The following is a 49,042-nucleotide window of genomic DNA, read 5'->3' on the forward strand; positions in this document are numbered from 1 at the left end:
TGCCGTGTCGCATCCCGGTCGGTGACCGGCGCCGGAGGCAGGTGAGTCCAGTTCCGGATGACCTCGACCTTGGAGCCATCCGTTCCGAGCTTGGTCACGGCGTGGGATTTGAACCGATCGTGGATGACGGCGACGCCGTCGACCGCTCTGAACGCGCCCGCCTCGATTCTGGTGAGCACCTTCTCGGCGACCCCGCCGCCGTCTCCGGTCTCGGCGATCCCGAGCGAGTAGAGGTCCTGCACCCAGATCGCCACGGCCGGCTTCGAACCCGGCAGCGCGATCTTCCGCAAAGCCATCCAGGACGAAACAAGTGCCGGCGACACGAGCAGCACCACATCGGGATCACCCCATCTGGTGAAGAGGAGCCGCATCCCGAAGCTGATCTCCGAGAGCAACCGGCGCATCCCGCTCGGATTCTTGGGCACGTAATGCCGGAGGCGGGTGAGCTGAACGCCGTTCGCGACGTCGTGGCGGGTCCATTGCCCGTACCCGTCGCGGATGGCCCAGTCCGGATAGTGCGGGTGGGCGGTCACCACTCGGACCTGATGCCCGCGAGCCATCAGGCCTTCCGCGAGGGACGACGTGTACGGAGCATTACCCGTTGGCTCAGGTGCGTAATTGAGCCCTAGTATGGCGATACGCAGTGCACGTTCAGTCACGCGACGACCATACCGCTACCGTGTTTCCAACTTGCAACGGAGAATGCAGTGACAAGCGAAACCAATGGTCGAAACCTAGACGCTGAGGTCCCGGTCATCGATCTCATGAAGGCTCCCGGCGAGCGAGCCGCGTGGGACCGCCCGAAAGCCGTCGTCTACCTCTGGTCGGTCGCAGAGCTCCTCTTCGTCACGAACCCGTGGCAGATCAGCTCCGGTCTCCGCACTCGGGTGCTCCGTCTGTTCGGGGCGGAGATCGGCCACGACGTGGTCTTCCGCCCTCGCACCCGGGTCAAGTTCCCGTGGAAGCTCCATATCGGAGACCGCTCGTGGATCGGCGAGGGAGTGTGGTTCCACAACCAGGACCACATCCGCATCGGAAGCGATGTCGTGGTGTCGCAGGAAACCATGCTCACCACAGGCAGCCACGCCCATCGACGCGACATGGCGCTCATCACCAAGCCCATCACGATCGAGGACGGCGCCTGGGTCACGTCCCGATGCATGGTGCTCGGAGGAGTCACCATCGGGCGCTCGGCACTCGTCGGTCCGATGACAGTGGTCAGCCGAGACGTGGCTCCGAACACCATCATCGGCCCGGCGCCCTCCACCGAGTTGGGTTCGCGCTTCCGCGATCGCAAACGAGCTAGCGGGTAGGGCCTCGACCGGTGAAGATCATGCAGGTCGCGACGCTCGTCACACCGGACGGCGCGTATGGGGGGCCGATCCGGGTGGCGCTGAATCAACTCGAGGAGTTGCAGCGGAGAGGTCACACAGTCGAGCTCGTCGCGGGCACGTCGGGCTTCGACGAGGTCCCGACCCAGATGCAGGGGGTTCCGGTCTCCCTCTTTCCCGTGCGGCGAGTCATCCCGAAGAGCGGATTCGCGGGGCTCACGTCGCCGGGACTGCTCGCGCACGTCAAGCGATCACTGAACTCGGTCGACGTCGCACACGTGCACATGGCCCGCGACCTGGTCACGCTACCGGCAGCGGCGGTGATCGCGCGGAGCGAGGTGCCGTTGTTCGTGCAGCCGCACGGGATGATCGACGAATCCGGGAACCCGCTAGCCAAGGTCCTCGACCTGGTCGCCACCCGGCGTGTCCTTCACGGCAGCGAGCGGGTGCTGTCGCTGACGCCTGAAGAGACACAGAGCCTGCGGGCTATCGCGGGACACGACCTGCCCATCACCACGATCGCCAACGGAGTCGAGATCCCGGCCGATCGTGCGGCACCGACGGCCGGCGGCCTCGAGTTCCTCTTCCTCGCCCGCCTGCACCCGAGGAAGCGGGCCCCGATGTTCGTCCGGGCCGCGTCGCGACTCCTCTCCGAGGGCCTGGATGCGGACTTCGTGCTCGTCGGGCCCGATGAGGGCGACGGCGCCGAGGTGCGTGAATTGATCGCCGCTTCAGCGGAGTCGTCTCGCATCCGCTGGGAAGGTTCCCTGCCACCCGATGCGACGCTCGGCAGGATGAGCACGGCATCGGTGTACGTTCTGCCCTCGGTCGGCGAAGTCCTGTCGATGTCGATCTTGGAAGCCATGTCTCTCGGCCTGCCCGTGGTCATCACGGACAGCAACGGTCTCGCGCCGGCGGTCGCAGCAGCGGAAGCCGGTCTCGTCATCGACCCGACGGAGGACGCATTGGTAGAGGCCCTCCTCAGGATCGCGACCGACGTACCCCTGAGGCTGCGGCTCGGGGCGAACGCCGCGCAGCTCGTGGAGAGCGACTACTCGATCAAAGCGGTCGGCCTCCAGCTGGAGTCCCTCTACCGTTCCCACCGCACACGCGAGCCCAGTGATTCGGAGCAGCCATGACACGAACACCCGCCAAACCGGATGTCATCGCGTTCATCCAGCCCTTCGTGCCGTCTTATCGAAAAGGACTGTTCGATGCGATCGAGAAGCGTCTGGCCCGAGAGGGGCTGAAGATGGAGGTCTGGCACGCGGAGCCCAAAGGAATCGTGGCCTCCCGCCGCAACTCGGTGATCGGGCCGTGGAGCGTGCTGACCAAGCAGCACCGGATCAGCGTCCGGCGTCGCAACGTGACCTTCCGAGCGATCCACCGCCGCGCCAAGAACGTGCGCGCGGTCATCACCGGCCTGGCGAGCTCGAACATCGAGACCTACGGGCTCGCACTGGACAACGGCGTCAACCTCATGCTGTGGGGCCACGGCCGCAACTTCACCGCGGGCAACAACCCCTTGGACGGTCGGCTGGAGGCGTGGCTGAGTTCCCGCGCCAGCCACATCTTCACCTACACCCAGCCGGGGGCCGATCACCTCATCGAGGCGGGGCTGCCTGCCGACAAGGTGTCTGTCGTAGTGAACACGACAGACACCGATCGGCTGCGCGATGCGCAGGCTTCCGCAGGTGCGACCGAGACGGATGCCTGGCGGGAGCGCCTGGAGATCGGCCCGTCGGCGCGAGCAGTGCTCTTCGTCGGCGCCTTCGACGTACCCAAGCGGCTGCCGTTCCTCTTCGAAGCCGCTGACATCGTGAAGCGTTCCGTTCCCGAGTTCGTGCTGATCCTGGCCGGAGCCGGCCCACTCGACGACTACGTCGCCGAGGAAGCGCGCAAGCGCGACTTCGTCCGGGTTCCCGGGCGCCTGGAGATCGATGAGCTCGGGCAGGTCTCGAACCTGATCGACCTGATCGCCATCCCGGGGCGCGTCGGACTCGTGGCCGTCGATTCGCTCGCCCTGGGCACACCGATCGTGACGACGCGATATCCCTTCCACGCACCCGAGGCCGATTACCTCACCGAGGACAACTCGGTGTGGTCGGGGGACAGCGTCGACGAGTACGCCGCAGCGATCATCGAGACACTCAACGATCAGACTCGGTTGAACTCGATCTCGGATCGCGCCCGGCAAGACGGCGAGGCGTTCTCCGCCGCGATCAGTGCGGACAACTTCGTTCGGGGCATTCTTCGCGGGCTGGGATCCACTGCGGCCAGCACCGACACCGCCGGCGAACGGTCGAACGAAGCGCGGCTCCTTGAGTAACCCGCGGCCGTTCCTCGGTCAGTTCGCGTGGGTATCGGCAGGGCGCATCGTCGCCGCCTTGCTGCAGGCGTTCTCCCTGATTCTCATCGCCAGAAGTCTTGTCCCCGCCGAGTTCGGTGTGCTGTCGGCCGTGCTCGGCTTGGCCACGGTCCTGCAGACGGCCATCGACATGGGTGTCTCGACCTTCACGACCCGGGAGCGCGCGGCCAACCCCGAGAGCGGCGCCGTGGCGACGGCGCTCCGCTTCAACACGCTCAGTTCGCTCGTTCTCACGGCGATCTCCCTCATCGCCCTCGCCACCGTCGCGATCGTGGCCAATCCTCTGTACTGGCTCATGCTGCCCCTGGCGTTCTGGGTGAGTGGGGAGAGGAACGCCGACGCGCGGCTGACCGTGGCCTTCGCCGACGGTGACGCCAAGATCAACGTCTTCAATCTCCTCGGGCGCCGGCTCTTCGCCATCCTCGCCTTCTTGGGCATGTTGGCGCTCGGGGTCGAGCCGCTCTTCGCCTACTGCCTGTCCACGGCGATCGCGGCCCTCGGGTCGTCCTTCTTCGCGAATCAGTACGTGAAGCGCAAGGTGGTCGTGCCGTCGTCGATCACCTATCGGCAGCTCCTTCAGCAGAGCTGGCCCTACTGGCTGCATTCCGTCGCCACGCAGCTGCGCAACCTGGATGTCGTCGTCACCTCGGCGACGGCCGGAGCGGTGCAAGCCGGCTTCTACTCTGCCGCCAGCCGACTCACGAGCCCCCTCCGAATCCTGCCGACCTCACTGTCGACCGTGCTGCTCCCAGCTGCCTCGCGCGCGAGTGCCCGCTCCCATTCCATCAAGCCCCTCGTTCGCACGGTGCTCGTCGTGGTGGCGATCATGACGGTGCTCTACGCCGTCCTCTTCGTGCTCATCCCGTGGCTCGTGCCGTTCGCCCTCGGCGATGCCTATGCTCCGGCGATTCCGGTGATTCAGATCGTGCTCGTGGGGCTCCCGTTCGCGGCCGCCGTGTCGCTCACGGCATCGCTGCTCCAGGGTCAGGGCTACAAGCACTTCGTCGCGACGACGTCCAGCGTGACCACGGCGGCCTGCCTCATCGGCGTCGCGGTCGGGTCGATCGCGAGTGGTGCGCTCGGCGCCGCGGTGGCTCTGGCCGGCTCGTTCGTGCTCCAATGCGCCATCCTCAGCATCGGCTTCGTGGCCTTCAACAGAAAGAGACGAAGCGCTTGACGACTTCTATTCCGCGGTCCCGCACCGCCTTCTGCAGCATCTCCGCGCAGCCCGACAACCTCGGCGACATCGCCATCCGACAGGCGGTCATCGACCTGATCGATGCGTCCGGTACGCCCCTGTGCATCTACACCGGCGGCATGCCCGCCTCCTACCTCCAGGCCTTCGAGCTTCCCGCTTCCGCCAGGATCATCACGTCGCAGGGGCGCTTCCTGCTCGCCTTCCTGTCCGCCTGCCTGAGGCGGCGAGCTCACCTGGTCTTCGCCCCCGGGCCCTTCGCGGCGCGGGGCGGCACCAACCTTCTCAAGTCGGTCGCGAGCCTCGCGAACGTCATCGCTGCTCGGGCGAGCGGCGGAGTGGTCGTCTCGTTGGGCCGCGCGATCCGAGGGACCAATCGCGCCGACCTCGCCATCCTTCGAGCCACCATCAAGGCGATGAACCTCTTCGTGGCGAGAGATTCCCTGACGCCCTCCGTCGTCGGTCTCGCCGTGGAGACCGCGCCGGATCTCGCGTTGCACGACATCGCGGAGGGCGGAGCACGTGACCGGCGGTACGTGGTTCTGTCTCTGCGAGGAGATCGCCCCACGAATCATGCCCTCGTCGCTCAAGTGGTCGAGGAAGCCCGAGAGGCGGGTCTGCACCCGATCTTCGTCACGCAGGTGCGGCGTGACGAGACAAAGCATCAGGAGCTGGCGTCGCAGTACGGCACCGAGATCTGCTCATGGACAGATGAGTCGCATTCCGAGCAGTTCACCCGGATCGAAGCCGTCTATTCCCAAGCCCACACCGTGTTCAGCGACCGGCTCCATGCCATCATCTTCGGCCTCCGGTACTTCGCGCTGCCCATCGCATTCCGGCATTCCGACGCCGACAAGATCACGCCGACCCTCGGTCATCTGATCCAGCTGCGGGTGCAGCAGAGTGACGCAGCCGCCCTGAACGGGCCGCTCGTCGACGACGCCGACTCCGAACGGGCACGTCTCGAGTCCGACGTGATGTCGGCATCACAGCAACTGAAAGAGCTCTTCGGCCGAGTAGCCTCCCTGCTCGGCGCAGCGGAATTCCACAACGGACGGGGAAGATCATGACGACGATCGATCAGGTGGTAGCAAGCGGTACCTGCGTCGGCTGTGGTGGGTGCGGGGTCGCGACCGGCGGCCGCATCCCGGTGACGCTCACGACCCGCGGCATCTATCAGGCGAACCTCGACGGGGTGAGCGAGGCCGACAGGGCGATCGGTTCACGCGTCTGCCCGTTCGCCGACGAGTCGAAGAACGAGGACGAAGTCGCCGCTGAGGTGCTGGACCCGGCTCTCCCCCACGACGACCGGATCGGCAAGTACCGTGGCATGTACGCGGGGCGGATCAGCGACGACACGAAGATCCCGGGCAGCAGTTCGGGCGGTATCACGAGCTGGATTCTCACGAAGCTGTTGGAGAAGGGCCACGTCGACGGCGTCATCCACGTCGGTTCCACGGAGACCCCCATGTTCGGTTACGTCGTCTCGAGGTCGGTCGACGAGGTCATGGGCCGCCGCAAGTCACAATACCACCCGGCGAGCTTCGCCGAGACGCTCCGATCGGTTCGAGGCGACGGTCTCCGGTACGCGTTCGTCGGGGTACCGTGCGCGATCAAGAGCGCCCGGCACGTCAGCGCAGAAGACGAGGTGCTGGCCGAGCAGCTGAAGTTCTTCGTCGGTATCGTGTGCGGCCATCTCAAGTCCACGGCGTATGCCGAATCGTTCGCCTGGCAGGTCGGTGTGCCTCCCACCGATCTCGAGACGGTGGACTTCCGGATCAAGAATCCCGCTCTCACCTCACGCCAATACAGCTTCGGTGCCAAGTCGAAGTCGACCGGAGAGTGGAAAGAGGCCGAGACCCTCTCCCTGGTCGGCGGCAACTGGGGCCATGCGGTCTTCCAGCTGGACGCGTGCAACTACTGCGATGACATCTTCGCTGAGACGGCCGACGTCGTCATCGGCGACGCCTGGCTGTCGAAGTACGAGATCGACTGGCGGGGTACGAACGTCGTGATCACGCGGAACGCCGTCATCGACGGCATTCTGGCGGAGGGTGTCAGCGACGGGAACGTCGGCCTCGACAACCTCGACACCGACTCCGTCGCCAAGACCCAGGCCGGCAACTTCCGGCACCGACGAGAAGGACTCGCCGTGCGGCTGGCCGACGACGACAAGGCCGGGCACTGGCATCCGACCAAACGTGTCGCGCCGGGCTACTCCCACGTCACCCAGGAGCGCGTGCAGCTGATCCGTAACCGTCGCGAGCTCTCGGCCGAAAGCCACGAGATCTATGCCCGCGCCAAAGAGGCGAACGATCTCGGCGTGTACCTGAACGCCATCCGCCCGCTGATCCAGTCGTATCAGCAGGAGACGAAGATGTCGTTCCGGATCCGGTTGCGGAACAAGGCGCAGCGCGAGTTCTGGAAGCTCGTTCGAAAAGTCCAGCGCTAGCTCATCTCGGTCATCCCCGCACGTCACAGCAAACGGAGAATGCATGTCTCAGAACCGTCAGATCTTCATCGTCCTCACCGGGGTCAGCGGAAACCTCGGTGACGCGGTCATCCGTCGCCGCATTCTGGAGTGGGTGCGAGGCACCGGAACCATCCACGCCTACCTCGGCCGCACGACCCCCGGCTGGGCCGGTCAGATCGCTCTCAGGGCGGACGAGGAATCCTACGGTGCAGACCGTCGCCGTGACTGGCTGAAGAAACTGGTCTTCGGGAAGGGGCCGCGCGCGTGGGTCTTCGATCCGGGCGAGGTGCCCCTGGGTACGGCGCACCTCAAGTCGGAGGTGCTGTTCCTGCTCATCGCGATCGTCGTCCGGCTTCGCGGAGGGAAGATCATCCGGCCGCCGCGCGCCGTCGGTGAGTACTCACCGATCGTCGGCTGGTTCTACCGGCAGTCCGCACGGCTCTCGGATGAGGTTCTGTGGCGCGACGAAGCGAGCCTGGCGCTCATGAAGGTGGGAAAGCTGGTACCCGACACCGCTTTCAGCGAGCCGCGTGTGCCCGGCGCCGACCCGGAGGACCGGAACTTCATGATCGTGAGCCTGCGCGGTAAACGCCCCCTGCCATCCGACGCCTGGTTCGAAGGCATCCGGCAGTTCTCCATCGCGAACGGCCTCCCCGTCAAGCTGGTCAGCCAGGTCGACGAGGACGAAGACCGGTCGAAAGAGGTCGCGGCGATCCTCGGCTCAGACGTTGCGGAGTATCTGCCGTGGGGAACCCGCTCGGACGTCGAGCAGGAGGCCTACGTGCGTGAGCTCTACCGGTCGGCTTCGATCGTCGTGAGCGATCGACTGCACGTTCTGATCCTGTCGTCGGTTGCCGGCGCCATCCCGGCCGAAGCCGTGCCGGACCCCAAGCCGAAGGTCGAGGGACACTTCGCGGTCGCCGGCTACCCGGGGGTCTCGTTCAACAGCGCGAAGGCGTCGTCCGAGGAGATCGCAGCCTTCCTGGGCCGCCAGCTCACCCGCCGGGACGAGTTGGACGGAGCCTTGACGAATGCTTTCGGGCGCCTGGAGTCAGAAGTGACCCGCATCCGCTCACTTCTGAGCTGATTGCGCCTGCTGCTGGTCTACGGCAGCCCAGGTGCGTGCGCGATGACGTCGATAGAGTGCGCGATACGCAGGGAAGGCCCACTTGATGACGCCTCCTCGCACTGCGGCGTCAGCCTGCCCGTGAGAGGCCAACCAGACGAGGTCACGAGACTTGACCCGTTTCCGGCCTCTCGCACGAAAGGTCCGGATGTCGTCCGGACTCGCTGATACCTCGCGCCGGATCGTCTCGTTGATCGACGGCACGATCACGTTGCGATAGGTGAACACGATGAGCGCCTGCCGCACCGAGTCGCTGCCGTCACCCTCCGCGTCGACCGCTGCTTCAGCGAGCTCGAGGCAGTCCCAGAGGTCGAGCCAACGGTAGGCGCGCTGGTTCAGGATCGAGCCGTCGTGCACGTAGTACGTGTAGTGCGCTTCCGGGAGCAGCGCGACCGTCTTCGCCGCAGCAAGCAGGGCGAACATGCCGCCCAGGTCGGAATGCGCCCTCGTGGCGGGGAATGGTGCCGACTCGAACAGGTGCCGAGCGAACAGCTTGTTCCAGAGGTGGCCCTGGATCGAACCGACGAGGAGTCGCTGCAGCGCCTCACTCCCCGTGATCTGCTCCTGGACGGACGCGTCTTGGATGATCTCGGACCGGTCACCGGGAATCATCACCTTCACCGCATTCGACACCACGATGTCGGCGCCGGCTCGGTCGGCCTCGCGAAGCATCGAGCTCACGACTTCAGCGTCCCAGTCGTCATCGCAGTCGGCGAACCACAGGAAGTCACCCGTGGCGGCCGCAACCGCCTGGTTACGGGTCGCGGCCACACCCCGCGTCGTGCTGGACAGGACGAGCAGGTTCGCGAGGTCGTCCCAGTCCTTCACCATTTCGCCCGAACCGTCATCCGAGTGATCGTCGATGACGATGAACTCGACGTCGCCCTGAGCAATCCGGCGCAGGTTCTCGTTGGTGCGCGCCAGATACTCGCGAGCGTTATGAATTGGGACAATCACGCTCACACGCATAGGTCACACCCCGTTTCGTCGTCGTGACCAGTCGCGGAGACGGATCAACACCAGGACGGCGATCTGCACGCCGATCATGAGATAGAGGTACCGCAAGTCCGAACGCAGGTTGTACTGCGCCGATTGGATGACGAAGACGAAGGTCAGTCCGAGAGCCGCGATTCCGACGAGCTTCCAGACGGGTTCTCGGAACAAGGTGTCGTTGAATCGCTGAGCGAGCCCGAGGAGGATCCCGATTCCCGCCATTCCGGCCGTCAGGACGACGAACCCGTAGTTGCCCAACTCCCCCACCGCGGAGTACGGCGTGTAGCGGTTCAATCGCAGAGCCCGCGCGATGTCGTACCAGCCCGCTGCGTCTCCCGTGATCGGATTGATGGACACCCAGAGTGCCTCGAGCTGGATCGGCGGTTGAGCGAACGCCGTGAGCCCAGAGATCTTGAACCCCGCGAGCACGTTGTTCGCGCTTGCGGCCAGGATCTCGGGGTTGAGCGCGAACACGTACAAGCCCTGAAGGTGCGGAATGAGTCCGTGTGTGGGCAGCCCGCGGAAGTAGAGCGGCAGAGACAACAGGATGAGGGCGAAGAACGCAGTCACGACCGCACCCACCAGGGGGATCCGACCTCGCCTCGCCAGAACGTATCCGATGAGGATGAGGAGAGGAACGAGCGCAAGGCGCCTCGTTCCGAGGGAGATGAAGTACGCGATGTAGGCGATCAGGAGCACCCAGGCGACGATCCTGCCGAGCCCCTTCTTCGAGAACACGACGATGCCCAGCGCGACCACGGCACCCAGGGCGACCATCTGGAAGACCGCTTCGAAACTCGAATCCCGCCCCACCAGACGGTCGGGGCGGGAGAAGAACTCCGAGACACCGAGGAATGCGATGAGGAGGGCGAACTCCACCAGGGCGAGCATGATGATGACTCCGCTGAAGCGCGAGAGATCACCCATGTCGAAGACGTTCTGGGCCGATGCTCCGGATGTCGAGCCCTGTCTGACAGAACGCCCTCGGGCGATCGCACCGAAGATCAGGATGACGATGGCCGAATAGAGGAAGAGGTTCGCGGCAGCCACTCTGATCTCATCGGAGACGAGGACGTCAACCCCGCCGGTTCCGCCGGAGCCCTGGAGAGCGTTCGTGAAGGTGAAGCCGGCCAGGCCGATCAAGGTGAGATAGGCGGCGAAGTAGATCACCGGTGACACACCGAGCGGCTGCAATCGGCGAGTGGTGATCAAGAACATGGCCAGATTGGCCGCCGCAACCGGCAAGACCCCGACGAACACGGGATCGAAGATCGTGATCACGGCTAGGAGGAACACCCCCACCGCGCCGACGATGATTCGAGGGCTGATGCGGGGGCGTGCCGGGGACGAGGCTTCGATCTCCGGGGGCGGTGTGCGCGTCATCGGAGCCCTCCTATGATCGCGATCATGCCGCGACCCACGTCGTGCCGCCATCTGTCGATGACCAGAATCCTTGCCCATTCCAGACGTACAGAGTCGAGCCGTCCGAATCCACGGCCGCCACCGGTCCGACCGGCAATGCCGTCTGGCAGCCGATCTCGCTCGCAGATGCCGTCTCCGCATCGATGTTCAGAAGGAACAGGCCCGTGCAGCCCTCTCTTTCAGAGACCACGACGACGTCGTCCGACGTCGTTCCGCTGAGCGCGCCGGCCGCAAAGCCGCCTTGCAAGAGTTCTGTCCAGGAGACCCCGTCGTCCGCCTGGACGAGAACACTCCCGGAACAGACGAGCAGACGGGTACCGGCGGCGTCCAGGCCCCTGATGGGGGCTTCGCACGGCGCGGCGACGGAGTCGGTGCCGAAGTGGAGCACGGGTGGCTGCCCGTCGGAGATCCACGTGGCCTCGCTGACCCGATCGGGGTACGACTGCCAATACTCACCCGCGGTGTAGCTGCTCACCATCGTCACCGAGCAGTCGCTACCCACGGCGGCCACCACATCGAACTGGTTGTCGCTGACGACACGCACCGAGAGGATCTCGGCCACGGAGAGGCCGGCGAAGGAGACGGCCGTCCAGGTCGCACCCGTGTCTCGCGAGAGCTCCACGAGCGGGGCCGGTCCGCCGCACGAACCTCGTGTCGCCCGGAGACCTACCGCGCCCTCGATGTCGAGCATCCCGGGAGCAACCGACGAGGTGGTCGTGGGGGTGGGAGTGGGATTCACGGTCGGAGTCGTCAGCCGGGAGTCCCAGGTCGGTGCCGGCCCGGGTATCTGCCCGCCGTCTGGTACGACCGGAGAGCGAAGGGCATAGACGGCCAACAGAATCGCGCTGACCGCCAGAAATCCGATCAGCAGAGCGGGCATCAGTTTCGCGTCCCTCACCTCAGCTCACCCTCCGGCGCGGAATCACTTGGCTTTCTTTTTCCCGGGCGTCTCGTCCTCTGCGTCGCTGTATCCGTAGCCGTACCCATAGCCGTAGCCGTAGCGCCCGTAGCCATACGAGTCGGGACCCTTCGTGGGAACCATGGTCATGACGACACCGGCGACCTTCGCACCGACGTTCGCCAGAGCGGTGATCGCGCCCCGCACCTGCGCTTTGTGAGCCCGGCCTGCTGCAACCATGAGCAGCGCGCCGGTGGTGTTGTTGGCGAGGATCGCCGCATCCGTCACCGGCAGCAGTGGCGGCGCGTCGAACAGGATGGTGTCGAAGGACTTCTCGAAACTCTGGATGAGGGAGACCATCGCCTTGGAGCCGAGGAGTTCACTCGGGTTCGGCGGAATCCGGCCGGCCGGCAGAACGTAGAGGTTGGTTTCTCCCCACCGCTGGATCACGTCGGTGGGCTGGGCACGCCCGACCAGGACATCGGTCAGACCGGCGCCCCCTTCGAGACCCAGGTAGGCCGCGACCTTCGGTTTTCTCAGGTCGGCATCCACCAGCAGCACGCGCTGACCGGACAACGCGATCACGATCGCCAGGTTGGCGGCAGACGTGCTCTTGCCCTCACCCGGGATGGACGACGTGATGACGAAGCTCCGTTCGCTCCCTACGTTCAGGAATTGGAGGTTGGTGCGGAGCGTTCTGAACGATTCGGCACGCGGGCTGCGCGGGTCGTCCTTGACCACGAGCGGATTCTGAGTCGTCCTGCTGTCGAACGCGACCCCGCCGATGATCGGTGCGTCGGTGATCTGCTCGACATCCCGCTCGTTGCGGACTCGGGTGTCGAGTGTTTCGCGGAGTACCGCTGCACCGATGCCGAGGGCGAGACCGATGAGACCTCCGAACGCGATGTTCAACGGCACGTTCGGGGTGAAGGGACTCCGCGGGACAGTGGCCTGCTGAAGCACCGTGATCTTGACCGGCTCGATTCCCTCGGCGTTCACGGGCACGAGATTGGAGACCGTGTTCTGGAAACTCGACGCGACGGCGTTCGCGATCTCAGCGGCTTGCCGAGGATCGGAGTCGACCGCTGTGATCTCTACGATCACGGTGTCGATGGGAGATGTCGCGGTGACTCGACGCGCCAACTGGTTCACGTCCGTCTGGAGTCCCAGTGACGCGATGACCGGCTGGAGCACCACCGGCGTGGTCACGATGTCGGCGAAAGACTTCACCTGGCTTTGCGCGAAAGTGCCACCCTGGGTCAATTCACTGACAGATCCAGAAGACTGCACCGAGACGAAGACCTTCGAGGTCGCTTGGTAGTCCGGTGTCTTCGTCAGGGAGTAGGCCGCACCGATGGCCACGCCGAGAAGCGACAGCGCCACGATGAAGATCCATCCTTTTCGCAGCACCCTGATGTAATCGCGCAACTCCACGCAGACGTCCCTCTCCCCACACGACCCAGGCCAGGTCTAGTAATACGAGCTAAGCCTCTCACACACCGTCGGTCGACCTTCAGCAGAGCTGTGCCGCCCCTGTGCCTTGCCCACGGTACGGCAGAGGCGCGGCTGGGTGCGCATCGTCGGTGACCTTGTTTACGATGCCGAGACCAACTCTTAACGAACACGACACGTCCGCTGACCACCTGAACCGGCTGCTTCCTTACTCTGGATCTATGAAGCCCCGCTTCCGGCGCACCTCTGCCCCCACGATGAGAACGCTGCTGACGGCAGGGGCGGTGACGATATTCGTGGGGCTGGTGGTCGCGATCGTCGTGGCCGCGTTGATCCCACGCCAGAGCGTCAGTGCCGACAGCGCCGACCTTCAGTCTCCTCCCATCACCTCGACTCCCTCACAGGAGAGCGACGATTCGCCCATGGTCACGTTCTTGGGAGACTCGTATACGAGCGGCTCGAAGATGGACTCCGGGGCGGACCACCGCTATCCGGCCCTCGTCGGCGAGGCCCTCGGGGTTCGGGTCCGTGCCGCAGGGTTCGGAGCGGCGGGTTACGTGACTCCCGGAACAGCTCGGAAGACCTTCTCAGGACTGCTCCCGAGGATCCACGTGGATTCGGACGTCGTCGTCATTTTCGGCAGCCGGAGCGACAAAGACGGCTACCAACCCACCTACGACGCCGCCTTGCAGATGTACCAGAGCATCCGGGCCCGCTTTCCGGAGATCGTCATCGTCGCGGTGAGCCCGGCACCCGTGGAGGCCGACATACCGCAGACCATCACGGATGACATCTCCGCCATTCACGACGCGGCAACGGCGGCCGGCGCCACCTTCGTCGACGCATCGACCTGGTTGAACTCCGGGACTCCCGGCATCATCGGCAAGGATCACTTCCACCCGACCGATGCCGGTCACCGTCACCTCGCTGAGCTGTTCACGCCGGTCGTCCAGGCCGCCCTGGAATCACGCGCGCCCTGACGGATTCATCTGCTCGCAATCCGCAGGCAACATTCGTTTACCCGCGAGAAACAGCGGCCTCGGTATCGTCTAGCCATGGGGACAATCGAGTACGAAGACGAGAAGCGAGCTCTGGTTCACACGGGGGATGCCGCAAGGCCGGTGGCCCGTCTGTACCACCTGAAGGACGGCTGGCACATGAAGCTGGCGCACCTTCACACCGGCAAGGCCTGGTTCGGGCCGTTCGAATCCGCTGAACAGGCACTCGCGGCGATCGCCTGAGTCCTGCTGCTAGAGCGGCGCCTGAACGATGTCGAATCGTCCAGGCGCCGCTCTGGCCTGCTCAGACGAGGCGGGCCTCGAACCGTCGTCGCAGTCGTCCACTCGGGGTCTCCACGAGCGTGTACACGATCTGCGCGACCACGAGGGTGGCCAGCAACGACACCAGATCTCCGATCAGCGGATTCACGAGGACGTTCTCGACCAGGTTGAGGACGATCCGGTGGAACAGGTAGATCGAGAATGACAGCACGCCGATGCGGACGACGACTCTGCTGTTGAGAACTCTGCCCACGACACCACCCGGTCGGGTGATGACGAACCAGAAGATCGGCACGAGACACAGGCATTGCACGGTGTCGGCAATACTCAGCCGGAACATCTGCGAGGGCACCAGTGCCGACAGCACGAAGATCACGACCGCGACTGAGGCGATCGGTGCGATCCGCTTCTCGATCCAACCGGACAGCCGACCAGACCCCAGCAGCCGGTCGCCCAGCGAAGGGTTCCAGAGCAGGGCCATGGCCGTCCCGAAGATGAGACTGTCTATCCGGGTGTCGGTGGACACATAAAGGCGGTCGAAACTCGCACCGTTGAGGCCCAGGAAGATCCTCCACAGCGGAACGACGAAAGCCAGCCCGAGAAGGGTCCAACCGATTGATCGCATCGATGCCCGGAGCTTGAACAGGACGAGAAGCACGACCGGCACCACGAGGTAGTAATGCTCCTCGACCGCGAGAGACCAGAACTGGGTCGTGTCCGGAGGAAGACCGTCTCGACCGACGATCACCATGTAGTAGTTGGTGTAGTTGAAGATCTCGGCTAAGACTCCCCAGCCGTTCGTGCTCGCCTCCACGAGGCCCGCGGCGCCGACGAGGACCGCGACCAGGATGGCCAGGTAGGCCGGCGGCAGGATTCGCAGTGCGCGCCTGAGGTAGAACCTCGAGAGCGAGATGCGCCCGGATCGACCGTACTCACGACGCAGCAGAGTCGTGATGAGAAATCCGCTCAGAAAGAAGAAGATGGTGACGCCGACGTGGCCCGGCCAGAATCCCGTGCCGATGCCCGTGGCGCTGTGCCCCACGAAGACCGTGAGAACGGCGATGGCGCGAAGCCCGTCGAGCGATGGAATGGTGAACGAGCCGTGCGTGTGATTCGTGGGCAATGCTGGCAAGGTACCCCCTAGGACGCGTATGGGTTCAGACTAAAGCTTCGTGATGCCCGCGCACTGCCGTCGCGGGCATCTGGCCGGTTACTATGACTCGAAACCTTGGGGGGTACTTGGCCGAGATAACGAGACAGCCGTTCCGATCCGACATCCAGGGCCTGCGAGCCGTTGCTGTGGGCCTCGTCGTTCTCTATCACGCGTCATTGCCCGGCTTGACGGGCGGTTATGTCGGCGTCGACGTCTTCTTCGTCATCTCCGGATTCCTCATCACGAACCATCTGCTCTCCAGCTTGCTCGGCCACGGGCGGATCCAATTCCCGAGCTTCTACGCGAAGCGAGCACGACGCATCCTGCCTGCTTCCCTGGTCGTCGCTGTACTCACTGTCGTCGCGGCGGTGATCTGGATTGCGCCCCTGCAGCTCAAGAGCACGTTCCAGGATGCGATCGCGACAGTGCTCTACGTGCCGAACATGCTCTTCGCCTTCCAGAACACCGACTATCTGGCCGATCACACTCCCTCTCTCTTTCAGCACTACTGGTCGCTGGGCGTCGAGGAGCAGTTCTACCTGGTCTGGCCGGCTCTCCTGGCGGCGGGCTTCCTCCTCGTCCGTCGATCGGAACGACGCCTCTTCTGGGGCCTGGTGGTCGTGGTGGCGGTGTCGTTCGCGATCGGGCTCTACCTGACGTCGGCGGCGCAACCGTGGGCGTTCTTCTCGCTGCCCACTCGCGCATGGGAGTTGGGGGTCGGCGGACTCCTCGCATTCGCGACGTCGTCGCGGCGCTGGAGCCCGTCGCCGGCAGTCGCTCGAATCGGGGGCTGGGCAGGTGTGGCAGGTCTGCTGGCCGTTGCTGTGTTCTATACGGATGCCACCGTGTTCCCCGGCTTCGCAGCGGTGGCACCTGTGGCTTCGGCTGCGGCGATCATCTACTTCGGCGGGCGAGGCGTGCGCGGCGACCCGGGGGTTCTTCTGCAGCTCAGGGGGATGGTGTTCATCGGGACCATCTCGTACTCGCTGTACCTGGTGCACTGGCCTGCCCTGGTCATTCCGGCTCAAGCGGGTGGCATTGAGCGAACGCTGCCCCTGTGGCTGAGCCTCGGGATCGCGATCGCGTGCGTACCACTCGCGTGGGCTCTCTACCGGTTCGTCGAAGTACCGGGCCAGAAGTGGAACGTCCTCAAGGCCGCTCGACCGAGACGGACTCTTGTGGCTGTCGCCACCGTGTCCGTTCTGATCGTCGGGACGTGCGGCGCCGGGATCGTACTCGTGGCGCGGACTCCACTGCAATCCGACGAATCCGCGGCGGCTCCGACGTTCGACGCCCCACCGGACTTCACGTCGTACGTTCCGGACAATGTCGTGCCGAAGCTCACTGCGGCTGCAGCGAGCAACCCGACGATCTACGCGTCCGGCTGTCACGTCGATGAAGCAACGACGACCCCCAAGGGTTGTGAGTTCGGCTCGGATGATTCCGCCCCGCTCGTCGAGCTGTTCGGCGATTCGCATGCCGCACAGTGGTTTCCCGCGCTCGACAGGCTCGCCGACGACGGCGTGATCAGACTGCGAGTCGACACGAAGAGCTCGTGTCCGTCATTCGAGATCGCCAAGCTCGAAGACGGAGTGCCGTACGTCGCGTGCGACGAGTGGCGGGCCGCAGTCCTGTCAGAGCTGAAGACCGTGAAGCCGGATGTGGTGATTCTCGCGAACTACGCGCGCAGCGCCGGGTTCGCCCAGACCACTGACTTCGTGAGCGACTGGCGGTCTGGTATCCAATCGACGGTGGAACAGCTTCCTGAGACATCACAAGTCTTCGTGATGTCGGACACTCCCACGATGCCGTTCAACCCCGCGGTCTGCCTCTCCGCCCATCTCCACGATGCCGACGCCTGTGGCGTGGACCGAGCAGACGCCGTCGACGACGCTCTTCACACCGCGGAGAAGTCGGCGACGGACGGGGCCGGGGCCCGATACGTCGATCTCACAGACCACATCTGCTCGCCCTCACGATGCGAGCCCATCAGCGGAGACGTTCTCATCTACCGCGACGACAACCACCTCACGCCTCAATTCAGCGAAGGTCTCTCGGCAGCGCTGGCCGAGAACCTCGATCTGGGTCGACAGTAAGGCTCCTCAGACGCCGAGATATTTACGGAGGATGATTTCCATCGTGCGCAATCGCCACCGCACCCGGATCATCGTGACACCGTCGGCACGCAGCCGCTCTGCGGAGTCCTTGGTGAGCCTCTCGGGGCCTGCCGGCCGCTGCCAGCCGCCGACACCGCGGTAGACACCCACGATCTTCGGGCGTGCGCTGTCAGAGCCGAACTTGTGATGCGCGTACTGAGTGACAGTGGTGTCGGACATGGCTGGTCTCCTCCTCGGTCCGCTGGACCGGAGGGCGAAGACGAACATCGGCTTCGGCCCAGCATCCGTGCCGGAGAACGTAGGGATTCCCCAGCGACACCCGCAGACTATGACCGCCACCCACGGAAGACCAGAGGCGGCGGGGGGCAGCTGTGTAAATTCCACATTAAAAGGGAGTGGGACGACCTCCCGTCGAACCACCGGACCTTCGTCGACGAGCTCCGGTCAGGATCCGTGTGCGGGATTGCGACACCCGCAGGGCAGGGAACCGATTCCCGAATAGTCCTCCACCCTCACCTGACATTCGGCAGGACGAGGAACCAGGTTGAACGCCCTGCGCAGTGGGCTCTGGTTTCGAGGCGTGATGATTGCGGGGTGTTCACACTCGTTGCAGAAGTTGTTCATGCCGTCGATGGCGGGGTCGACCACCGGCTTTCCGGGTATGTGACCGGTTGTGGACGAGGCCAACCAACGCTCCTTCACTCCTGCGCACGACGTTGTTCACGCGAAGCCCCACGCTACTGAGAATCAACACCTGTTGGTATCCCCCGTTGTCGGGGTGTCTCGATGGCGCAGGCCGATAGCAGCGCGTCAGGCCGATGGTCACGAAGATTCCCGCCTACAACGAGATCTCGCCGCCGGAATGATTCCAATTGCTTGGCAGGTACCCCCCGATCGCGGTTCACTCGACTATGGACCCCATCTTCTGGATACCGATCGGGCTGATCTTCGCCATCGCCATCGGCATGACGTTCTACGCGTACTGGCGCGGGGAGAAGTCCAAGCTCGACGTCGAGAAGCGAGCCGAGCTCGAGGCCGAAGCCGGCACCGAACCCGAACCCGAACCCGGGCAGCAGGGAAGAACGGCCCGGTAATGCCGACCACGACCGATCAGCTCCTGGGGGTGCTCGGGGTCGACCGGATCACGCCCGTCTTCCAGCCGATCGTCGACATCGACAGTGGTGCCCTCGTGGCGAGCGAGGCACTGACCCGGAGCCGCCGGGGCGACGTGCCGGTCTCCCCCATCGACCTCTTCGCCGAGGCGAGGCGGCTCGGGCTCACCAGCGAGCTCGACACGCTGTGCTTCTTCAGCGCCGTCGATGCCGCGCAGGCACAGGGGATGACCGAGGCGAACTCCCTCTTCGTGAACATCGAACCGGAGAGTCTGGCGGCGGCTTCGCATATAGAGGACGCCGATCATCCGCGGGTGATGGTGGAGGTGACCGAGCGCTCGTTGACGAGCAGCCCGGGCGATCTCCTCCGCACCACCGGAGCGCTCCGGCAGCTCGGCCACGGCATCGCGATCGACGACCTCGGCGCCGAGCCGGCCTCGCTGGCGCTGCTGCCGCTCATCCGGCCCGACGTGATCAAGCTCGACATGGCCCTCATCCGCCGCAACGACCCTCGCCACGCGGCACGCATCATGACCGTGGTGGCCGGTTACGCCGAGCGGCAGGATGCCGTGATCCTCGCCGAGGGCATCGAGACCGACAAGCATCTGGCCACCGCGCGGGCGATGGGGGCGACGCTCGGCCAGGGCTGGCTCTTCGGGCGGCCCGACGAGCACTTCGACTCGAGAGCGGCAGGCGTGCTGGTGGGTTCCGCCGACTCCCGCGCAGTTCGCCCACCGGATGCCGGGGGCGGGCTCACCCCGTTCGACATCGTCAGCGAGGCGGTCGTTCCGCGCCGAGGCGACCGGGAGCTGTTGGTGAACGTGAGCAAGCACCTGGAGGAGCGAGCCGCCGAGGGCCGGGACACGGCGGTGCTGCTGACGACGTTCCAGGCTGAGGACAACGTCACCGCCCAGACCCGGGAACGGTACGAGCGGCTCATCGCCAGCGGATGCCTTCTGACCGTGTTCACCGCGCGCCGCACGGCCGCGTTCTCGGCGCCGTCGCGCAACGTGGTGATCGCAGACGGCGACCGGCTCACGACGGAGTGGGACGTCATCCTGCTCACCGCCGACTACGCAGCCGCGCTCACCGCGCGGGAGATCGACGTCTCCCGGCATCGGCAGGGCGACTACGAGTTCTGCCTCACGACCGACCGCGATCTCGTGTCGAAGGCCGCGGTGTCGCTGCTCACCGGGAGGCCGTAGGGGCTGGCCGTCTGCCGGAGGGCCGACCCGGCGACGATGGTCAGAGGCGGGCGCGGTCGGGCACCTCGCGGGCGAGCAGCAGGGCCACCGCACCGAGGAGGGTGCCTGTGACGCGGCGCTGCCAGAGTGCCCAGGCCGGGCGGCGGGCGAGGAAGGTGGCCACGGCGCCCGCGGCCACGACGATCGCCGCGTTCACCGTGAGGCTCACCACGATCTGCAGCGACCCGAGCACGAGGCCCTGCACGGTGGTCGACCCGCGGGCCGGGTCGATGAACTGCGGGATGAGCGTGAGATACAGGATGGCGGCTTTCGGGTTCAGCAGGTTCGTGACGAGGCCCATCCGGAACAGGCGCCCCGGGCTGTCGCGCGGCAGCTCGCGCAGGTCGAGAACGCCGCGGCCACCCGGGCGCAGGGCCTGCCATGCGAGGTACGCCAGGTAGAGAACGCCCAGCGCCTTGACGCCGATGAACAGCCACGGCACCGCCACGAACACCACCGCGAGGCCGAGGTTCGCGAGGAGCATGTAGACCACGAAGCCGACGCCGGTGCCGGCCAGCGAGATCAGGCCGGCGGTGCGGCCCTGGGCGATGGTGCGGGAGACGAGGTAGATCATGTTCGGCCCGGGGGTGAGCACCAAGACCAGGGCGGTGAGCGCCAGGGCGGCGACGGAGGCGGGTGAGAGCGGGAGCGACATCCGTTCACTCTGATGTAATGGCCTTGTGCATCTCAACCCTTACGGCGAGTACGCCGTTCAGCTGGCGCGCTCGCTGGCCGATGAGTGGCCCGACGACCGCGCCGGCATCGTGGCGCGCACGCGGGAGTTCGGCATGACGATGCCCTTTCCCGAGCACGACGACGACCACGGGCGGTGCCGGGGCGTGCTCGACGAGTGGCTGCGGGTGGTCGATGCCGTCGACCCGGATGCGCGCGCCGCTCTGCTGAACGAGCAGATGGCGGCGACTGCCGCGTATCCGCGTCTCACTGACCACGACGGCGAGGGCTGGCACCTGCACTACCGCGACGTGGACGACGACCTGCCCCACGTGCTGCAGGCGGTGTTCAGCGTGGGAACCGCACTGCATCTCACCACCCGCGGCATGGGGCGCCTCGGGCGGTGCGCATCGAGCCCGTGCACCCGGGTGATCGTCGACACGTCGCGGAACGGCACGCAGCGCTACTGCTCGCCGCGGTGCGCGAGCCGGGATGCCGTGCGGCGGCATCGGGCTCGGCTGCCGGGGCGGGCGTAGGGCGGGGGCGGGCGTTCGGGCGTAGGGCGGGGCGCGGGCGTTCAGCGCGGGGTGGTGGAGCGGGGGCGCGCATGGTCGTCGGCGGGGCGGGCGCGGGAGAATGGGGCATGGACTTCTCCCGGGGTGCGGTGCTGCTCGACGGCGGGCTCGGAACACTGCTGGAAGCGCGCGGGCACGACCTGTCCGACTCGCTGTGGAGCGCCCGGCTGCTGGCGAGCGACCCCGACGCCATCCGCGCCGCCCACGCCGAGTACTTCGCCGCCGGCGCGCAGGTGGCCATCACCGCCTCGTACCAGGTGGGGTTCGACGCCTTCGCCCGGCTGGGGTTCTCGGCGGGTGACACGGAGGACCTGCTGCGGGAGAGCGTGGCGCTGGCCGCATCCGCTCGCTCGGCGGCACAGGCGGCGGCGACGGCACCGGCGACGACGACGGATGGGCGGCCTCGGTGGGTGGCCGCGTCGGTGGGGCCGTACGGGGCCACGCTCGGAGACGGGTCGGAGTACCGGGGGCACTCGGGGTTGAGCCGGGCCGAGCTGCGCAGGTGGCACGAGCGGCGGTTCGGGGTGCTGGCCTCGTCGGGGGCGGACGTGCTGGCGTGCGAGACCATTCCGTCGCTGGACGAGGGGGCGGCGCTGGTGGATCTGGCGCGCGGATCGGGGGCCTCCGCGTGGTTGTCGTTCACCGTGGCGGGCGGGCGCTTGCGGTCGGGCGAGCCGATGGCGGAGGGATTCGCCCTGGCGGAATCGGCGGCGGAGGTGGTGGCGGTGGGCATCAACTGCTCGCATCCGGCCGAGGTGCCGGGGGCACTGGCTGCAGCCGCGAAGGTGACCGATCGGCCGGTGCTGGTGTATCCGAACTCGGGCGAGGTGTGGGATGCCGCGCGGCGGGTGTGGCGAGGGGCGTCGGGGTTCTCCGGCGGTTCGGTCGCGTCGTGGGTGGCCGCCGGGGCCGCGGGGGTGGGCGGGTGCTGCCGGGTGGGGCCGGCGGAGATCACGGCGATGCGCCACGTGGTGCACGCCGAGAGCTCGGCCGATGACCCGCGAACCCGTTAGTGCAGATGTCGAGACCTTTCGCTAAAGTCTCTAGATAGTCGAGTTACTTGTTTGGTGTAACCATGCACCGACCGTCTGGATCGTCGATGGGAGCGCCATGCCTGCACGCGTCGATGCCGTGCTCGCAGCCGTGCTGGAGCGGGATCCATCGACCCAGGTTCTCTACAACGCCGCGGTGACGCCCGACTCGCACTTTCTGGTGCAGGCGCCGGCGGGCAGCAAGATCTTCGTGCATCCGATGCATCGGCCGTTCGTGGAGTCGGTTCGCGCCGGGAGCCCTGTCGGTTCGGCAGGAAGCCCTGCCGGTTCGGCCGGGAGCCCTGCCGGTTCGGCGGAGTCGGCTCCCGCTACGCTGAAGGCGGTTCAGTAGGGTCGGAGCGGTGTCGGTGTCGACCGCACCCGTCGCATCCGTCAACAACGTGGTGCTGTACCCGATGCTCGCGTGCTACCTCGGGTGGTTCTACCGCCGGTGGGTGGCGCGGGTGGTGACCGGGGGCGGCTTCGCGCTCTCGTTCGTGGCCATCCTGCTGAACCCCTTGGATGCGGTGCTGCTCACGTGGTTCAACATCGCGCTCGCCTCGGTGTTCTGCCTGGAGGCGGCCGGGTACCTGCGCAACCGGCTCGACCGGGAGATCACCACCGACCCGCTGACCGGGCTGCTCAACCGCTCGGGCCTGGATGCGCGCATCGACCAGGAGCTGAGCCGGGCGCTGCGGGAGAACGCGGCCGTACGACTCGGTGGTGCGGATCGGGGGTGACGAGTTCCTGCTCGTGCTGCCGGCGACGTCACGGGATGAGGCGCTCGAACTGGTGATGGCTAGCCGCCGAGGTAGCGGAGGAGGCTGACCTCGTGGGTGCGGAAACGGTGGCGCACGCGGATGAGGGTGTAGCCCTCGGATCGCAGGCGCTCGGCGACCGGGCGCGCGAGGCGTTCGGCGGGGTTCGGAGGCGGGGTCCAGCCGCCGATTCCCTTGTAGACACCCACGATCTTCGGGCGGGCCTCGGGCGAGCCGAACTTGACGGCGCTGTAGCGGGTGGGGGCGTCGGTGGGATGCGGCATCCCGCTCCTTGTCTGGGGCTGTCATGGGAGCTGTGCGATCGGGCGGCGCGCCGGTAGAAGAGCGTCCGGGCGGCGGCGCAGCGGGTCGGGTGATGGTCGCCCCGGTGGGGTTCGGGGCGACCAATTCGCACAGTAGCGGGCGGCGGGCGAGACGGATGCCGCGGAATTCCCCCAGGATCGGTGGTTGTCGGGGGCCCGGCACCGAGTGCTCTACAGGAGGAGGATAGACGGATGACTGAGCCTGCGTTGGTGCCCGAGCTGCTGGTGCGCGATCTCGACGCGAGTCTGTGGTTCTGGCGGGATCTGTGCGGGTTCGGCGTGCGGTACGAGCGGCCGGACGAACGGTTCGCGTACCTCGAGCTCGAGGGCGCGCACGTGATGCTCGAGCAGGCCGGCGTGGGGCGCAACTGGGTGGCCGGAGTGCTCGAGGTGCCGTTCGGGCGAGGGGTGAACCTGCAGATCTCGGTGGGCGACGCCGCGGGGCTGGCCGGCCGGCTGGAAGCCGCCGGCATCCGTTTGTTCATGGCGGTGGAGACGAAGTGGTACCCCGTGGGCGACGCCGAGGCCGGGGTGCAGCAGTTCGTGGTGGCCGACCCCGACGGCTACCTGCTGCGCTTCCAGACCGCACTCGGGCGCCGCACCCCTGACCCACAGCGGGTTGGGTCGCAGAATGTCGTGCTCAAGGGCGGGTGAAGGTGAGTTTGCGCGACGCAACGCGAGCGCGGGTCAGGTGCAGGTGTAGAGGGTGAAGGTGGCTGCGGCTTGTTCTGCGGACCGGCTGGGCTGGGGGGACGCGTCGCCGTGGGAGGCGGTGGACCAGGTGCCGAGGGGGGTGCAGGGGTTGTCGTGCACGGCCTGGAGGAGCGGGTCGGAGGCGGACGCCGTCTGCTTGACCGCGAGCAGGCGGGTGCGGCCCGAGTCGATCATGGCGGTGAGGTCGGCCTCGGAGAAGACGGGGGCGGTTCCGGAGTAGCCGCCGTCGGTGAGCACCTCCTCGCCGGTGGTGTCGATGATCTCGGCCGAGAGCGCCCAGGAGTCGGTGACGAAGAGGGGCGCCCCGTCGTGACCGCCGCCGGCCGCGGTCGCCGCGTCGGCGAGCGCCTTCACTCCGGGAGGTTCGGTGGAGTTTCCGCCCCAGAGGGCGGGCGGAGAGATCTGGAACGGCTTCGACGGGGACTGGTTCTGGGCGGGTTTGATGCCCACGTAGGCGTCGCCGCCCGATCCGTCGCGGGTGGCGTCGAGAACCTGGGCGCTGTAGAGCGCCGGCCCGGCGAGGAGGGCGACGGCCACGGCGGCCGCGGCCACGGGCACGAGGCCACGAGGCCGTGGGCGGGGCTGCCGGTCTGGCGGGCGGCGCAGCGACAGGATGGCGGTGACGAGCGTGGCCGCCGCGGTGAGGGCCACGAGCGGGTAGGCGAGCACGGGCGGGGTGCCGCCCTCGAGGGTGAGCAGGGTCGTCCAGGCGAACTGGACGGTGACGACCACGAGGGGGATGACGCGGACGCGACGGCGGGGCGAGCGCAGCAGGCGGGCCGACTCGCGCCATCCGATGGCGGCGAGGAGGGCGAGCTGGGTGCCGATGGCCGCCACGTAGGCCGTGTGGGGCACGTGCGCCACGCTCAGGATGCCGGCCCCGGTGAGCAGCCACACCGCCACGACCAGGAGCATGGCCAGTGACGCCCGGCGCCCGGGGACGGCGGCAGAGGTGGGCGAGGCGGCCCGGCGGCGCCACCAGCGCAGGAGGAAGGCCCCGCGCCCGCGCGGCCACCAGTGCAGGAGGCCGAGCACCAGGCCCGCGAGCGCCGCCGGGTAGAGCCAGCCCACCTGGGTGACGAACATCGGGTCGAGCAGCTTCGTGAGCGAGGCGCCGGGCTCGGCCGAGGTGGAGACCGCCTTGGTGAGCGCGCTCGCCAGCCACGTCACCGGCGACGCCGACGGCAGGGCGGCCGACCCCACGGCCGAGCCCGTCATCCACGCTGTCGCCGCCGCCTGGGGCACCGCCGAGGCCGACGCCGCCCCCACCGCGCCCGGGATCGCGTGCGGAATGAGGCGGTCGATGCCGTTGAAGCCGAACACCATGGCGAAGACGTCGTCGTTCGTCGAGCCGTCGACGTAGGGGCGGTCGCCGGCCGGGATGAGCTGGATCACCGTGATCCACGCCAGCGAAGCCGCCACCGACGCGGTCGCCACCACCGCCGCCCGGCCGAGGCGCGCGCGACGCGTCGATGCGCCCCACAGCGCCGTGCCGATCACGAGCGCCGGCAGGATGAACCACGCCTGCATCATCTTGGCCTGGAACCCGACGCCCACGAACAGCGCGGTGACCAGCAGCGGCCACCACCGCCCGGTGAGCAGCGCGCGCTGCCAGAACAGCAGGGCCACGGTGAGGGCCATCGTGACGAGGCCGTCTTCCATCGGGTGGCCGAACATCGACACGAAGATGGGCATGGATGCCGCCGCGCCCGCCGCCACCAGGCCGGCACCCGGGCCTGCCCAGCGCAGGCCGATTAGCGACACCGCCCACACCGTCACCAGCCCCTCGAGCACCTGCGGGAGCACGAGCGACGAGGTCGACATGCCGAACAGGCGGATGCTCAGGGCCTGGGGCTGGGCGAATCCGCTCAGCTTGTCGAGGGTGACGGTGGCCGCCGGGTCGAACGAGCCGAAGGCGAACGCACGCCACGACTCCGACATCGAGCGCGCCGACGCCTCGTAGAAGGAGGCGTCGCCGCCGCGGGCGAGGTTCCAGACGAGCAGGGTGGCGCAGCCCGCGAGGATGAGCAGCAGGGCGACGCGGAATCGGCGGGGCTGGGTGAGCCACCGCGGGAGCGCATCCGTTCTCATGGGCGGCCTTCGGGGGTGGGGCGGATGGGGTCGGCGGCGGCCGGCGACGGGTTCGCCGCGGGGCGGCCGAGGTGGGCGGCGGTCAGGGCCGCCATGTCGGCGTCGCTGAGATCGTCGAGGGAGCGGGCCTCGCGGCGGTCGTGGCGCGACCAGCGGATGAACAGGAACACCAGCACCGGGATGTCGGCCAGTTCCGCGATGAACCAGAGCAGGTCGCCCGAGAGCTGCTGATCGCGGAGCGGGCTCGGGAACCAGGCCGGGCCACCGACCACCGAGGTGACTCCGTCGAGCACGGTGTCGCTGAGACGCAGCACGATACCGGGAATGGCGTCGAGAACCAGCTCGGCGAACGCGAGCATGAACTCGGCGGCGAGGAATAGGCCCGAGACGGCCGCTCCGCCGGCGAGCGGGATGACGACGGCCGCTCCCAGCGCGGGCACGAGCACGTCGAGCGCGTCGGAGACGGCCGGCGTGGTGCGGGCCCAGCCGGCGAGCGGCGTGAGGAAGCAACAGAACACCGCGAGCGCCAGCACGGTACCGAACACGGCGTTGCCCGTGAGCCGGGCGAGCCGTGAGGTGGCGGCGGCCTCGAGGAGGGCGCGGGCGCGCCCACGGAGGGTGTGGGCGGCGAGCTCGGCCGGCCGGCCGGTGGCGAGGAGCGCCGGCACCACGAGCAGCAGCAGGGCGATGCGGGTGCTGAACGCGAAGCGCAGCTCGCCGCTGTAGACGCCGAGGAACCCGAACTCGATCACCGCGAACGAGCCCAGGCCGAGCACCAGGAACCCCACGACACGGCGGCGCGGCCACCGGGCGGGCGCGGGGGCACCGCCCCGGAAAGCGGCTGCGCCGTCGACTCCGGCGCCGGCCGGGCGGCCACCCCGGCGGGCGCGGTCGTACCGAACGACCCCGGCCAGATACAGGGATGCGACGATCACGATCACCAGGGCGGCGACCGGATCGAACCGCCAGGTGGTGAGCGCGGTGGCGATGTCGGGCGTGGGGAGCTCCTCGGGGGCAGAGCGGGCGGGTGAGGACGTCGGTGGGCGGCCCACCCGGAAGCGTGGCACCGCCGTTCGCGGGTTCGCCGAGAGTTGACCGGGAAGCCGCCCGACGTACGTGCGGCGCTGCGGTCGGGGCGCCCGGCGCGGGATCAGACTCACCGATTGTGAGCCACGCGACACGAGACGAGACGGCCCCGGCAGCCCGGCCGGGCGCGGCGGCACGCGCACCGAGGGCGGTGCGGGTGCTGCTGCGCCCCGTGCCCCGGGGCCTCCGCCCGGAGTCGCTGCTGCTGCTCGCCACCACACTGTTCCTGGTGGGATTCGGGCTCGTGATGGTGCTCTCGGCCTCGTCGGTCGACGCTCGCATCGACTCGGGCAATTCGTTCGACGTGTTCCTGCGGCAGGGCACGTTCGCGCTGATCGGCGTTCCGATGATGCTGCTCGCCGCCCGGCTGCCGGCACGGTTCTGGCTGCGCGTGGCCTGGCCGGTGCTGGTGGCCGGATGCGCGTTGCAGCTGGTCGTGCTGCTCACGCCGCTCGGGGTGTCGGTGAACGGCAACCGCAACTGGCTCGCACTCGGCTCCTTCGGGGTGCTGCAGCCATCCGAGATCATCAAGGTGGGCATCGTGCTGTGGCTCGGAATGTTCCTCACGCGGCGGCAGGCCCGGGTGCAGGAGTTCGCCCATGGTGTGGTGCCGGCGGTGCTCGTGACCGGGCTGGCCATCGTGCTCGTGGTGCTCGGCGGCGACCTCGGCACGGCGATGATCCTGCTGCTGATCGTGATCGGCGGGCTGTTCTTCGGCGGGGTGCGGCTGCGGCACCTGCTCGTGGTGACCGGTGGAATCGCGGCGGCCGTGGCGGTGGCCGCCGTGTCGCGGCCGAGCCGGATGGTGCGCATCGAGGCGTTCCTGAACCCCTCCACCGCCGACTACGACGACACGCAGTGGCAGACCCAGAACGGATACTTCGCGCTGAGCGACGGCGGGGTGTTCGGAACGGGCATCGGGCAGTCGAAGGAGAAGTGGTCGTGGCTGCCGGCGGTCGACACCGACTTCATCTTCGCGATCGTGGGCGAAGACCTCGGGCTCATCGGCGCCTGCACGGTGCTCGCGCTGATCGTGGTGCTGGCCGTGGCCTTCCTGCGGCTCGTGCGGCAGTCGCGCACCCTGCAGCAGCGGGTGGTGACCGGGGCCGTGATGACCTGGATCGTGGCCGAGTCGCTCATCAACATCGCCGTGGTGCTGGGCCTGTTGCCCGTGCTGGGCGTGCCGCTGCCGTTCATCTCGGCCGGCGGCACAGCCCTGATCAGCTGCCTGGTGGCGACCGGCATCGTGCTCTCTCTGGCGAGGCGCGATCTAGAGTTGAGGCGTGCCGAGCCGGCGTCATCCGGTGCTGTCGGCGGGATGAGCGACGAGGAGAACTGATGGCTGAGATCGAGAGCTTCACCCTGGACCACACGGCCGTGATCGCGCCCTACGTGCGGCGCATCGGCGTGGAGCACGGGCCAGGCGGCGGAACGATCACGAACTTCGACGTGCGGCTCACGCAGCCGAACGTGCAGGACATCCCGACCGCGGGCATCCACACCATCGAGCACATGCTGGCGGGGCTGATGCGCGACCGCATCGACGGGATGATCGACATCTCGCCGTTCGGCTGCCGCACCGGGTTCCACCTGCTCATGTGGGGCGAGCCCGAGGTGGCCGATGTGGTGGCGGCGCTCACCTCGAGCCTGCGGTTCATCGCCGACGAGGCGACCGAGGCCGACATCCCCGGGGTGTCGGCGCTGGAGTGCGGCAACTACCGCGACCACTCGCTGCACACGGCGCGGGAGTGGTCGAAGGTGGTGCTCGACGCGGGGATCAGCCTCGACGCGTTCGCGCGCGTGGGGGTGTGAGGGGCGCTTCGGTGTGACGGATGGCCCCCGGGTGGTCTCGCGAGGGCCTGGCTGCGGGCGGTGCGGCGCGGGCAGGCTGGGCTGGTGAAGAAGGAGCTGCTGGCCGAGGCCGATCGCATCCTGGCGTCGCTGTCGCCCGGGAGGCGTGAGGCGGTGCGGGAGATCGTGGTGAACGCGGTGCACCGGGGCTTTCTCGACGAGCGGGCGCGGGGCTACCTCGTCGCGGCCACCCGCGGCCCTCTGCTGGCCGACGTGCTCACGGCTGCCCTGGCGGAACCGCCCACCGAGCCCTCCCCACCCGACGCACTGACCTTACCCGCGACTTCTATTACATCGCTGCGGCGATAGCTGATCAGGGCGCTTGGGAGACCGTGGAACGCGGGTTGTCGGGCGTACGGGCTGCGACCTCACGCCGTCACGGGATCCCGCCCGACGCCGAGTTGCACGGCCACGAGCTGATGGGCGGCTCCGGCGAGTGGAAGGCGCTGCGCGGAAAGCATCGAGAGGCCGCCGGCGTGTATGCGGCGTCGCTGAAGGTCGCCAGGGCCGCGGGTGTCGCCTACATCTTCCGGGGTCTCGACCTCAACCGGCTGAACGCTCGTTACTCCTACCCAGGGCAGCCCCATGGCATCGTCTTCGGTCATCTCTTGGAGCGCATCGATCAGTTCGCCGAGCGCACGAACCAGGACGAGCCGGTGATCGTCGTCGCCGACGAGATCGCCACGCAAGACGTGCACAAGCGGCAGTTCGAGAGCTACCAGTCGGTGGGAACGCCCGGCTACCGGTCCAGTCAGCTGAGCCGCATCTCCGCCCCGAGCGGCTGGTGGGTGAGATAGACCCCTGTACGGTGCACAGCTGGACCTGGGTGCCGTGACAGGGAAGGGGAAAGAACGAAGGCCCCGCGTGCGGGGCCTTCGGCTGGCGACGTGCCGGTGACCGGACCGTCGTACCGAAATTATCTCATCATCGCGCCGAGGGCGCAACGGGCGCAGTCCCCTGCCGGGGTCAGGCGTCGGGGGCGCGGTCGGGGGTGGCGGCGGGGCGCGAGGGCGTGGGGCGGAGGGTGAGGCCGAGCATGCCCGCCAGGAAGAGCACGCCGCCGATGATGTACATCGCGGCCGGGGCGCCGGGGGCCGCGATCAGGAAGAGCAGGATGATGACGCCGAGCAGCGCGACGGTGCTGGAGGGGTTGTTCAACGGAAGGGCCTTTCGGTCGATGGCGGCAGGGGCCACCCCGGCCATCCTTCTACAGCTGTCGCCGCTGAGCGAATGCGGGGTCAGGGCGCGGCCGGCGAGTCGGGCTCGAACCGGTAGCCCAGACCCGTCTCGGTGAGGATGTGCCGCGGGTGCGACGGATCGGGCTCGAGCTTCTTGCGCAGCTGGCCGATGTACAGCCTCAAGTAGCCGGTCTCGCGCACGTTCGGCGTGCCCCAGATCTCGGTGAACAGGTCGGCGTGGGTGATCAGCCGGTTCGGGTTGCGCACCAGCAGCTCGAGGATCTTCCACTCCGTGGGAGTGAGCCGGATGCTCCCCCGCCGTCCGTCGCGCGAGACCACGTGAGCCACCAGGTCGACGGTCACCCCGCTGAGCGTCACCACCGGTTGGCTCACCACGGCCGGCGACCGCCGGGTGAGCGCCCGCACCCGCGCCAGCAGCTCCTCGATGGCGAACGGTTTGGTGACGTAGTCGTCGGCGCCCGCGTCGAGCGCGTCGACCTTGTCGCCGGCGTCGGTGCGGCCCGACACCACCAGGATGGGCACCGCCGACCAGGCGCGCACCGTGCGGATGACGTCGAGCCCGTCGAGGTGCGGCATGCCGAGGTCGAGCACCAGCAGGTCGGGCGGATGCGTCGACGCCGCGGCGATGGTCTGCCGGCCGTCGGCCGCGGTGACCACATCGTGGCCCTGCGAGGCCAGCGTCACGCGCAGCGCGCGCAGGATCTGCGGGTCGTCGTCGGCGATCAGGATCCTCACGCCGCCGCCTCCGCGAGGGTGACCACCATCGTCGATCCGCCGTGCGGCGTCTCCTCGAACTCGAGGGTGCCGCCCATGCCCTCCACGAACCCCTTCGAGAGCGCGAGGCCGAGCCCGAGGCCCGTGGTGTTGTCGGTGTCGCCGAGCCGCTGGAACGGCACGAAGATGTCCTCCCGCCGATCATCCGGCACGCCGGGCCCCCGGTCGATCACCCTGATCTGCACGGTGTGCTGGAATGCCGACGCCGCCACGACCACCCGCTGATCGGCCGGCGTGTACCGCAGCGCGTTCGAGAGCAGGTTCACCAGCACCCGCTCGAGCAGCACCGGATCGGCCTGAATGGTGGGCAGGTCGGCGGGCAGGTCGAGGTCGACCTCGGCCGGGCCCACGTCGAGCTGCTCGAGTGCCGCCGGTACGACGTCGGCGAGATCCACCGGTTGCTGCGCCACCGCCAGCACCCCCGCCTGCACCCGGCTCACGTCGAGCAGGTCGGTGAGGAGGTCGGTGAGCTGCTTGAGGCTGGTCTCGGCCGTGTCGAGCAGCTCGTCGCGGTCGGCCGGCGAGAGGGTGGCTCCGGATGCGCGGAGCCCCGTCACCGCTGCCGTCGCCCCCGCGAGCGGCCTCCGCAGGTCGTGCCCCACGGCGGCGAGCAGCGCGCTCCGCACCCGGTCGGCGGCGGCGAGCGGCGCCATCTCCCGCGCGGTCTCCTCGAGGTCGGCGTGCTCGAGCGCCGAGGCGAGCTGGGCCACGATCACGCCCAGCAACCGGCGGTCGGAGGACTGCAGCGGCCGCCCGTGCAGTTCGAGCGTGGCCTCGTGGTTCACCACCACCCGGTCGCCCCCGTCCTGCCCGGCCGGCTCGCCGTCGCTCGCCAGCACCCGGTCGCCGACGAGGATGCGCACCCCCGTCAGCCCGAAGGCCTCCCGCGTGCGGGTCACGAACGCCTGGAAGGCGTCCTGCCCCCGCAGCACCTCCCCCGCCACCCCCGCGATCAGCTCCGACTCGGCCGCCGAGCGCCGAGCGGCCCGGGAGCGCCGCGCCGCCTGGTCGACCACGATCGACACGAGCACCGCGATCACCACGTAGAGCACCAGGGCGAGCAGGTGCAGCGGTTTGTCGACCGTGACCGTGTAGAGCGGATCGACGAAGAAGTAGTCGAGCGTCAGCCCCGACAGCACGGCCGCGAACAGCGCCGGCCAGATGCCGCCCACGAGCGCCACCACCACCACGAGCAGCTGGTAGCTCAGCACGTCGGAGGTGATGGAGTCCTCGTTGCGGAACGATGCGAGCAACCACGTGAGCAGCGGCCCGCCGGCCAGCGCGAGAACGAGGCCGTACACGCGGCGCCGCACCGTGAGCGAGCCGTGCGGGTGCGGCAGCGAGAACCGGTTTCCGCCGGCGGCGGAGTGGTTCACGATGTGCACGTCGATGTCGCCCGACTCGCGGATGACGGTGGCTCCGATGCCGGGGCCGGTGAGCACCGCGCCGAGCCGGCTGCGGCGACTCACGCCGATCACCAGCTGGGTGGCGTTGGAGGCCTTCGCGAACTCCACCAGAGCGGTGGGGATGTCGCTGCCCACCACCTGGTGGAAGGTTCCACCCAGGCTCTCCACGAGCGAGCGCTGAGCGGGGAGAGCGCCAGGGTCGGCCTGCCGGAGTCCGTCCTGGCTGGTGACGTGCACCGCGAGCAGCTGCCCGCCGGCCGAGCGGGCGGCGATGCGCGATCCACGCCGGAGCAGGGTCTCGCCCTCCGGCCCGCCGGTGAGGGCCACCACGACGCGTTCGCGGGCCTCCCACTTCTGGCCGATGCCGTGCTCGGTGCGGTACTTCTGCAGCGACGACTCCACCTCGTCGGCGAGCCAGAGCAGGGCGAGCTCGCGCAACGCGGTGAGGTTGCCGAGCCGGAAGTAGTTCGACAGCGCGGCGTCGATGCGGGCCTCGGGGTACACGACGCCCTCGGAGAGGCGGTCGCGCAGGGCCTGCGGGGCGAGGTCGACGACCTCGATCTGATCCGCCTCACGGAGCACCGCATCCGGGATCGTCTCGCGCTGCGGCACGCCCGTGATCTGCTGCACCACGTCGTTCAGCGACTCGATGTGCTGGATGTTGACGGTGGAGATCACGTCGATGCCCGCATCCAGCAGGGTCTCGACGTCCCGCCACCGCTTCTCGTGCGCGAGACCGGGGGCGTTGGTGTGCGCCAGCTCGTCGACGAGCGCGTAGTCGGGGGCCCGCGCGATCACCGCGTCGAGATCCATCTCCTCGAGCTCCACCCCGCGATGCGACACCCGGATGCGGGGCACGATCTCGAATCCCAGGGTCATCGCCCGGGTGGCGGCCCGCCCGTGGGTCTCCACCACGGCCACCACCACGTCCTTGCCCTGGGAGCGCAGCCGCCGGCCCTCCTCGAGCATCGCGTAGGTCTTGCCCACGCCGGGGGCGGCCCCGAGCAGAACCCGGAGCCGCCCCTGCTTCATCGCGCTCCCATCGGTCAGCCGGCCAACTGCGACAGCGCCACGTTCAGCTGCAGCACGTTCACGGTGGGCTCGCCGAGGAAGCCGAGGTCCCGGCCCTGAACGAAGGCGTCGACCAGGCCCTTCACCGCGGTCTCGTCGAGCCCGCGGGCCTTCGCCACGCGCGCCACCTGCTCGTAGGCGTAGTCGGGGCTGATGTGCGGGTCGAGGCCCGACCCCGAGGTGGTGAGCGCGTCGACCGGGATGTCGCTCTCCGCGACTCCGTCGCTCTCGGCGATGGCGGCCTTGCGGGCCTCGATCTCGGCGATGAAGTCGGGGTTCTCGGGCCCGTAGTTGCTGCCCACCGAGGCCGAGGCGTCGTAGCCGGCAGCCGAGGGCCGCGACTGGAACCACTCGGGCAGGGCATTGCCGTCGGAATCGGCGAACGACTGGCCGATCAGCGACGAGCCCACGGGCTCGCCGTCGACGGTCACCACGCTGCCGTTCGCCTGCGCCGGTAGCGCGAGCTGGCCGATGCCGAGCACGGCGACGGGGTAGGCGATGCCGAGCACGACCGTGGCGACGATCATGTAGCGCAGCGCCACCCAGTAGGGGCGGGCGAACCCGCGATTGCTTGCCATGATGATGTGTCTTCTCTCTTCAGACAGCGGTTCAGAAACCGGGGATGAGGCTGACCACGAGGTCGATGATCTTGATGCCGATGAACGGGGCGATCACGCCTCCCAGGCCGTAGATGAGGATGTTGCGGCTGAGGATGCGCGAGGCCGACAGGGGCCGGTACTTCACGCCCTTCAGCGCCAGCGGGATGAGCACCACGATCACGAGGGCGTTGAACACGACCGCCGAGAGGATGGCCGACGCCGGCGAGTGCAGGCCCATGATGTTCAGCAGGCCCAGGCCCGGGAACACCGCGGCGAACATGGCCGGGATGATGGCGAAGTACTTCGCCACGTCGTTCGCGATGGAGAACGTGGTGAGCGCTCCGCGGGTGATCAGCAGCTGTTTGCCGATGGCCACGATGTCGATGAGCTTCGTGGGGTCGGAGTCGAGGTCGACCATGTTGCCGGCCTCCTTCGCGGCGCTCGTGCCCGTGTTCATGGCCACGCCGACATCCGCCTGGGCGAGGGCCGGGGCGTCGTTGGTGCCGTCGCCGGTCATGGCCACCAGTCGGCCGCCCTCCTGCTCCTTCTTGATCAGCGCCAGCTTGTCCTCGGGGGTGGCCTCGGCGAGGTAGTCGTCGACGCCGGCCTCCTCGGCGATGGCCTTGGCGGTGAGGGGGTTGTCGCCCGTGATCATGACGGTGCGGATGCCCATCGCCCGCAGTTCGGCGAAGCGCGAGGCCATGCCCTCCTTCACGATGTCCTTGAGGTACACCACGCCGAGCAGGCGGGCCGGCTGCCCGGGCTCGCGCACGGCCACCACGAGCGGGGTGCCGCCGAGGCCGGCGATGCGGTCGGTCTGCTGCTGCAGCTCGTCGAACAGCGTGCTGCCCGCCGTGCCGCTCTCGCGGGCCCAGGCGGTGACGGCGGAGCCGGCGCCCTTGCGGATCTGGCGGCCGTCGGCGAAGTCGATGCCGCTCATCCTGGTCTGCGCGGTGAAGGGCACGATCGTGGCATCCGCCGGTATCTGAGGGCCGAGACGGCCCTCAGCGCTGGCGTCGCGGCGAAGGCCAGAAATGGCCTTCGCTTCCAGCTCCAAGCGCGCCAGATCCACGATCGACTTGCCCTCGGGCGTGGGGTCGGAGAGCGAGGAGAGCGCGGCGGCCTCCCGCAGCTCGGCGGCCGGAACACCCTCGAGGGCGATGAACTCCGAGGCGCGGCGGTTGCCGTAGGTGATGGTTCCCGTCTTGTCCATCAGCAGGGTGGTGACGTCTCCGGCGGCTTCCACGGCACGGCCCGACATGGCCAGCACGTTGTGCTGCACCAGCCGGTCCATGCCGGCGATGCCGATGGCCGAGAGGAGGGCGCCGATGGTGGTGGGGATGAGGCACACGAGCAACGCGACCATCACCGCGATGGAGGGCGCGGCATCCGAGTACCCGGCGATGGGGCCGAGCGTGAGCACCACGATCAGGAACACCACCGACAGGCTCGCGAGCAGGATGTTCAGCGCGATCTCGTTCGGCGTCTTCTGCCGGGATGCGCCCTCGACGAGCCGGATCATGCGGTCGACGAAGGTCTCGCCGGGCTTGGAGGTGATCTTCACGACCACCCGGTCGGAGAGCACGCGGGTACCCCCGGTGACGGCGCTGCGGTCGCCGCCCGACTCGCGCACCACCGGAGCCGACTCGCCCGTGATGGCCGATTCGTCGATGGAGGCGATGCCGTCGATGATGTCGCCGTCGCCGGGCACGAGCTCGCCGGCCACCACCACCACCACGTCGCCGAGCGTGAGGTCGGCCGACGCCACCTGCACCGTGGAGGCCTGGAGGGCCGCCGGGTCTTTCGTGGAGTCGTAGTTCTCGACGCGGGCGGCCATGGTGCTGGTGCGGGTTGCCCGCAGGGTGGCGGCCTGCGCCTTGCCGCGGCCCTCGGCCACCGACTCGGCGAGGTTCGCGAAGAGCACGGTGAGCCAGAGCCAGACGGCGATGGCCCAGGTGAAGGCGAGCGAGTCGCCGCCTTCGGCACCGAGGAACGGCTGCGCGACGGCGAGCACGGTGGTGAACGCCGCGCCCACCTCGACGATGAACATCACGGGGTTTCGCCACATCAGCCGCGGCGAGAGCTTTCTGAGCGCCTCGGGGAGCCCCGCGACGATCTGGGTGGAGAGGTTGGACATTACTGAAGCCCTTCGGCGAGAGGTCCGAGTGCGAGCACGGGGAAGTAGGTGAGGGCGACGACGATCACGATCACGCCCACGAGGAGGCCCACGAACTGCGGGCGATGGGTCGGCAGGGTTCCCGCGGTTGCGGGCACCTTGCCCTGCGCGGCGAGGGAACCGGCGAGGGCCAGCACCAGCACGATCGGGATGAACCGGCCGAGCAGCATGGCCACGGCGAGCGCGGTGTTGAACCACGGCGTGTTCGCCGTGAGTCCGGCGAAGGCCGAACCGTTGTTGTTCGCGGCGCTGGTGAAGGCGTAGAGCACCTCGGTGAAGCCGTGCAGCCCGGGGTTCCAGATCGACGTGCTCTCGACGTCGTCGCGGATGGCCGGGACGGCGAAGCTGAGCGCGGTGCCGAGGAGCACGAGCGTGGGTGTGGCGAGGATGTAGAGGCTCGCCAGCTTGATCTCGCGCGGGCCGATCTTCTTGCCCAGGTACTCGGGCGTGCGGCCCACCAGGAGCCCCGCGATGAACACCGTGATGATGGCGATGATCAGGATGCCGTAGAGGCCGGCGCCGATACCACCGGGCGCGATCTCACCGAGCATCATGTTGAACAGCGTCATCATGCCGCCGAGCGAGGTGAAGCTGTCGTGCATCGAGTTCACCGCCCCCGTGGAGGTGATGGTGGAGGTGGTGGCGAACAGCGTCGATCCGAGGATGCCGAAGCGCTGCTCCTTGCCCTCCATCGCGCCGCCCGCCAGCTGCGGCCCGGTGCCGGCACCGGCGAACTCGAACGCGGTGAGAGCCGCGAACGACACCAGGAAGAGCGCGCCCATGGCCGCGAGGATGGCGTAGCCCTGGCGCTTGTCACCCACCATCACGCCGAACGTGCGCGTCAGGGCGAACGGGATGGCCAGCATCAGCACGATCTGGAACATGTTCGTCCAGGGCGTGGGGTTCTCGAACGGATGCGCGGAGTTCACGTTGAAGAACCCGCCACCGTTGTTGCCCACCATCTTGATGGCCTCCTGGCTCGCCACGGGGCCGCCGGGGATGGTGGCGGTGCCGCCGGTGAGCGTGCTCACCTCGGTGAAGCCGTTGAAGTTCTGGATGACGCCGCCGGCGATCAGCACGATCGACGAGATCAGCGCCAACGGCAGCAGGATGCGGAAGGTTCCGCGGGTGAGGTCGACCCAGAAGTTGCCGATGGTTCCGGTGTTGCGCCGGGCGAAGCCGCGGATCAGGGCGATCGCCACGGCGAGTCCCACGCCCGCCGAGACGAAGTTCTGCACGGCGAGACCGGCGATCTGCACGGTGTAGCCCATGGTGACGTCGGGCGAGTACGACTGCCAGTTCGTGTTCGTCACGAACGAGGCCGCCGTGTTGAACGACAGCCCCTCCGGAACAGCCGGGAAGCCGAGGGAGTAGGGCAGCACGGCCTGAAGCCGCTGCAGGGCGTACACGAACAGCACGCCGATGAGCGAGAACGCGAGCACGCCGCGCACGTAGGCGCCCCAGCTCTGCTCGGAGTCGGGGTCGACGCCCACCACGCGGTACAGCCCCCGTTCGACCTTGAGGTCTTTCACGGAGGTGAAGGTGTGGGCGATGTAGTCGCCGAGCGGCCGGTAGGCCACGGCGAGAATGAGGGCGAGGGTCGCGAGCTGGGCGACCAGGAGCCAGGCTTCCATCTAGAACTTCTCCGGCTTCACGAGGGCGACGATGAGGTAGGCCACTCCGGCCACGCCGAGGATCGCGGCGGCCAGTTCGAGCACGATCACAGCTTTCCGACCCCCCAGGCCACGAAAGCGACCACGCCGAAGACGGCGAGGATCGCGACGATGTAAACGACGTCGAGCACTGTGTTCTCCATCCGACAGGCGCCCAGGGTGGGCGCACGGGTACGGATGACGATCCTGCTCGCCGGAGACGGCCCGATCGGCCGTCCTAACGACTTCCTGACGCGGTTCGGGCCGGCCACGGCGAAACCCTCACAGAATCCTGTCGCCGCCCATCCGCGCCGATGCGGGCGTAGGGATTCGCGTCAGGATCCGGGCCGTGCGCGCCCGGATTCCGTTAGGACGGGCACAGCCGGCGGATGCGCGGCGTAGACCTTCTCCCGTGACTCTCACCAGCATCCTTCCCAGCCTCCGCGCCAGCATCCCCGACCCCCTCGCCATCGACCGCTGGCCGGAGTGGACGCGGCCCACCACCACCGACGTCATCGTGTCGGGGGTGTCGCTGCTCAGGCTCGTCGACATCTGCGACACCCCCTGCGTGCACGTGGCGGCGGCCGTGGTGCCGGGAACGCACGGCCGCCCATCCGACCGGGAGCAGGCATCCGTCGTCGTCGCCCGGGTGACCGCCGCCCCTGGGGCCGGCGTGCTCGTGCTCGACGCCGAGTTCGCTTCGATCGCACCCAGCCTCCACCTCGGCGAGGCGCGCCTGATCGGGCGGGTGTCGACCCGGCACAGCCGGCCCTTCGTGATCGAGGGCGCGGAGGTGTCGCTGCCGGAGGACGTCGCGGTCGGCGACCTCGTGGCCGTCCCGTGCCGCGGGGCGGTCGCCTGCCGTCAGCTGCGCGCCGGCCGGCCAGCGTCAGCATGATGCGGCGCTGTCGGGACTATGGTGACCTTCGCCGCATCGCGCATCCGGTGCGGTTTCTCTGAGCAATGGAGACCTGTATGGCCATCATCGACAACGCGATCTACGTCGGCGGGCGGCGCACCGAGAGCCCGAAGAGCCTCGACGAGACCTACGAGCTGCTGCGCGAGCGCGACGGCATGGCCTGGATCGGGCTCTACCGGCCGAGTCCCGACGAGTTGCGTTCGGTGGCCCAGGAGTTCGGTCTGCACCCGCTCGCCGTGGAGGACGCCCTGAAGGGCCACCAGCGGCCCAAGCTCGAGCGCTTCGGCGACACCCTCTTCGTGGTGGTGCGGCCGGCCCGGTACCTCGACGCCCAGGAGTCGGTGGAGTTCGGCGAGGTGCACGTGTTCGTGGGGCCGGGGTTCGTGGTGACCGTTCGGCACGCCGAGAACCCCGACCTGCGGGCCGTGCGCCACCGCATGGAGGCCGAGCCCGAGCTGCTGCGGCTCGGGCCGGAGGCCGTGCTCTACACGATCCTCGACGAGGTGGTCGACGGCTACGCCCCCGTGATCGCGGGGCTGGAGAACGACATCGACGAGATCCAGGACCAGCTCTTCGGCAACGACCCCGACGTCTCGCGCCGCATCTACGAACTGCTGCGCGAGGTGATCAGCTTCGAGCGGGCCATCGGTCCGCTGCCCGACATGCTCGACCGCCTGCTGCGCGGTTCGTCGAAGTACCGGGTCGACCTCGAGCTGCAGCGGTCGCTCCGGGATGTGCTCGACCACGTGCACCGCACGGTCGACAAGGCGAGCTCGTTCCGCGCGCTGCTGGAGAACGCGCTCACCGTGCACTCGACCCTCGTGACGCAGCAGCAGAACGAGGAGACCCGGCGTCTCACCGAGACCGGACTGTCGCAGAACGAGGAGATCAAGAAGATCTCCTCGTGGGCAGCCATCCTGTTCGCCCCGACGCTGATCGGCACGATCTACGGCATGAACTTCGACTACATGCCCGAACTGCACTGGCCGCTCGGTTACCCGCTGGCGGTGCTCGGCATGGTGGCGATGGGCGGGGTGCTCTACGCGATCTTCAAGCGCAAGCACTGGCTCTGACGCCGGTGCGCGTCAGCCCTGCAACTGGTGCCACTCGGTGATGCGGTAGCCCTCGAGGCGAAAGCTGGCGAAGCTCATCAGCTCCACGCCGGGGCCGTCGTCCAGGCGCAGCGCCATCCGCTGTTCCACGAGCACCGTGCCGCCGCACACCGCCACGTGCTCCACCCGGGTGTGCACGTGCTCGAAGGCGTGGCGCACGTCGTCGAGCATGCTGAGCACGGCCTGCCGCCCGCGGATCCAGGAGTTCGGCGAGGGCTGGTAGAGCACCGAGTCGGACAGGTAGGCGGCGATCTCGCAGAGCGCACCCTCGTTCAGCATGTCGACGAACTCGCGCACGATCAGCTCCGACTCCACCGCGTCGACCGCGGCCCCCGGGCCGCCGTGGCCGCCCAGGCCACCTCCGCCGTTCTGGCTGCTACCGCTGCTCTGGCTGCTCATCGCGGCCCCCTCCCGACCGATGCGTCCTACTGGCATCCTCGCCGGGACCGGGCGCCCGACGGCACTACAGACTGCGGAACACCTCCCGACAACCGCCCTGCCGTGTCACCGGGCCGACGGATGCTGCCGGGACCGGTCGCCGAAGACGAGTAGCCTGCGTCAGGTCCGCCAGGGGTCGGGGGCGGGGTCGGCCAGGAAGGCGCGGATCGCCGAAGCGACAGCTGGGGCGGCCGTGTGCTGCACCACATGGCGGTGACCGGGAACCACCACCACTCGACTCCCCGCCGGTGCCGCGCGGCGCAGGCGCCGGCACCAGTCCGGCCCGGCCACCGGATCGTCGCCGCCGCGCAGCACCAGCATCGGGCCGGCCAACTCGCGCACGCGGTGTTCGAGCGGGTAGTCGCGCATGAACTGCGCGTGCTGGAGGAACCACACCGGGCCGGCGCGCAGGTAGTCGGTGAACACCATCGCGTTCACCACCGGTGTCTCGCCGAGCGTGTCGAGCCCGAGGGCCACCGCCTGGGCGCGCAGCGTACGGTGCCGGTCGTCGGTGACCGGACCGATCAGCACCACCCGCGACACCAGGTCGGGGCGCAGCACCGCGAGTTCGGTGACCCACTGGGCGCCCATCGAGTGGCCGATCGCGATGGCACCGGCCACCCCGAGGCTCTCCAGCAGCGTGGCCAGCCCCGATGCCACGGCGGTCACGTCGGGCACCCCGTCGGGCTTGGCCACGCCCCCGAAGCCCGGCAGGTCGATGGAGTAGACGTCGGCCGTGCGGGCGAGCAGCCCGTGCAGCCGGGCCAGGTACCGGTGCGAGGTGCCGATGCCGTGCACGAGCACGAAGGGCGGCGCGGCGGTTTCTGCGCCCGGGGCCGCGGAGGCCGTCGCGAACACCGAGAACGGCAACCCGTCGATCACGTGCTCGGTGACCGCGGGCGCGGTCGGGTCGTTCGGAGTGGCAACGGATCGTCTCGAACGGCGGTGGGGCATCCGCTCACCGTACGCCGGGCCGGGAGCGAGGGCACCGTCCAGCCGCGACTCCCGTGGCCCGCCATCCCGATGTCGGTGGCGGATGAGACCCTGACCCCATGGGTTCTCTCGCCTACGGCTACGGATCAGAGATCGAGATCGACGACCGCACCCTCGCACACCTGCAGATCGTGCTGCTGTCGCGCCTGCGTCGCCACGAATCGTGCTCGCTCAGCTGGAACGTGGCGTCACCCGGCGCGGGTCGCGAGACCATCTGGATCAGCGACGCCATCCCGCTCCGCTTCCGCTACGACCCCGAGCAGGCCGGGCCGGTGAACCGGGGCTGGATCGACGAGATGAACACCGCCGCCAGCCGTGGCGAGCTGCGCATCACGCCCGAACCGGGGGCCTGAGCCGACATCCCGATCGGCCGCCGGCGCCGCTGCCTGCTGCCGGTCGCCCCATGCCGGTCGCCCAGTGCCGGTCGCCCGGTGCCGGCGGCAGGGTTCAGCGACGAACCGCGGCCTCCACCACGCCGCGCGCCACGTCTGACAGCCGCCGCCCGCTGTGCCGGGCCCGGTCGCGCAGCCGGGTGAACGCCTCATCCATGTCGATGTCGTCGGACTGCGCCAGCACGCCCTTCGCCTGCTCGATCACCACCCGGCTGTCCAGGGCCCGCTGGAGCTGCTCGCGCGCGGTGTCCGAGTCGCGCAGGGCCCGCTCGTGCAGGATGCCGATGGTCGCCACATCCGCCAGCGCCCGACCCGCGGCGGCGTCTTTCGGGTCGATCGGCCCGGCGTGGTCGCTGAACAGGTTGAGCGACCCGATGGTCTCGTCGCGAAGCCGCATCGGAATGGCGTACATCGACTGGTACCCGAGCGACGCCGCGTCGGTGGCGAAGGTGGGCCAGCGCGCGTAGGTCGCCGCGATGTTCTCGACCGAGACGACCTTGCCCGAGGTGAACGCGTCGACGCAGGGGCCCTCCTGCGCGTTCAGCTGCAGCAGGCTGATCAGGTGGCTGCGCTCGCTCGTCGACGCCACCACCTCGAGGCTTCCATGCCCGTTGGGCACCAGGATGCCGGCGTCGGCGGCCTCGAGGATGAGCACGCTGCGCTCGACGAGCGTGTGCAGCAGATCGACGATGTCGTAGTCGGCGACGAGGGTGTCGGCGAGTTCGATGAACGTCTCGGCGAGCTGGGCTTCGCGTGTGGCCGTCATCCTTTGAATCTACCTTCCGTGCGTGTCACAGTCACTTCTCCAATCGCAGCGTACGGGCGGCGATTGCCGCCGCCGTCTCGCGAACCGACCGGCCGGAGGCGAAGGCGTGCGCCCGGATGAGCAGCAGCGCGTCGTCGGCCGGTATGCCCAGCTGCGCGATCACCATGCCGGTCGCCTGGTGCACCTCGCGGCGGGAGTACGGGCCCTCGTCGGTGGAGTCGTTGCGGGTGTCCACCGCCTCGCGCAGCACGGTGGCCGCGGCAGCCTTCGTCAGCATCGAGGCCTCCGCCACCGCAGCAGCCGTCAGCGGGCCCGGGGCGTCGGAATAGAGATCGACGGCCCCGATGCGGAGGGTTCCGATCACGAGCGGGAACGAGAACACCGCACGCACCCCGAGGCCCTCCACCGCGTGCACGAACAGGGGCCACCCGGGCTGCTCGCTGCTGTCGAGCTCGGGCGCGAGGATCGCGGTGCCGCTGGCATGGGCCGCCCAGCCCGGCCCCTCGCCCACGTCGAGCTCGATCTCACTGAGGCGTGCGGCGAGCGGATCGCTGGCGCTGACGGTCTCGACGTCGAACGGAGCGCCGAAGGTGGCGATGGCGGCGCGCTCCACGGGCAGGGCGTCGACGAAGGTCGCCGACAGCTGCGCGTGCGTGGTTCCTCGTGCCGTCGAGATCGGGTCCTCCTGGGCTGGGGCGGGTTCACACGCACGCTATCCATTCATTCGAATTCATGCACATTGCGCCACAGGGGTTGAACTCCGGCGATGGGTGGCCTACGGTGAAAAAGGTTGCCCTGGACCCGGTCGCCGATTGTCAACGATCCGGATCGAGCCATAATGAGCATCCTCTGTCCCCGAATCAGCCTTCGTGCCGCGCATGCTGCAGCGGTCGTGTCTCAGGGGGTTTCCGTCTGATGGGCAAGCTCATCTACGACTCCAGCCTCACGGTCGACTTCGAGGACCGCATCCTCGCGCATCTGCAGCTGGTCATCAGCGCCAAGCTGCGGCGCAACGAGTCGTTCACGTTCTCCTGGAGCGACGACCGCCAGCAGGGCGGCGGACGAACGGTGATCTGGGTGTTCCCCACGGTGCCGCTGGTGTTCAAGTTCTACGGCGGCCGGCCGCCCGCGGTGAACCGCCGCTGGGTCGAGGCCCTCATGCTCAGCGCGAACTCGCCGCAGGGCCTCGCGCTCACGCCCGAGCCCGATCAGGGCACCGAGCCGCCCGCCGCGCCCGCGGTCTAGCCGCGCCACCGCCTTGTAGCCTGGGAGCGTGCCCACCACTCCCCCCACCGGCGAACGCCCGCGCTGGACGTCGGCCCAGTACTCCTACCTGGCGCTCGGCCTCAACGCGCTCTGCCTGATCGTGCTGTTCGGCAACGCCCTCTCGGCCAACCGGTGGTGGCAGATCGCGGTGCCGGTGGCCGTGGGCTTCATCGTGCTGGGCGGACTCTCCGGCATCCAGGCCCGCCGTCTGCGCACCAAGGAGCGCCGCAAAGGTCTCTGACCCCTTTCTCGCCACAGCGGCCGGGATGTCCTCGCCGTCGGGTAGCTTGGGAGCCTGACCCCCATTCGGGGGCAACTCAGCCACGAAGGAGTGGACATGCGACCAATGGTCGAGAAGACGAGAGCGCGCCGGGTGGGGCGCGCGACACTGGTGGGGGCGGTGGCTCTCCCGTTGATCGGCGGGGCCATCGTGGCCGCCCCGGCCCAGGCGGCCGAGGTGCAGCCCGAGCTGGGCACGCGCACCGCCGACATCATCACCGTCGACGGACTGCAGTTCCGCGACCTCGACGGCGACGCCGGGCTCACGCCCTACGAGGACTGGCGGCTCACCTCCGCCGAGCGTGCCGCCGACCTCGCGGCCCGCCTCACCCTCGAGCAGAAGGCCGGCCTGCTGATGCACGCCAGCCTCACCGGCCAGGGCACCTACAACCAGGATGCCTTCACCGGCTTCCTGCAGAACGGCCACATCACCACGTTCATCTCCCGGCTCGGGGTCGACGCCGTGACACTGGCCGAGCAGCACAACCAGCTGCAGCAGCTCGCCGAGGCCGAGCCCTTCGGCATCCCGCTGCTGATCAGCACCGACCCGCGTTCGGGCTTCACCGTCACCGAGGGGCAGACGGTCTCCAACGGCGACTTCACGCCGTTCCCCGACGCCATCGGCCTGGGCGCGGTGAACGACCCGGCCCTCACCCTCGAGATGGGCGACATCATCCGCGAGGAGTACGCGGCCACCGGCATCCGCGAGGCCCTGTCGCCCCAGGCCGACATCGCCACCGAACCGCGCTGGACGCGGATCAACGGCACCTTCGGCTCGGTCGGCGCCGACGTGAAGCCGCACGTCGAGGCCTACGTCGAGGGCCTCCAGGGCGGAACCGGCGGGCTCGACTCCTCCAGCGTCGCCACCGTGGTGAAGCACTGGGTGGGCTACGGCGCGCAGGAGAACGGCTACGACAGCCACTACTACTACGGCCGGTACGCCACCTTCCCCGGTGACAACTTCGCCGAGCACGTGGTGCCCTACGAGGGCGCCTTCGATGCCGGGGCGGCGGGCATCATGCCGACCTACAGCATCCTGAAGAACCTCAGCGTCGACGGCACGCCGCTCGAGCAGGTGGGCGCGGGGCACAACGAGTTCCTGCTGCAGGATCTGCTGCGCGGCCAGTACGGCTTCGACGGCGTGATCACCAGCGACTGGGGCATCGCCAACGACTGCCCGCAGGAGTGCCTCGACCGCCGGCCACCGGCGTCGTTCGTGGGCCCGTGGGGAGCCGGCATGCCGTGGGGCGTCGAAGACCTCACCCTGCCGGAGCGCTACGCGAGCGCCATCAACGCGGGCGTCGACATCATCGGCGGCAGCGACCAGCCGCAGAACGTGGTCGACGCGGTGACGCAGGGCTTCCTCACCGAGACGAGGGTCACCGAGGCCGCGTCGCGGGTGCTGGCGCAGAAGTTCGACCTGGGGCTGTTCGAGAACCCCTACGTCGACCCGGCGGTGGCGGATGCGGTGGTCGGCTCGGCCGATTCGCGTGCGGTCGGGCTCGACGCCCAGCAGCGCTCGCTCACCCTGCTCAGCAACACCACCGAGGCCGACGGCTCGGCGACGCTGCCCGTGGGTGAGGCGGCCGGGCGAACGGCCTACCTCTACGGCGTCTCCGACGAGGCCGCCGTCGCCGCCGGGTTCACCCCCGTCGACGACCCGGCAGCAGCGTCGATCGCCATCGTGCGGCTCACCGACCCGCGTGGCGGTTCTGATCTGACCGATCTGAACTTCACCGGCAGCGAAGCCGACTTCTCGGCGCTCGCCGCGGCCCACGCATCCGGAGCTCTCACCATCGCGGTGCCGCAGCTCTCGCGACCGCTGGTGCTGGGCAACGTGGTGGAGAACTCGGATGCGGTGCTCGCGTCGTACGGCGCCTCCGACGAGGCCCTGTTGAACGTGATCACCGGCGCCGCCTCGCCCGAGGGCCGGCTGCCGTTCGAGCTGCCCTCGAGCATGACCGAGGTGGCGGCCCAGCTCGCCGACGTGCCGAACGACACGGCGACCCCGCTGTTCGAGTACGGCTTCGGCCTGAGCTACGAGGCCGCCCCGGGCGAGCCCGCGCCGACACCGAGTCCCGCACCTGCGCCCGCGCCCGGCAACGGCTCGGCACCGGTGGGCGAGGGCGACGGCTCCCTGGCGGCCACCGGCTTCGACACCGCCTGGCCCACGATCGCGGCGGCCCTCGCCCTGCTCCTGGCCGGCGTGGGCGCAGCCTTCCTGCGCCGCCGCACCCTCACCCGCCCCTGAGATGCCGACCCGTCGCAGATCGCCCTCTCATCGTGCGAGATGGGCAATCTGCGACGGGTCGAGCACCTGAGGTGTGAGTGCAGGAACAGCGAAGGCGGCCCACTCACGAGGAGTGGGCCGCCTTCGGCGTGTGGGGGCTGCTGTTACGCGCGGCTGCCCTTGCGGCCGAAGATCAGGCCGTAGATGAGCAGAACGACGATGGAGCCGACGATCGCGACGACCCAGGTCTGGATCGACCAGAACTCCTGCAGGTTCACACCGAACAGCAGGCCGCCGAGCCAGCCGCCGAGGAGCGCGCCGACGACGCCAAGGATGAGGGTGACGAGCCAGCCGCCGCCCTGACGGCCCGGGAGGATCAGCTTGGCGATGGCACCGGCGATGAGGCCGAGGATGAGGAAAGCGATGAAGCTCATGTGATTGTTCCTTCGTGTTCTGTGGTGGTCGGGTACTCCTCGCCGGCAGTGCTGCGCGCCGACGGAGGTTCTGGGGGGGGACTGTCAGGCCGTGCGGTGCGGGATGTTGATCTCCGCGCCCTCGATGTCGATCTCGCCGACGTCGTCGGGGCCACCGGTTCCAGGCAGCGAGGTGATGCGACTCTGGTCGATGTCGGGATCGTCGAGAGCCTGCGAGCCTGCAGCGTCGTGCTGCAGCTCATCCGTCTCCCGACCGCTCGACGGGCTGTACGTCATGTCTTTGCGGGTGAGGTCGTTGTCGTTGAGATCACCCTTCTCGACATCGACGTCGGGCAGTGTGTCGCCGTCACTCGTCTGGTCAGTCATGAGTACCTGCCTACTCCTATCCCTGTTCTCAGCAAAGGGCCAGGATGCGCCGATCGACCAAACCGGCCAGGGGGAGCGTTCCGAACACAGCGCCCGGCGGCGCTGCGGTCAGGCGGCGCACGGCACGCCGAAAGCACCCTCCGCGGAGGGGAGAACGGTGGGGCGCGGCGCCGACAGTACCCGAAACGGTCGGCGCCGCCGCCCGACCTGGGTCGAGGCTAGCGACAAATCGATGAGACTCGTACTCCCATAATCTCCCGATCAGACGAAGCTGAAGGAACAGCCACGTCAGCAAGGGGATACCCATGAAGATCGCCGTGATCGGTGCCACCGGAAACCTCGGAACGGCGCTGCTGCGCCGCCTCTCCCGCGAGGCCGGTGCCACCGAGGTGGTCGGTGTCGCCCGCCGCATCCCCGACCGTGATCGCCAGTACGCCGAGGTGCAGTGGCATGCCGTCGATGTGTCGAAGCCGGATGCGCGGGCACTGCTCGCCCCAGCTCTGCACGGCGTCGACGCCGTCGTGCACCTGGCCTGGGCACTGCAGCCCAACCACGTGGAGAAGGCGATGTGGCGCACCAACGTGCACGGTACCGCCGCGGTGCTCGACGCGGCCGTCGACGCGGGCGTGCCGCACGTGCTCGTGGCCAGCTCGGTGGGCGCCTACAGCCCGGGACCGAAGTCCCGCCGGGTGAACGAGGACTGGCCCACCGGCGGCCTGGCCACCTCGCACTACTCCCGGTACAAGGCCATCAACGAGCGCAGGCTGGACGACTTCGAGGGGGCGCACCCGTCGGTCGTCGTCACCCGACTGCGCCCCGGCCTGGTGTTCCAGTCGAAGGCGGCCTCCGAGATCGCCCGGCTGTTCGCCGGCCCGTTCGTGCCGCGACGACTGCTCGGCCGGCTGCGGTCGCCGATCGTCACACTGCCCTCGCAACTGATCTCGCAGGTGGTGCACGCCGACGACGTGGCCGACGCGTTCTGGCGGGCCATCGAACGTCGGCAGGGCGGCGCCTTCAACATCGCGGCCGAGCCCGTGGTCACACCCGAGGTGCTGGCCGGCGCTCTCGGCGGGCGGGCGGTACCGATCCGCGCCGCGGTGGTGCGGGCGCTCATGTGGGCCACCTGGAAGGCCCGCCTCCAGCCCTCAGACCCCGGTTGGCTCGACATCGCCACGACGGTGCCGGTGATGTCGACCGAGCGTGCCCGCACCCTGCTCGGCTGGGCCCCCACGATCAGCTCGACCGACGCGCTGCGCGAGCTCCTCGACGGCCTGGCCGCCGCCGACGGCGAGGCCGGGTCGCCGCCCCTGGGAGGGGGCGGCGCCCGGCGCGCCTTCTGAGCTACTGGCCCCGGCCGGTGGCCTTCTGCAAGCGATCGATGTGCTCGGAGGCCTCGGCCTTGGTGAGGTCGGCGGAGATCTCCTCCCCGGCCTCCCGGGCAAGGGTGTCGAGGTAGCTCTTCTGCGGGCCGGTGGCGGGCTCGTCGCCCGTGACCCAGTCGCTCGGGTCTTTGCTCGCGGTGTTGTCGGGGTCGGGATGGGTTCCGCCGAGGGTCTCACCCTCGGGGGCGGTGTCGTTCTGGTCGCTCATGCCCGTCACCGTACGCCCGCGACCGCCGGGCGGCACCCCCTCAGCACCCCAGCCCGCCGAGTTGCGCCGAATGGCCCCTTGCGCGTGCGCGAAGGGGCCATTCGGCGCAACTCGG

Annotated in this window: 54 protein-coding genes (1 of these 54 running past the window's edge); 28 read left to right on the top strand and 26 right to left on the bottom strand. The window is 68.6% G+C overall.

Going from position 1 to position 49,042, the window contains the following annotated elements; translation table 11 throughout:
- Positions 1-659, bottom strand: the 5' portion of a protein-coding gene (locus tag ACEXOR_RS06195; protein WP_374848554.1) for a glycosyltransferase. It extends 586 nt beyond the left edge of the window; the window shows 659 of its 1,245 coding nt (coding positions 1-659); its start codon is at positions 657-659; its stop codon lies beyond the left edge, outside the window.
- Positions 660-764: 105 nt separating this feature from the next.
- Here ACEXOR_RS06195 and ACEXOR_RS06200 point away from each other — a divergent pair, with 105 nt between their 5' ends.
- Genes ACEXOR_RS06200 through ACEXOR_RS06230 form a run of 7 tightly spaced genes read left to right on the top strand, consistent with a single transcriptional unit; the run spans position 765 to position 8,454 of the window.
- Positions 765-1,313: an LbetaH domain-containing protein gene (locus ACEXOR_RS06200; protein WP_374848555.1), complete on the top strand. Its 549-nt coding sequence runs from the start codon at positions 765-767 to the stop codon at positions 1,311-1,313.
- Positions 1,314-1,333: 20 nt separating this feature from the next.
- On the top strand, positions 1,334-2,470 hold the full coding sequence (locus ACEXOR_RS06205) for a glycosyltransferase (RefSeq protein WP_374848624.1): 1,137 nt from the start codon (positions 1,334-1,336) through the stop codon (positions 2,468-2,470).
- On the top strand, positions 2,467-3,660 hold the full coding sequence (locus ACEXOR_RS06210; protein ID WP_374848557.1) for a glycosyltransferase family 4 protein: 1,194 nt from the start codon (positions 2,467-2,469) through the stop codon (positions 3,658-3,660). The genes ACEXOR_RS06205 and ACEXOR_RS06210 overlap by 4 nt, the downstream gene beginning before the upstream one ends.
- Positions 3,653-4,876, top strand: a complete 1,224-nt coding sequence (locus ACEXOR_RS06215) for an oligosaccharide flippase family protein (RefSeq protein WP_374848558.1) — start codon at positions 3,653-3,655, stop codon at positions 4,874-4,876. The genes ACEXOR_RS06210 and ACEXOR_RS06215 overlap by 8 nt, the downstream gene beginning before the upstream one ends.
- Complete coding sequence (locus ACEXOR_RS06220) at positions 4,819-5,964, top strand: hypothetical protein (RefSeq protein WP_374848559.1); 1,146 nt, start codon at positions 4,819-4,821, stop codon at positions 5,962-5,964. The genes ACEXOR_RS06215 and ACEXOR_RS06220 overlap by 58 nt, the downstream gene beginning before the upstream one ends.
- Positions 5,961-7,346 (top strand): Coenzyme F420 hydrogenase/dehydrogenase, beta subunit C-terminal domain, encoded by a 1,386-nt coding sequence (locus ACEXOR_RS06225; protein WP_374848561.1) that lies wholly within the window; start codon positions 5,961-5,963, stop codon positions 7,344-7,346. The genes ACEXOR_RS06220 and ACEXOR_RS06225 overlap by 4 nt, the downstream gene beginning before the upstream one ends.
- A gap of 43 nt (positions 7,347-7,389) precedes the next feature.
- Positions 7,390-8,454 (top strand): polysaccharide pyruvyl transferase family protein, encoded by a 1,065-nt coding sequence (locus ACEXOR_RS06230; protein ID WP_374848562.1) that lies wholly within the window; start codon positions 7,390-7,392, stop codon positions 8,452-8,454.
- Here ACEXOR_RS06230 and ACEXOR_RS06235 read toward each other — a convergent pair.
- The 4 genes from ACEXOR_RS06235 to ACEXOR_RS06250 are packed head-to-tail and all read right to left on the bottom strand — an operon-like array spanning position 8,440 to position 13,240.
- Positions 8,440-9,456: a glycosyltransferase family 2 protein gene (locus ACEXOR_RS06235; protein ID WP_374848563.1), complete on the bottom strand. Its 1,017-nt coding sequence runs from the start codon at positions 9,454-9,456 to the stop codon at positions 8,440-8,442. The genes ACEXOR_RS06230 and ACEXOR_RS06235 overlap by 15 nt on opposite strands.
- 9 nt (positions 9,457-9,465) lie before the next feature.
- Entirely contained in the window at positions 9,466-10,869 is a 1,404-nt protein-coding gene (locus ACEXOR_RS06240; protein ID WP_374848564.1) for a hypothetical protein, read from the bottom strand.
- A gap of 22 nt (positions 10,870-10,891) precedes the next feature.
- Entirely contained in the window at positions 10,892-11,788 is an 897-nt protein-coding gene (locus tag ACEXOR_RS06245) for a hypothetical protein (protein ID WP_374848565.1), read from the bottom strand.
- A gap of 42 nt (positions 11,789-11,830) precedes the next feature.
- Complete coding sequence (locus ACEXOR_RS06250; RefSeq protein WP_374848567.1) at positions 11,831-13,240, bottom strand: tyrosine-protein kinase domain-containing protein; 1,410 nt, start codon at positions 13,238-13,240, stop codon at positions 11,831-11,833.
- Between the two features lie 239 nt (positions 13,241-13,479).
- Here ACEXOR_RS06250 and ACEXOR_RS06255 point away from each other — a divergent pair, with 239 nt between their 5' ends.
- Together ACEXOR_RS06255 and ACEXOR_RS06260 are read left to right on the top strand one after the other, a co-directional pair.
- A complete protein-coding gene (locus ACEXOR_RS06255) occupies positions 13,480-14,238 on the top strand; it encodes an SGNH/GDSL hydrolase family protein (RefSeq protein ID WP_374848568.1) in 759 nt (252 codons plus the stop codon).
- Between the two features lie 75 nt (positions 14,239-14,313).
- Positions 14,314-14,499 carry a hypothetical protein gene (locus ACEXOR_RS06260; protein WP_374848569.1) on the top strand — a complete coding sequence of 62 codons (186 nt, stop codon included), beginning with the start codon at positions 14,314-14,316 and terminating at the stop codon, positions 14,497-14,499.
- 61 nt (positions 14,500-14,560) lie between these two features.
- Here ACEXOR_RS06260 and ACEXOR_RS06265 read toward each other — a convergent pair whose 3' ends face one another.
- Entirely contained in the window at positions 14,561-15,661 is a 1,101-nt protein-coding gene (locus tag ACEXOR_RS06265) for an acyltransferase family protein (protein WP_374848570.1), read from the bottom strand.
- Positions 15,662-15,753: 92 nt separating this feature from the next.
- Here ACEXOR_RS06265 and ACEXOR_RS06270 point away from each other — a divergent pair, with 92 nt between their 5' ends.
- The gene (locus ACEXOR_RS06270) at positions 15,754-17,787 is read left to right on the top strand and encodes an acyltransferase family protein (RefSeq protein ID WP_374848571.1); all 2,034 of its coding nucleotides are present in this window, start codon (positions 15,754-15,756) and stop codon (positions 17,785-17,787) included.
- 6 nt (positions 17,788-17,793) lie between these two features.
- Here the strand turns inward: ACEXOR_RS06270 and ACEXOR_RS06275 are convergent, their stop codons facing one another.
- Positions 17,794-18,027 carry a hypothetical protein gene (locus ACEXOR_RS06275; RefSeq protein ID WP_374848572.1) on the bottom strand — a complete coding sequence of 78 codons (234 nt, stop codon included), beginning with the start codon at positions 18,025-18,027 and terminating at the stop codon, positions 17,794-17,796.
- A 692-nt stretch (positions 18,028-18,719) separates the two neighbouring features.
- Between ACEXOR_RS06275 and ACEXOR_RS06280 the strand changes: the two genes are divergently transcribed.
- Both ACEXOR_RS06280 and ACEXOR_RS06285 read left to right on the top strand, forming a co-directional pair.
- Positions 18,720-18,902 (top strand): hypothetical protein, encoded by a 183-nt coding sequence (locus ACEXOR_RS06280; protein WP_374848573.1) that lies wholly within the window; start codon positions 18,720-18,722, stop codon positions 18,900-18,902.
- Positions 18,902-20,125 (top strand): sensor domain-containing phosphodiesterase, encoded by a 1,224-nt coding sequence (locus tag ACEXOR_RS06285; protein ID WP_374848575.1) that lies wholly within the window; start codon positions 18,902-18,904, stop codon positions 20,123-20,125. Before ACEXOR_RS06280 ends, ACEXOR_RS06285 begins: the two co-directional genes overlap by 1 nt.
- 40 nt (positions 20,126-20,165) lie before the next feature.
- Here the strand turns inward: ACEXOR_RS06285 and ACEXOR_RS06290 are convergent, their stop codons facing one another.
- The gene (locus tag ACEXOR_RS06290; protein WP_374848577.1) at positions 20,166-20,819 is read right to left on the bottom strand and encodes a LysE family translocator; all 654 of its coding nucleotides are present in this window, start codon (positions 20,817-20,819) and stop codon (positions 20,166-20,168) included.
- A gap of 25 nt (positions 20,820-20,844) precedes the next feature.
- Between ACEXOR_RS06290 and ACEXOR_RS06295 the strand changes: the two genes are divergently transcribed.
- The 4 genes from ACEXOR_RS06295 (at position 20,845) to ACEXOR_RS06310 (ending at position 23,182) form a co-directional block, all read left to right on the top strand.
- On the top strand, positions 20,845-21,372 hold the full coding sequence (locus ACEXOR_RS06295) for a CGNR zinc finger domain-containing protein (RefSeq protein WP_374848579.1): 528 nt from the start codon (positions 20,845-20,847) through the stop codon (positions 21,370-21,372).
- A gap of 107 nt (positions 21,373-21,479) precedes the next feature.
- Entirely contained in the window at positions 21,480-22,424 is a 945-nt protein-coding gene (gene mmuM / locus ACEXOR_RS06300) for a homocysteine S-methyltransferase (RefSeq protein WP_374848581.1), read from the top strand.
- 97 nt (positions 22,425-22,521) lie between these two features.
- Entirely contained in the window at positions 22,522-22,794 is a 273-nt protein-coding gene (locus ACEXOR_RS06305) for a hypothetical protein (protein WP_374848583.1), read from the top strand.
- Positions 22,795-22,804: 10 nt separating this feature from the next.
- Entirely contained in the window at positions 22,805-23,182 is a 378-nt protein-coding gene (locus ACEXOR_RS06310; RefSeq protein WP_374848584.1) for a hypothetical protein, read from the top strand.
- Between the two features lie 59 nt (positions 23,183-23,241).
- Here ACEXOR_RS06310 and ACEXOR_RS06315 read toward each other — a convergent pair whose 3' ends face one another.
- The gene (locus ACEXOR_RS06315) at positions 23,242-23,484 is read right to left on the bottom strand and encodes a hypothetical protein (RefSeq protein WP_374848585.1); all 243 of its coding nucleotides are present in this window, start codon (positions 23,482-23,484) and stop codon (positions 23,242-23,244) included.
- A gap of 231 nt (positions 23,485-23,715) precedes the next feature.
- Between ACEXOR_RS06315 and ACEXOR_RS06320 the strand changes: the two genes are divergently transcribed.
- Positions 23,716-24,177 (top strand): bleomycin resistance protein, encoded by a 462-nt coding sequence (locus ACEXOR_RS06320; protein ID WP_374848587.1) that lies wholly within the window; start codon positions 23,716-23,718, stop codon positions 24,175-24,177.
- A gap of 33 nt (positions 24,178-24,210) precedes the next feature.
- On the opposite strand, the gene ACEXOR_RS06325 is transcribed toward ACEXOR_RS06320, so the two are convergent.
- Positions 24,211-26,328: an ArnT family glycosyltransferase gene (locus ACEXOR_RS06325; protein WP_374848588.1), complete on the bottom strand. Its 2,118-nt coding sequence runs from the start codon at positions 26,326-26,328 to the stop codon at positions 24,211-24,213.
- Entirely contained in the window at positions 26,325-27,380 is a 1,056-nt protein-coding gene (locus ACEXOR_RS06330; RefSeq protein ID WP_374848589.1) for a cytochrome c oxidase assembly protein, read from the bottom strand. The genes ACEXOR_RS06325 and ACEXOR_RS06330 overlap by 4 nt, the downstream gene beginning before the upstream one ends.
- 113 nt (positions 27,381-27,493) lie before the next feature.
- On the opposite strand from ACEXOR_RS06330, the gene ftsW reads away from it, so the two are divergent.
- The 4 genes from ftsW to ACEXOR_RS06350 all read left to right on the top strand — a co-directional run bounded on the left by ftsW (position 27,494) and on the right by ACEXOR_RS06350 (position 30,062).
- Entirely contained in the window at positions 27,494-28,753 is a 1,260-nt protein-coding gene (gene ftsW, locus ACEXOR_RS06335; RefSeq protein ID WP_374848590.1) for a putative lipid II flippase FtsW, read from the top strand.
- Entirely contained in the window at positions 28,753-29,226 is a 474-nt protein-coding gene (locus ACEXOR_RS06340; RefSeq protein WP_374848591.1) for an S-ribosylhomocysteine lyase, read from the top strand. The genes ftsW and ACEXOR_RS06340 overlap by 1 nt, the downstream gene beginning before the upstream one ends.
- An 84-nt stretch (positions 29,227-29,310) precedes the next feature.
- Positions 29,311-29,574 carry a hypothetical protein gene (locus ACEXOR_RS06345; protein WP_374848593.1) on the top strand — a complete coding sequence of 88 codons (264 nt, stop codon included), beginning with the start codon at positions 29,311-29,313 and terminating at the stop codon, positions 29,572-29,574.
- 23 nt (positions 29,575-29,597) lie between these two features.
- Positions 29,598-30,062 carry a hypothetical protein gene (locus tag ACEXOR_RS06350; RefSeq protein WP_374848594.1) on the top strand — a complete coding sequence of 155 codons (465 nt, stop codon included), beginning with the start codon at positions 29,598-29,600 and terminating at the stop codon, positions 30,060-30,062.
- A gap of 169 nt (positions 30,063-30,231) precedes the next feature.
- On the opposite strand, the gene ACEXOR_RS06355 is transcribed toward ACEXOR_RS06350, so the two are convergent.
- From ACEXOR_RS06355 to ACEXOR_RS06390, 8 genes are read right to left on the bottom strand one after another with little or no spacing between them, the layout of a single operon-like run.
- Positions 30,232-30,459, bottom strand: a complete 228-nt coding sequence (locus tag ACEXOR_RS06355) for a hypothetical protein (RefSeq protein WP_374848595.1) — start codon at positions 30,457-30,459, stop codon at positions 30,232-30,234.
- Between the two features lie 44 nt (positions 30,460-30,503).
- Positions 30,504-31,199, bottom strand: a complete 696-nt coding sequence (locus ACEXOR_RS06360) for a response regulator (protein ID WP_374848596.1) — start codon at positions 31,197-31,199, stop codon at positions 30,504-30,506.
- The gene (locus ACEXOR_RS06365) at positions 31,196-33,676 is read right to left on the bottom strand and encodes a sensor histidine kinase (RefSeq protein WP_374848597.1); all 2,481 of its coding nucleotides are present in this window, start codon (positions 33,674-33,676) and stop codon (positions 31,196-31,198) included. Before ACEXOR_RS06365 ends, ACEXOR_RS06360 begins: the two co-directional genes overlap by 4 nt.
- A 14-nt stretch (positions 33,677-33,690) precedes the next feature.
- Entirely contained in the window at positions 33,691-34,293 is a 603-nt protein-coding gene (gene kdpC / locus ACEXOR_RS06370; RefSeq protein WP_374848598.1) for a potassium-transporting ATPase subunit KdpC, read from the bottom strand.
- 31 nt (positions 34,294-34,324) lie between these two features.
- Positions 34,325-36,451, bottom strand: a complete 2,127-nt coding sequence (kdpB, locus tag ACEXOR_RS06375) for a potassium-transporting ATPase subunit KdpB (protein ID WP_374848599.1) — start codon at positions 36,449-36,451, stop codon at positions 34,325-34,327.
- Entirely contained in the window at positions 36,451-38,124 is a 1,674-nt protein-coding gene (gene kdpA / locus ACEXOR_RS06380) for a potassium-transporting ATPase subunit KdpA (protein WP_374848600.1), read from the bottom strand. The genes kdpB and kdpA overlap by 1 nt, the downstream gene beginning before the upstream one ends.
- Positions 38,125-38,214, bottom strand: coding sequence for a potassium-transporting ATPase subunit F (locus tag ACEXOR_RS06385; RefSeq protein ID WP_374848601.1), 90 nt, complete (start codon positions 38,212-38,214; stop codon positions 38,125-38,127).
- Positions 38,211-38,414: a hypothetical protein gene (locus tag ACEXOR_RS06390; RefSeq protein WP_374848602.1), complete on the bottom strand. Its 204-nt coding sequence runs from the start codon at positions 38,412-38,414 to the stop codon at positions 38,211-38,213. The genes ACEXOR_RS06385 and ACEXOR_RS06390 overlap by 4 nt, the downstream gene beginning before the upstream one ends.
- Before the next feature lie 140 nt (positions 38,415-38,554).
- Here ACEXOR_RS06390 and ACEXOR_RS06395 point away from each other — a divergent pair, with 140 nt between their 5' ends.
- Together ACEXOR_RS06395 and ACEXOR_RS06400 are read left to right on the top strand one after the other, a co-directional pair.
- Positions 38,555-39,040 (top strand): hypothetical protein, encoded by a 486-nt coding sequence (locus ACEXOR_RS06395; protein WP_374848603.1) that lies wholly within the window; start codon positions 38,555-38,557, stop codon positions 39,038-39,040.
- Positions 39,041-39,117: 77 nt separating this feature from the next.
- On the top strand, positions 39,118-40,134 hold the full coding sequence (locus ACEXOR_RS06400; RefSeq protein WP_374848604.1) for a magnesium and cobalt transport protein CorA: 1,017 nt from the start codon (positions 39,118-39,120) through the stop codon (positions 40,132-40,134).
- Between the two features lie 12 nt (positions 40,135-40,146).
- Here the strand turns inward: ACEXOR_RS06400 and ACEXOR_RS06405 are convergent, their stop codons facing one another.
- Positions 40,147-40,572: a nuclear transport factor 2 family protein gene (locus ACEXOR_RS06405; RefSeq protein WP_374848606.1), complete on the bottom strand. Its 426-nt coding sequence runs from the start codon at positions 40,570-40,572 to the stop codon at positions 40,147-40,149.
- Between the two features lie 159 nt (positions 40,573-40,731).
- On the bottom strand, positions 40,732-41,565 hold the full coding sequence (locus tag ACEXOR_RS06410; protein ID WP_374848607.1) for an alpha/beta fold hydrolase: 834 nt from the start codon (positions 41,563-41,565) through the stop codon (positions 40,732-40,734).
- Positions 41,566-41,663: 98 nt separating this feature from the next.
- Between ACEXOR_RS06410 and ACEXOR_RS06415 the strand changes: the two genes are divergently transcribed.
- On the top strand, positions 41,664-41,957 hold the full coding sequence (locus tag ACEXOR_RS06415; protein WP_374848608.1) for a DUF7882 family protein: 294 nt from the start codon (positions 41,664-41,666) through the stop codon (positions 41,955-41,957).
- A gap of 94 nt (positions 41,958-42,051) precedes the next feature.
- Here ACEXOR_RS06415 and ACEXOR_RS06420 read toward each other — a convergent pair whose 3' ends face one another.
- Together ACEXOR_RS06420 and ACEXOR_RS06425 are read right to left on the bottom strand one after the other, a co-directional pair.
- The gene (locus tag ACEXOR_RS06420) at positions 42,052-42,762 is read right to left on the bottom strand and encodes a GAF and ANTAR domain-containing protein (protein WP_374848610.1); all 711 of its coding nucleotides are present in this window, start codon (positions 42,760-42,762) and stop codon (positions 42,052-42,054) included.
- A 31-nt stretch (positions 42,763-42,793) separates the two neighbouring features.
- Positions 42,794-43,375, bottom strand: coding sequence for an ANTAR domain-containing protein (locus ACEXOR_RS06425; RefSeq protein WP_374848611.1), 582 nt, complete (start codon positions 43,373-43,375; stop codon positions 42,794-42,796).
- Between the two features lie 302 nt (positions 43,376-43,677).
- On the opposite strand from ACEXOR_RS06425, the gene ACEXOR_RS06430 reads away from it, so the two are divergent.
- The 3 genes from ACEXOR_RS06430 (at position 43,678) to ACEXOR_RS06440 (ending at position 46,558) form a co-directional block, all read left to right on the top strand.
- Positions 43,678-44,007, top strand: coding sequence for a DUF7882 family protein (locus ACEXOR_RS06430; RefSeq protein ID WP_374848612.1), 330 nt, complete (start codon positions 43,678-43,680; stop codon positions 44,005-44,007).
- A gap of 28 nt (positions 44,008-44,035) precedes the next feature.
- On the top strand, positions 44,036-44,269 hold the full coding sequence (locus ACEXOR_RS06435) for a hypothetical protein (RefSeq protein ID WP_374848613.1): 234 nt from the start codon (positions 44,036-44,038) through the stop codon (positions 44,267-44,269).
- A gap of 96 nt (positions 44,270-44,365) precedes the next feature.
- Entirely contained in the window at positions 44,366-46,558 is a 2,193-nt protein-coding gene (locus tag ACEXOR_RS06440) for a glycoside hydrolase family 3 protein (protein WP_374848614.1), read from the top strand.
- A 143-nt stretch (positions 46,559-46,701) separates the two neighbouring features.
- On the opposite strand, the gene ACEXOR_RS06445 is transcribed toward ACEXOR_RS06440, so the two are convergent.
- Both ACEXOR_RS06445 and ACEXOR_RS06450 read right to left on the bottom strand, forming a co-directional pair.
- A complete protein-coding gene (locus ACEXOR_RS06445) occupies positions 46,702-46,971 on the bottom strand; it encodes a GlsB/YeaQ/YmgE family stress response membrane protein (protein WP_374848615.1) in 270 nt (89 codons plus the stop codon).
- Positions 46,972-47,055: 84 nt separating this feature from the next.
- Complete coding sequence (locus ACEXOR_RS06450) at positions 47,056-47,337, bottom strand: hypothetical protein (protein ID WP_374848616.1); 282 nt, start codon at positions 47,335-47,337, stop codon at positions 47,056-47,058.
- A gap of 305 nt (positions 47,338-47,642) precedes the next feature.
- Between ACEXOR_RS06450 and ACEXOR_RS06455 the strand changes: the two genes are divergently transcribed.
- Entirely contained in the window at positions 47,643-48,677 is a 1,035-nt protein-coding gene (locus tag ACEXOR_RS06455; RefSeq protein ID WP_374848618.1) for an NAD-dependent epimerase/dehydratase family protein, read from the top strand.
- Position 48,678: 1 nt separating this feature from the next.
- Here ACEXOR_RS06455 and ACEXOR_RS06460 read toward each other — a convergent pair whose 3' ends face one another.
- A complete protein-coding gene (locus ACEXOR_RS06460; protein ID WP_374848619.1) occupies positions 48,679-48,927 on the bottom strand; it encodes a DUF3072 domain-containing protein in 249 nt (82 codons plus the stop codon).
- Positions 48,928-49,042: the final 115 nt, after the last annotated feature.

It is taken from the genome of Herbiconiux liangxiaofengii (assembly GCF_041927335.1).
GTDB lineage: Bacteria > Actinomycetota > Actinomycetes > Actinomycetales > Microbacteriaceae > Herbiconiux > Herbiconiux liangxiaofengii.

What these genes read in the sequence shown, in the direction of transcription:
- ACEXOR_RS06200 (WP_374848555.1), top strand. Translation starts at nt 765, where the DNA reads ATGAAGGCTCCCGGCGAGCGAGCCGCGTGGGACCGCCCGAAAGCCGTC.
- ACEXOR_RS06205 (WP_374848624.1), top strand. Translation starts at nt 1,334, where the DNA reads ATGCAGGTCGCGACGCTCGTCACACCGGACGGCGCGTATGGGGGGCCG.
- ACEXOR_RS06210 (WP_374848557.1), top strand. Translation starts at nt 2,467, where the DNA reads ATGACACGAACACCCGCCAAACCGGATGTCATCGCGTTCATCCAGCCC.
- ACEXOR_RS06220 (WP_374848559.1), top strand. Translation starts at nt 4,819, where the DNA reads ATGCGCCATCCTCAGCATCGGCTTCGTGGCCTTCAACAGAAAGAGACG.
- ACEXOR_RS06225 (WP_374848561.1), top strand. Translation starts at nt 5,961, where the DNA reads ATGACGACGATCGATCAGGTGGTAGCAAGCGGTACCTGCGTCGGCTGT.
- ACEXOR_RS06230 (WP_374848562.1), top strand. Translation starts at nt 7,390, where the DNA reads ATGTCTCAGAACCGTCAGATCTTCATCGTCCTCACCGGGGTCAGCGGA.
- ACEXOR_RS06240 (WP_374848564.1), bottom strand. Translation starts at nt 10,869, where the DNA reads ATGACGCGCACACCGCCCCCGGAGATCGAAGCCTCGTCCCCGGCACGC.
- ACEXOR_RS06245 (WP_374848565.1), bottom strand. Translation starts at nt 11,788, where the DNA reads ATGCCCGCTCTGCTGATCGGATTTCTGGCGGTCAGCGCGATTCTGTTG.
- ACEXOR_RS06255 (WP_374848568.1), top strand. Translation starts at nt 13,480, where the DNA reads ATGAAGCCCCGCTTCCGGCGCACCTCTGCCCCCACGATGAGAACGCTG.
- ACEXOR_RS06260 (WP_374848569.1), top strand. Translation starts at nt 14,314, where the DNA reads ATGGGGACAATCGAGTACGAAGACGAGAAGCGAGCTCTGGTTCACACG.
- ACEXOR_RS06270 (WP_374848571.1), top strand. Translation starts at nt 15,754, where the DNA reads ATGACTCGAAACCTTGGGGGGTACTTGGCCGAGATAACGAGACAGCCG.
- ACEXOR_RS06275 (WP_374848572.1), bottom strand. Translation starts at nt 18,027, where the DNA reads ATGTCCGACACCACTGTCACTCAGTACGCGCATCACAAGTTCGGCTCT.
- ACEXOR_RS06280 (WP_374848573.1), top strand. Translation starts at nt 18,720, where the DNA reads ATGGACCCCATCTTCTGGATACCGATCGGGCTGATCTTCGCCATCGCC.
- ACEXOR_RS06285 (WP_374848575.1), top strand. Translation starts at nt 18,902, where the DNA reads ATGCCGACCACGACCGATCAGCTCCTGGGGGTGCTCGGGGTCGACCGG.
- ACEXOR_RS06290 (WP_374848577.1), bottom strand. Translation starts at nt 20,819, where the DNA reads ATGTCGCTCCCGCTCTCACCCGCCTCCGTCGCCGCCCTGGCGCTCACC.
- mmuM (WP_374848581.1), top strand. Translation starts at nt 21,480, where the DNA reads ATGGACTTCTCCCGGGGTGCGGTGCTGCTCGACGGCGGGCTCGGAACA.
- ACEXOR_RS06305 (WP_374848583.1), top strand. Translation starts at nt 22,522, where the DNA reads ATGCCTGCACGCGTCGATGCCGTGCTCGCAGCCGTGCTGGAGCGGGAT.
- ACEXOR_RS06315 (WP_374848585.1), bottom strand. Translation starts at nt 23,484, where the DNA reads ATGCCGCATCCCACCGACGCCCCCACCCGCTACAGCGCCGTCAAGTTC.
- ACEXOR_RS06320 (WP_374848587.1), top strand. Translation starts at nt 23,716, where the DNA reads ATGACTGAGCCTGCGTTGGTGCCCGAGCTGCTGGTGCGCGATCTCGAC.
- ACEXOR_RS06325 (WP_374848588.1), bottom strand. Translation starts at nt 26,328, where the DNA reads ATGAGAACGGATGCGCTCCCGCGGTGGCTCACCCAGCCCCGCCGATTC.
- ACEXOR_RS06340 (WP_374848591.1), top strand. Translation starts at nt 28,753, where the DNA reads ATGGCTGAGATCGAGAGCTTCACCCTGGACCACACGGCCGTGATCGCG.
- ACEXOR_RS06365 (WP_374848597.1), bottom strand. Translation starts at nt 33,676, where the DNA reads ATGAAGCAGGGGCGGCTCCGGGTTCTGCTCGGGGCCGCCCCCGGCGTG.
- kdpC (WP_374848598.1), bottom strand. Translation starts at nt 34,293, where the DNA reads ATGGCAAGCAATCGCGGGTTCGCCCGCCCCTACTGGGTGGCGCTGCGC.
- kdpB (WP_374848599.1), bottom strand. Translation starts at nt 36,451, where the DNA reads ATGTCCAACCTCTCCACCCAGATCGTCGCGGGGCTCCCCGAGGCGCTC.
- kdpA (WP_374848600.1), bottom strand. Translation starts at nt 38,124, where the DNA reads ATGGAAGCCTGGCTCCTGGTCGCCCAGCTCGCGACCCTCGCCCTCATT.
- ACEXOR_RS06400 (WP_374848604.1), top strand. Translation starts at nt 39,118, where the DNA reads ATGGCCATCATCGACAACGCGATCTACGTCGGCGGGCGGCGCACCGAG.
- ACEXOR_RS06405 (WP_374848606.1), bottom strand. Translation starts at nt 40,572, where the DNA reads ATGAGCAGCCAGAGCAGCGGTAGCAGCCAGAACGGCGGAGGTGGCCTG.
- ACEXOR_RS06410 (WP_374848607.1), bottom strand. Translation starts at nt 41,565, where the DNA reads ATGCCCCACCGCCGTTCGAGACGATCCGTTGCCACTCCGAACGACCCG.
- ACEXOR_RS06415 (WP_374848608.1), top strand. Translation starts at nt 41,664, where the DNA reads ATGGGTTCTCTCGCCTACGGCTACGGATCAGAGATCGAGATCGACGAC.
- ACEXOR_RS06420 (WP_374848610.1), bottom strand. Translation starts at nt 42,762, where the DNA reads ATGACGGCCACACGCGAAGCCCAGCTCGCCGAGACGTTCATCGAACTC.
- ACEXOR_RS06430 (WP_374848612.1), top strand. Translation starts at nt 43,678, where the DNA reads ATGGGCAAGCTCATCTACGACTCCAGCCTCACGGTCGACTTCGAGGAC.
- ACEXOR_RS06440 (WP_374848614.1), top strand. Translation starts at nt 44,366, where the DNA reads ATGCGACCAATGGTCGAGAAGACGAGAGCGCGCCGGGTGGGGCGCGCG.
- ACEXOR_RS06445 (WP_374848615.1), bottom strand. Translation starts at nt 46,971, where the DNA reads ATGAGCTTCATCGCTTTCCTCATCCTCGGCCTCATCGCCGGTGCCATC.
- ACEXOR_RS06450 (WP_374848616.1), bottom strand. Translation starts at nt 47,337, where the DNA reads ATGACTGACCAGACGAGTGACGGCGACACACTGCCCGACGTCGATGTC.
- ACEXOR_RS06455 (WP_374848618.1), top strand. Translation starts at nt 47,643, where the DNA reads ATGAAGATCGCCGTGATCGGTGCCACCGGAAACCTCGGAACGGCGCTG.
- ACEXOR_RS06460 (WP_374848619.1), bottom strand. Translation starts at nt 48,927, where the DNA reads ATGAGCGACCAGAACGACACCGCCCCCGAGGGTGAGACCCTCGGCGGA.